Below are 57203 nucleotides of genomic sequence, written 5' to 3'. Positions count from 1 at the left end.
CAGCCAAGAGCCGCCGAGCTGATATCTGTACCGCCGGCCACGACGACCGTGCCTTTCTTTAAGCCCGTTTCGGCAGCCGCCTCATCATCCACCGTGCCGACCACCTCGTCGCAGTCATAGATCTTTGGATATTTATCAATGGGGACGCCGATTTTTTCTGCCAGCTCCGCGTTCCACTCGCCCTTCTGGTAATCGAAAGGATAGAATAAACCCGCGTCTCCCTTATTGATGGTAAATTCCTTACAAAGCCGGTAGGTACAGTAGCCCGCGGGTGATAAAAGCTTATAGGTCTTGTTGAAAAGCCCGGGCTCGTGCTTTTTCATCCATAATGCCTTTGGCTCAATAAACCAGCAGGCAATACGGTTGCCATTGTTGTAGTTGATAACCTCCTCGCCCACACATTCACGAATTTCATGACATTCCTGCTCGGACCGGGCATCCATCCAGATCATCCCCGGGCGTACCGGACGGCCGTCCTTGTCAATGGGCAGCATAACGCCCACCAGACCGGAGAAGGCAACACCCGCAATATTTTCCGCCTCAATACCGCAGTCCAGGCACTGCCGGATGGCCGATTTAACCGCCGACCAGTAGCTGTCCCCCTCCTGCTCGGCATAGCCCGGCTTTGAAAGCAGCAGTGGATGGGTTTGGAAGCCCTTTGCCACGATCTGGTTGGTCCGGGTATCCAGCACCCGTGCCTTTACACTTGATGTGCCGATATCGATTCCTAATGTTAAATATCCCTTCATTTTTAAATCCCCTTATGTTTTTTATTAATACATCTTCCTTGGTACGTTTTGGAACATTCTGATCAGTTCGTTCTTTCAGATGTGTTTCTAACATCTTATGAACACATTTTAGTTTATTCTGACATGTTTGTCAACAGATTTTTTCAAATAATTTCGTTTTTACGATATTATTTGAAATATACAAGTTTATTCTTGACGCGTTTTGACATATTGTATAAAAATAAAAACCGCCGCGGAGCTCTCTGCTCCGTCAGCGGTTCGTGATGACCTCAACCTGCATTTCATCAAACGCTTTTTGATATTCCTCCGGATAACCGGCCGTGGTAATTATATGCCCAACAGCGTCAAACTCGCAGATTTTTCTGAAAGCGCGCTTATCAAATTTAGTCTCATCAGCCAGCACATAGGTTTTATCCGAAACCTTTAAGAGCATGGTGTATATCTCAGCAAGATAGTTGTTGTTGATGGTATACCCAAAATCCTCCGCCACGCCATTGACTGTGATAAAGGATTTCTCAATATAAATGTTCTTAAGGGTTTCCTGGGCAAAGGAGCCCGAGGTAAAATATTTTCTGCTTTCGATTTCCACATCGCCGCCCAGAAAGATCAGGCGGATATTAGGCTTAGGCGCCAGTTCCATAACCACGTTAAAGCTGTGCGTGACCACGGTTATGTTCTCAGCGGTGATAAATTTGCTCATCTGCCAGCAGCTGTTCCCGGCGCCAATGAATATAATATCGCCAGACTGCACCAGTCCCGCTGCCGCGTAGCCCACCTCGGTTTTCAGCCCGATCAGGTCATCGGCATTTTCATAAAACACCTGGTTGATCTGGGTATCGCTGAGCACCATGCCGCCGCGCTTTTTCTCAAGAAAACCCTGCTCCGCCAGCTTGTCCACATCCCTCCGGACCGTTGAAAGGCTGGCCGGCACCGCCTCGCACAGAGTCCTGTAATCCGCGCTCCGGTGCTCCAGCAAATATTTTTTTATTTTGTCAATTCTCTGCTCTTCAAACATGGGTTACCACCTGTCCGTTATAGTAAATTCATTCTAGCATTTTTTTGAAGGTAAGACAAGGGGAGGAAACATTTTAATGGCTTGTCTGAAACCGCCGCATTGACACCCAACTAAAGAAAGGCTATAATCAACTTGATTACATTTGTAAGATCAGGAGGTTTAATCATGAAAGAAAAACTCCCTCAAATATCCGAAGCCGAATTCGAGGTAATGCAGGTTATCTGGGATAATGCTCCCATCAATACTAACGAAATCGTCAGCCTGCTCAAAGATACCAGCGGCTGGAGCCCCAAAACCATCCAGACCATGCTTATCCGGCTCGAGAAAAAGGGCGCCATTACCCACGAAAAGGACGGCCGGGTCTATGTCTATTCTCCGATCATTCCAAAGGAGGACTATATTTCCCACGAGAGCCGCGCCTTTCTGAACAAGTTTTTCAACGGCGCGCTGGACCAGATGGTTGTCAGCTACCTTTCCCAGAATGATTTGTCACCGGAGGATATCGCCAGTCTCCGATCCATTTTAGACCAAAAGGCAAAGGACTGAGGCCGCATTATGTTTTTCCTCCGTTTTTTAGCCGGCAATATCTTCTGCGGACTGCTGATCTGTATCATCTCCGGTATCAAAAAGCTTCTTGGCCACAGGCTGACCCCCAGGCACCACTACTACATCTGGTTCGTCCTGTTAATCTCCCTGTGCCTTGTGTTCGTGCCCGATTCCTTCTTTAAAGCCTTTGATTTCTCCGGCTTTCCACTGCCCGGTCATATCACCGTAACCACAGGCGCCGCAGACGGCCCTACCGCCACACTGTCTGGGGCGTCTGGATGGATGCAGGACTTTTCTCAGTCTGTCAGCCGCGCTGACTCCGGCCAGCTTTCTCTCTGGATCACAGCGCTCTGGCTCTGCGGCGCCGCGCTCTCCGCAATGGCCTATCTGGCCGGAGCCCTCCGCCTGCGCCGGCTGAAAAGGCAGCTTTCCCCACCAAAGTCAGCGATTTCTCTTGCCTTCAAGCAGTGCCAGTCTGTCATTCCCTGCTGCGGCAGAGTAAGGCTTTGCCAGTCCGGCGGGATAAAAGGCCCTCTGACCTTTGGTCTGTTCACCCATTATCTTCTCCTGCCTGAGAGCATCGCGCAGCAGCTGACCCTCCCGGAAATAAAAAATATTCTGCTCCACGAGCTGTGCCATATCAAAAACAGAGATATACTTTTAAACCATCTGATCTGCGCGCTGCAGGCCCTCTACTGGTTTAACCCACTTGTCTGGTATGCCTTTTCCCGGCTGCGCAGAGACCGGGAGCTTTTCTGCGACAATTCGGTCCTGGCAAAGCTTCCCAGCGAAAAAGAACGTCTGGATTACGGCTATACCCTTCTCAATTTCGCCGGCAGCTCCGCCAGTGCTTTCAGCACCGCAAGCAGCGCCGGAGGAACAAAAAAACAGCTGCTGGAACGCATAATGGCGATCTCCCGCTACGAAAAAAGCAACCGAAAGAAGCGGTGTCAGAGCATCCTGGTGTGTCTGCTCACAGTCCTCATTGCACTGACACAGGTACCGCTTATGTCTGTCTTTGCCTCCGGCGCCGACCACTACGTGCCTCCCAAAGACATCACCCTGTCCACTGAGCATTTAGACACCTATTTGGGCAGTACGTCAGGCTGCTTTGTCCTATATGACCAGAGCCATGACCGTTATCAGGCCTGGCACCCCGAGAAAATAACCGAGCGCTCCGCCCCTTTTTCCACCTATAAAATCTACAGCGCCCTCAACGCCTTGGAGCAGGGTATTATCACGCCAGACGCCAACACCCTGGCATGGGACCAGCAGCCCTATCCCTTTGAAGCGTGGAATCAGGATCAGGATTTAGAAACCGCCATGAGCCACTCCGTCAACTGGTATTTTAGGCGGCTGGATGCGCAGGCCGGCCTCAGGGAACTCCGGCAGTTTTACCACTTCATCGCTTATGGAAACGCAGAGGTCGGCCATTCCACAGACGATTACTGGAATGCGTCCACCCTCAAAATATCCCCCCTGGAGCAGGTAGAGCTGCTAAAAAAGCTCCGTGAAAATGCATGGGGCTTTTCAGCCCAAAATATTGAAGCTGTTAAAAACGCCCTGCTTCTCTCCGACAGCCCAGACTGCCGTCTGTACGGCAAAACAGGGTCTGGAAGGGTGAACGGCCAGAATGTCAGCGGCTGGTTTGTCGGCTATGTCGAAACCCCAGATAACACCTATTATTTTGCCACCAGCCTTCAGGACAGCGCCAACGCCACCGGCCCTGCAGCAGCCCAGCTGACTCTTTCAATCCTGCAGGATATGGGTATTCTCCAATAAAGAAGGAGCGGTCATTTAAAAATGGCCGCTTAAGCATATCAAAAAATCTGAGAGACGAAGCCTTTTACCTAAGGAAGAAAAAAGCGTCGTGCGGCACGACTCCTGGCCGTTATCTGCTGCGCTTGGACCTTTTTGCTTATCTGGATAAAAGGCGCAGTCTCGGGCCGCGCCTCTTTTTGGACAGCATGACTTGACTTTTAATCTTACATATGTAATAATTTTTCTGTAAAATTCTTACATATGTAAGATTAAGGAGGCACCTCTTTGAAAAAGCTAAAGATTCTTTCCATATCCCTCTGTCTTGTTCTCCTGCTATCCGGCTGCTCAGCGCAGAACCTTACGCCGCGGTACAATCCATCCGAAACACAATCAAGCCCGGATTTCAGGCTTCTGAGCGCAGAAAAGCTGGACGATGAAACCTCCGGAAAAATCGAAAGGCGGTGTCTGGAAATCGCAGACCTCTACCAAAGCCAGTATCACGCCGCAAAAAAGGAAAAGCCCGAGCTCAACGAGGAACAGTCAAGCGTAAGCCATACCGATCTGGAAAAGATCAAGTCCATACTTCTTGAAGAAGGGATCTCCCTCATTGACGCAAACGGCGATGAAACCTCCACCCTGGTGAACCCCGAACCCTTTTCAGATTTCTGGAATAACGTCTCCACCCAGCAGGACGCAGAGCTCGAAGCCATTGCCCTCTCAGAATACGGTGGCTTTTATTACTATCTGTTCGCATACCACGGCGGCCAGCGGTATTTCGCCTACGCCAATCTGGAGTGGGACAGTGCGGGCCGTCCAAAGGTAAAGGATTTTCAGAAAACAAGCATTGACAGCTGGCTGTATACCGAAAACGGCAATTTCATGTACACCCGCACCACCGGCTGCGCCACCCCACATGTCTTTGAGAAAATGGGCCGCTACCAGCTGCTGCGCATCAAGCCTGTCCCCGACGCGCTGCTTCAGTACAGCCTCGCCTATATCGCGCCTGTTGGCTATAAGGGCAATAACCTGTTGATCAGCGGTTGGCGTGAGCCGGATTTTGACAACCTCAATTTCAATGACCTGCTGGAATATCTGAAAAAGCTTGGCACCGGCAGCTATCTCAGCCCAAAGGATTACCCCTTTGACGAGCAGGATGGTAATTTCTATATCCCCAGCGATGAATTTGAAGCCGTTATTCTGCCCTTTTTCAACATAACGGCCCCACAACTGAAAAAAGCGGCCTCCTATGATGAAGACCGCAGCGCCTACCCCTGGCAGGAGTATAAAGGCACCAATACCTACCCCAATCCATCCCTGTATCCCAATGTCACAGCCAGCCAGGAAAACAGCGATGGCACCCTGACCCTGACCGTAGACGCCATCTGCCCGGAAAAAAGCACCGACGCGCTCTTTACCCATATGCTTACCATCCGTCCTCTGGAGAACGGCGGCTTTCAATATGTTTCCAATATGATTACCGCCGGAAATCAAGAGGATATACCTGTTTATTTTCCGCGGGTTCGGGAGCAGAGGGAGGAGGGATTTAGAGATTATTGGTAGGTGGTATGACACACATAAATCAAACACATTATTCCGAGGTTGTAAAAAAGGATTCTATTGTCTCATAAAGGCGGTCAATGTCAACGGGCTTTGCCAGGTGACCATTCATACCAACTTCTTCCGCTTTTATAACATCCTCACGGAAAGCGTCTGCTGTCATGGCGATAATCGGGATTGTTTTTGCCTTAGAATGACCAGACTGGCGAATGGCTTCTGTTGCTTCATAGCCACCCATAACAGGCATCTGTACATCCATCAAAATCAGGTCGTAGGCGTCGCCGTTGACCAGGAACTGTTCAAGAGCTTCCTGTCCGTTGCACGCACAGTCAACCTCCATATCCATCATTTTCAGCAGCTCTACGGCAATCTCCCTGTTAAGCTCATTGTCTTCTGCCAATAACACGCGGCGACCTGTCAGAACCTGGTTCGATTCTTTCTCCCCTTGTCCTTTTAAAGTCCGGTCAACACCGGTCACTGTAAGAAGCGCATTATAAAGCGAAGAAGCAAAGACAGGCTTAGAAAGAAAAGCATTGGCGCCTGCTTCCCGGGCGCTCTGTTCGATGGCTGTCCAGTCATAGGCTGTAATGATAATAATGGTTGTTTCTGGTCCTACAAACTCACGAACACGCCGGGTGACTTCAATTCCGTCCATATCAGGCATCCTCCAGTCAATAAGACACACATCATACTCTTCCCCGGTTTTATAGGCAGTCAAAACCTCTTCCACACACGCTGACCCTGTCAACACCCAATGGGACAGAATCCCCATATTTTCCAGCAGAAGCGTGGTATGAATACAACAGTCCTGGTCATCATCGGCCACCAGAGCCTTAAGCGACTTCAGACTGGGATGAGAAATTTCTCCTGTTGTGGCCTCTGATTCAAAGCCTAACTCTACCGTAAAGGTACTTCCAATTCCCAATTCACTCACTACTGAAATAGTACCACCCATTAACGTGACTAAGTTTTTGCAGATTGACATTCCCAGACCCGTGCCGCCAAATTTCTGACTTGTGGCAGCGCTCTCCTGTTCAAAGGGCGTAAATATCCGATTTAAAAATTCCTTATCCATACCAATGCCGGTATCACTAACGGTAAAGCGCAGCCGAACACGCTTGTTTTTCTTTTGAATCTGCCGGATTTCCAGCCGGATAGAACCGCCATTTGGTGTGAATTTAAACGCATTGGAGAGAAGATTAATCAATATTTGATTCAAGCGCAGGGCGTCTCCGATGAGTATCGTATCCGTAAGATCGATTAAAGGCATGGAAAAAGCAATATCCTTTTCCACAGCCTGAGGATAGAATATGGACGTAATGGATTCTGCCACACTTTCCAGGTTAAAGGCTTCCTGGGCAATGGACATCTTGCCTTCGTCTATTTTAGACATGTCAAGCACGTCATTAATGAGGGTCATCAGGTGTTTGGAGGAAAAGCCAATCTTCTCCAGGCAATCCTCAACCCGTTTGCGATCTTCTATGTAAGCTCCCGCAATAGTGGTCATCCCTATAATAGCATTCATGGGGGTTCGGATCTCATGACTCATGCGGGAGAGAAAATTCTGCTTAGCGGCATTCGCGTTCTGGGCATTGGATAAAGCATCCCTGAGCGCCTGCTCTTTCATAATTTCTTCCGTTTGGTCAAAGAGCGAAACAATATAACGTACGATCTTGCCGCCACGTATTTCTGGATAACTCCGAAGCTTGAACCATCGTTTTTCTCTAGATGCAAGACGCATCCGAACATCGCCGCTCTTGTTGGCCTTTTCGCCACTCTGTCTGGTGAATTCAGCAAAAACAGCCTGATCCTCCTCGACCACCTGGCGTGCCAGCAATTGCTTATCCTTCATCAGCTCATCCTTTGTTATTCCAAGAATGCGCTCACAGTTGGCACTGACATACTCCAAGACTTTTTTCTCCTGGTCATAAATTAGAAAAACCTCATCTACATTAGCGGAGAGAACGTCAAATAAACGCTCGCGGTATTGAATCTCCCGAATATTTTTTCGCTCGCGCCAAAATGTAAACAGAAAATAAGCAGGCAGAAAAATAGTGAGTATCACCGCTGAAGTGATGGCTTTGAACGCTGTCTCCTCCGCTTTCTTCTCTAACCCTTGAATTTTTCCGTCTGCAAAAGAAACAATGACCGTTAACGCATCATTCACCGCGTCGTATTTGGGGTATATGTACTCCTCCACATACCGGGCAGTTTCCTCCCGGTTCATGGGAAGGATAAGAGGAAGGGCGTCGTTCTGTGCTTTTTCCAGGTTTTGCATCGCCTCTAACAGCTTGTCCGTGTCCTCAGCAGGCCCCAGATATTGATTCGTAATAATTTCAATAGCATCATACTGCATCGCGTACCGTTCAGCCAATAATTGTTGTATTGATTCCAAATCCGTCGAGGGTTCGGCAATAAAATTCAACAAAAATCCTTTCATATCTAATAACCGGGAACGCATTGCCCGTGACTCATTAGAAACGGTGTAAGGATGCTCGTAAATAATCGACGCCGTCTGCCGCAACTGATAGGTGGAAAAAATACTAAATGCGGACAGGCCAATTGCCAACACGCAAATTAACGCAATTCCAAGCTCTTTCATATTACTTCTGTTTTTAGGTCCATCCATTTAAAACTGCTCCTTTCCTTAAAACCCTTTTACCTCTCAAACTAATTTTGTTTAAACCTATATTGATGTATTTATCCACTAACTATTCTACCATACTTTCTTCACCTTGAGAGAAATAAAATAATGACAAATTAAAACGTCCCAGTGAATTTTCCCATTCAACAGGACGTTTTTTATTTGTCATTTACAACTATTCTAAACTCAACAGACGAACATAGGTAGTATCAGCCCAATAGCAAGGGACAATAAGCGTGCGCTAAAAAGCCCTTATGCTGACAGATATTTTTCTTTTGCTTCTATTCCCACTCTAGCCCTTTATAGTGCGTACGCATTCAAACAGTGATGTTTTATGTATTTGTAATACATATTTAAGGCAAAATTCACCTCGTATTTATGGTTCGCAAAGTTTTTGTAGCCAAAATGTAGCCAGTAATTTAAAAATAATATTGCATATCTCACTCACCTGTAAGCCACCGGCAATTACTCAAAAGTTACAATTTTTCATAAAAAACACTTGTCGCAATAAGGCAAGTGTTTTTTATATTGTTAAATTTTATCTCTAATTCTTCTAATTTTAAGCATGTGTCGTTTAGTCGCTTGAGTAATTGGTTCTTTGGGCTTTTGAGGAACTTCGACCTTATTTTTGCCTACATATTCGGGGTTGAAGATTTCATCTGCTTTTTGTACATAAGAAAAGAAATTACCGCTTTTATATGGATTATTTGGATTTTTCTTGATTACCTTCTGTGGCAATTTGGATTTATCATATTCACCATTTCTGCCTTTTTGTGTGTAAGTACGATAAAGATTTTCATAGCTCACCTTATTCTTCTTCTTGGTTACACCGCCACATTTTACAATGTGATTTAACTTTTTATACATCCTATAATAATATTTAGATATGGTCTTGGGACGTAAAGTAATCTCTTTGCCATCAAAAACAAAACCTAAGTAATCAATATACGATACAGACGGAGCATTAGGATTTGTATTGTTGGTAATTTGATTATTTCTATAAGAATAAATCTGTGTTTTCTTTTTTTCTAATGTTAAATGTTCGGTTTCGTAAACAACACCATGCATATATGTTTTGAGTTCATCCCATGTGATACCAGCTGCACTTGGTAAAATTATAATAAAATCATCGCTATATCTTAAATAGAGTCCATCAAACTTATGAATAAAATTATATAACTTCTTATCAAAATCTATCATATATACATTTGATAAAACTGCACTTATAGCTGAACCTTGAGGAATCCCAAAATTTTCTTTATGAGGCTTTATATAATCTTTTTTATTTTGCTTGAATTGTTCTTTTGTTAATGCTAATTTTTCAAACCTCTTTTTAGGATCTTCAATATTGAATCCATTTAGCTCTTTGATTTTACCATCAAAATATGTAATTAGTTCTCTTGCTTTTCGTGTGTTTCCATTCAATGCTACTTCATGGGCTGCCTGCTTTTGTGCAATGTCTTCATCCGTTATTAGTCCGTTAATTTTTAAAATATCAACTAAATCCCACATGGAGTATTTAGTAATATTTTTAAATACCGCATACCAGTCAGGAGATAGCGTTGAAGTACCGAGTACAGTGCATAGGTTCTGTTTAAGGGTTTTATGATCTAAATTATCGAAAAAGCCTTTAAAATCTCCCACGATGATATTACATTCAGCTTGCTTTATAAAGTCAAACGCCCTTTTTGCAAAATGGATATTATTTTGATGTAAATTCGTTCTGTATGCAACTACAGATGATGAAAAGCCTTGCTCATCTACATATTGATTATAATGCTCATTTAATAAAAATCCGTAGTATTGGTAAATGCAACGGTCAATATGAGAAGAATAACAAATAGGTCTGATTTTATCTTTAATTTTTACTTCTCTTTGTTTTTTTGGAAGTCTAACAATTGAATTTGTTTCTTTGTCGACATATTCACCACTTGCTTTATATGCTTTGTAAAACACTTTATCATAGTGGATAAAAGGAAAAAAACTATGCTTTGCGACATTATCGGGGTTGGCAATGTAGTCCCATGCGGAGTTCAGCCCAAATTTTGTATCAAAGTGAGCATATCCAGCTGGACTACTATTTTCTTTTTTCCATTTTTCCAATCTCTCTTTGTTTATTTCCATGAAGAACCCCTTTATATATCGCAATACCCTCGCAGCTTACGGAGGACAGTGTTCCGAAAATTGCTGCAAGGGTATAAGATTAACTTAATATTCACTTTTACTCGAACGAGCTGTTATATGTGGCTATCAACTGTCCAAAATCTGCGTTAATCAATAATTATGTTATAATAAATATAACTACAACTATGGAGGTATTTAATATGATAATTCAACAATTCTGCTTCTTTCTTCCTTTATTGGTTGAAATAATACAGCTGAACAGCATTCTTACGAATGTATTCACTGGAGTTATCGCGTGCATTGCACAAGAAATGATTGCATTAGCAGTCGAAAATACAATAATGTATATTCGAAAGAATGCTGTTCAGCTCTTGACAATAATACCCTTCCCTTACACCGTATGTCGTATAAGGCTATTCTAAGTATATTCCCAATATCATAAATTGTCAAGATTTGAAGATATTTTTCACTCTCCACTCGATGCTCTCTTTAGAGGTGTGACATTTTTGTTTTATTGCCTGTATCACACATTCTTTTTCGGCTTTAAATAAATCATCATAGGTTATAGTATTATCTTTGTAAAAAAGAGAACGAGCCGCAGGCAGACACGCATTTACCGTTTCTATTACTAACTTTTTAGGCATAAGAAAAGCTGCTGCAAATACATTAGCTTCTGTTTCTTGTGGGTCTTTTTGTTCTGATTTTGTATGAACTTCTTCTGTGATAATATCGCTTTTAAGATTATGATGTAACGAAAAGTGTCCAAGCTCATGAGCCTTTGTGAATAGAATCCGTTCCGGGCTTAAATCTGCGTTATAAGCAATAAACTTTTCTTTACCATTATCCCCAAATCGTCCTAAAAAGTTTTTATCTGATAAATTATATAGCGGTATTATATCTATTTTACAACAATCAAAAATTACGTCAATACCGCTATAAGGTGCATCGTAACATTGATGCACCTTTAAATAATTTTCAGCAGTCATTTCAATTTGCCAAAATGGCTTAGTTTTTCTTGTCATAGTATGCCTGTACCTGTTCCAAAACCTTTTCCATTGTTTCGGGCTTTACACTATCGCTATCTCTTGCAGCCATTCCAAAAGAAGATACATCAACTCTATGTTTTGTTTCGTCAATCTCTACCGTTACAAATGGAATAACATTATCTTTATTTTCTGTTGTGGCGGTTACCTTTGGCAGTTTTTTGCCCTCTGCCAATACATTGACCAGCGCAAACAGTTTTTCAATACGCTCCACAATGCGTTGTTGTTCGGAGAGTGGTGGCAATGCAACAAATGCATACAATAATATGCTTTGATTTATTTTTTTCATAGTATCGGATGTTCCAGTAGCATTTTCACGAAAATATTGCCGTATAAAAGGGCTTGAAAGTAGGTAGTGCATATAATTAATATCTACTTTATCAATAAAACATAGTTTCATCATTAAATCAGGATAAATATAATTCTCTAAACTCTCGGGGCATATACAAGAAACGCCTACATAGTCAAGAGAATTACTCCTCTGTACTAATATATCACCTTTGTTCACTCTTAAATTGCTTTTAATTTCAGTGTCAGGCACAAAATATTTATATTTTGTCGAGTCAAACACTCCAGACGTAGTAGCCGATAAAGTCAAAACTCTATCGCTTGTTTCGTAATCCACACCTTGAGGTGAGTATCCATTGCTTGGTGCTTCTCTTAATAGTTGGTGAAGATATACCCATATCCAACTCTCCGGAATATCAAAAGGTTGCTCATAATCATTAACAACTGACAGAGGCTTATATTTTTTTATTTTCCCCGCTTTAGCTAAAAGTTCTTGTTCTGATTTTATTCTTTTAATCAACTCATTGGCTGACTCTTCTGTACTAATTTGTGGTACAAGTTTTCCTTGTATAGCATACTGTAAAATAGATTTTTTAAGTTTTACTGGAAATTCTATTTCTAATTTTTCTAGCTCAATTTCCTTTTTCTCGTATTCATCTACTATTGACATAAGTTCTTCTATTCGAGCAACTATTCGCAGTTGTTCATCAAGTGGTGGAAGTGCTAAATATAAGGTTTTAAGTGTATTTACACCAACACCACCTATCATTCCAGATTTGTTGTCCTTAAAGTTATCAGTAAATGTTGGAGTCCTTAAATAGTAAAATAAATAAAGATAACTAATTTGTATACTTTCAAAACAGCAAAGTTTATTTCCAAAGCAAACATTCTCTTTGAGCAAACCTATTTTCCTGCCAGCGCTGCCACCTTCAATACATAATAATATTGAGCCGATTTTTGCAATTCGAAAATTAGTGTCAAAAGGAATTTTAATTCCATTTTCATAATCAATAGTTGTATTAAATCCAATATCCTTTGTAGCTATATAATTATAACCTTCATTTAGATTTGTGTATTTCTTTTTCTTTTCTTGTGCATTAATGCTATTACCAGTATATAGTACAGCACAGTCTGAAAATCTTACCCACTCCCAACTCTCAGGAATATCAAAAGGCTTCTCCTCTTCTGTGATAGGTGGTAATGACTTTTCTTTTTTAATTTTACCTTGTTTGATGAGTTCTTGCTTTTCTGTTTTTATCTTTTTGAGCAGCTCGCTTGCAGGTTCTTCTGTATCAATTTGTGGTACAAGTTTGCCCTGTATTGCATACTGCAAAATCGATTTTCTTAATTGCTCGGCTTTCATCGTTTATTCCCCCAAAATGCTTTTTATTTTTGAAAGAATATCGTCAATTCCCTCGTTTAGACCCTGTCGTCTTTCCATATATTCATTGATTAAAACTTCCGGCTCTAAAATTTCTTCCACCTTATTTGGAAAACCACAAAGGTCAAAACTATAGTTTAAGTCTTCAAGTTCTTTTCTTGTATAAGCACGAGATTTAAAGTTTCCGTCCTCATCGCAAATTTCGGCACGATTATTCCACCAATCACGTACTACATCAAAATGCTTTGTACTTATTGGCTTTGTTTTGCTAAATGCCTTATAACCCTCGGGTAAGTCCATACGATAAAACCAAGTTTGTTCTGTTCCATTTCCATTTTTGGTAAAGAACAATACATTTGTTGTAATGGAAGTATACGGAGCAAAGACACTCTTTGGCAATCTAATAATGGTGTGCAGATTAAATTCATTCAAAAGCATTTTTTTGATAGCTGTTTTTGCTCCATCATCACCAAATAAAAAACCGTCAGGAAGAACAACGCCACATTTACCGTTTAATCTGAGCTTGTGCAAAATAAGCGACATAAATAAATCGGCTGTTTCACTGCTTCTGTGTTCCGCTGGAAAGTTAGTTTTCACAATATCATCTTCTGCACCGCCGTAAGGTGGATTCATTACTATGATATCGACTAAATCCCTATCTTCATATTCACGAACATTGGATTTTAAGGAGTTGTCATAGCTGATGTTAGGCTCGTCCACATCGTGCAAAATAAGGTTAGTCAACCCCAAAGAATATGGGAAAGACTTTTTCTCCACACCAATCAGACTGTTATTGATAATGTTCCTGTCTTCCGGATTTTCTCTGTGCGCATATTTGTTTTCTAAGTATTTAAGGCAAGATACAAGAAAGCCACCTGTACCACAAGCGAAATCTCCCACAGTTTGTCCAAGCTCAGGGTCAACCATTTCCACAATAAAATCTGTCAATGCTCGTGGGGTATAGAACTCACCACCATCACGCTTGCTGTCCTGCAAATCCTTTAGCATACCCTCATACATATCACCAAATTCGTGTGCATCTGTATAATCAGTAAAATCAATTTCATTGAAAGCATTTATCATTTGACGGAGTTTAACACCGTCTTTCATATAGTTGGCAGCATCTTCGAATATATATTTTACTATTTTGTGCTTTTTAGGCGTGTGTTCATCAATCTCAAGATTTTTAAGTGTTCTGAAAAGGTCATTATTTACAAATGAAATTAAATCATCGCCCGTTAAGGCTTTGCCATCGTTTTGGTCTTCAGCCCAGTTTCTCCATTTCAATGCATTGGGAATGATTGAAATATAATCGTCTGTTATTTCCCATTCTTCCTCTTTAGCATCATATATTTTAAGAAAAATCATCCATACAATTTGTCTTAAATACTGTACTTTTCCGGAGAGGTCATCTCCTCTCATAATATTTTCAAGCCTTTTAATCAGTGTTTCCATTGACATGGGATATCCTCCTATTTATAAAGCTCCTTTACAATCGCTTTCAGAACTTCATTATATTTTTCTTTTCCACCAAACAAGCGAACAGTTTTAACAATTCCACCAAATTGATTGAAATTTGAGAGCTTTAAAACATCGTTTCTCTCGATTGCAAAGACATCGTTTTTAATGTAGATACTAAGTAATTCTTCCATTATGGACTGTTTAACTTTATCCAAACTTTGAAAATAACTGCTATTTTTTACATTTTCAGCCCGTTCGCTTTTAAGTTTTGCATCTTTTCCATAAGCCACCATTAAAATAATATCGTACAGGTCAACGTCTTGTCCTACACTTTCATAGAACTTGGTAAAATCAATTCCTCGTTCTTCAAAATAGTTGTTAATTGCCAATTTATCTTCTTGTACCCACGCGTGGTGAAATTCACTTTCAGATGGATATTTGTCTAAAATAATTTTCTTAAATGCATCTTTATGATTTACAATCAACTTACCGTTTACACTATAAAGAAGTTCAACTTCACTGATGATTTTTGCAATTACATCATCTACACGATATTTCTTATGTGTTTCTTCCTCTTCAAAGTCATCATCATCTTCTTCGAGAATGTCTTGTTCCTTTGGCAAAGGTTTATCGTCTTCTACATCGTATACGGAAGATGCAGGTCCATCAAATTCAGGGTCTGAAAATTTCATTGTAGCTTTTCTAAAGTCCAAAATCGTGAAATATCGTTTATCTCTATCCCATACAAGCCTTGTCCCACGACCAATAATTTGTTTGAATTTGGTCATAGAGCCAATAACACTGTCCAATACAATAACCTTACACATTTTGCAGTCAACACCTGTAGACATAAGTTCCGCTGTTGTGACAATGGTAGGGTATTTTGAATTGTTATCTATAAAGTTTTCAAGCTGTTTTTTTCCAAGTTCATCGCTGCCTGTAATTCTCATTACATACCTATCATCAACAGCACAAAGGTCTGTGTTTTCATTTACTAAAGCTTGACGCATTCTTCCTGCGTGGTCTTCATCAACACAAAATACAATGGTTTTGTTATATCTATCTGTTTGCTTCAAATATTCGGTAATGCGTTTGGCAACAGCTTTGGTACGGTCATCAATGATAAGTTTTCTGTCAAAATCCTTGGAGGTATAAACACGATGTTCAATTTCTTGCCCGTAAATATCAGTCTTGCCATCTTCCGGTTCATATCCTTCTAAATCTTTATCAATACCAACTCTTAAAACACGATAAGGGGCTAAGAAGCCATCATCAATGCCCTCTTTAAGCGAGTAAGTATAGATGGCTTCTCCAAAATAGTTGCTATTGTGTACATCGCCTTCTTCTTTTGGAGTTGCTGTCATACCAATATGGATTGCTCCGCTAAAATAGTCTAATATTTTTCGCCATCTGCTGTTGTCCTTTGCGCTACCTCTATGGCACTCATCTATAATCACAAGGTCAAAGAAATCAGGTGAAAATTGCAAGTAAGCTTCTTCATCTTCATCGCCACTCAGCTGATGATACAAAGACATGAAAATGTCATAGGCACTATCTAAGGTCTTATTGGTTACTTTAGTAATAATGTTTTTATTGGCAAATGGTGCAAAGTCATTTAAAATGGTTTGGTCAATTAAAATATTTCTGTCAGCTAAGTATAAAACCTTTTTCACTTTTTTGGCTGTATATAGTCTATGTACAATTTGAAAAGCGGTAAAAGTCTTACCTGTTCCTGTTGCCATTACAAGCATAATTCGCTTTTGATTATTTGCAACTGTTTCGACAGTTCTATTAACAGCAATTCTTTGATAATAACGAGGAGACTTGCTATTATCAGCATAATAGTAAGGTTGCTTTATAATAGCTTGCACATCTTTATCGATAGATTTAAATGTTATATATCTATCCCAAAGTTCTTCTTGTGTGGGAAATTCATCTAATGGCAAAGTCATTTCTTCCCCTGTAAGCATATTATGCTCACAGAAACCCTCTCCATTTGTTGAATAAGCAAAGGGAATATCTAAAATCCTTGCATAATCAATGGCTTGCTGAATGCCATCTTCAATACTATGTTCGCCATCTTTTGCTTCTACTATAGCAATGGGGAAGTTATTATGATGGTATAAAAGATAATCCGCTTTTTTGCGAGTACCTCTTTTTGCCTTTTTACCTTTAATTATTACTTTTCCATCAGTGAAAAAGTATTCCATCCACATTTGTTTCTTTTCCCAACCGGATTGCTCAATAGAAGGTGTAATAAATCTATTCTTTATATCTTCTTCAGTTAATTTTGGCATGCCGCATCCTCCCTTCTATGAAATTTTCAAGATAAAAAATCAATTAGAGTTTTATCTACATCATTTTCTTTAGCTAAGCTAATAATCGTTATTGTAGCCAATCTATTTGGCACAGCTCTGCCATTTTCCCATCTATTGACCGTAGAAAAACTGACATGAAGTTTTTCGGCAAAAGCTACCTGTGATAAACCGAGAGCCGTTCTAATTTCCTTAATCACTTCGTTTATTTTCATATAGATACACCTCACTAATACACAGTATAGCACAAGCTATATAGCGTTGTCTATAAACGCTTTTCTACTTTAACAAAAATAAAAAATTCAAACACTAAATAAGCAAAGGTACTCCAGCAATAATAGGCTGGTTTATACATTAACTACACGAATTCTCACATCCTTGGCAAGCAATGCAGCGGTATATACCTTCTGCCATTTTGCTTGTTGGGATTTCTCCAAAACCCTAGTAAAATCACATCATAAATGATGTGGCAACGCTCCTGCCGGAGCTTATAAAAAACACAGGAAGTTACCTTGCTTCCTGTGTTTTTTCTTGTGCTCTTTTAGGTGGTTTAATGTTTAAAATCGACTCAACATTTGCCTTTATGGTTACGATTTCCTGCATATCTTTTTTGCTTTTTTATACATAGTATAAGCATGGCTTTTATCGATGAATAGCAGTTGTTCCTGTGTTTGAAGTGACTTGATTGACGGTAGCTTTTGCAGTTTCAATTTATCAAAATGTGCCTTTGCAGCTTTATGTAAAATCAGTTCACCCTCATATTTTGCATACACCTTTTTTGAATGACCGGACTGTTTATATTCAGCATAGGTATCTTTGGTTTTCATGTAGTTGATGATATTATTTTTCAGCTCTTTTATTTCACTAAGCTGCTTTTCCGTTGTCTTAATTTCTGCCGATACTATATCAAATTCACTTGTAATTTCATCAGCTTTGACAGACAGCTTTTCATAATCCAAAAGGTTATTTTCTTTTAAATAATTTATGCTTTGTGCCATCTGTTTTAGGTTGAAAACCTTAGCCCACTGATCATATCCTGCTCCCTTACCTTGTTGCAATTTTGCCTGAATATCCACAAACATATCGACTGCTTTTTCTTGCCTTTGTGGTTTTGATTTATGTGCTGATTTCACACTGATAACCGCTTTAATTTCATCTTCTGAATACCCATTACCAAGAAATTTTAAACGGATAAACTTCTTTTGCTCTTTACCTTTAAAAGCAAGATGTTTTCCTGTTTTAATCTCATAACCTGCACTTTGCATTTCAAAAAGAAAGCTATTAAAATCTATGGGCTTTTGTGACAACGCATCATCTATTACTTGACGCATTTTATCCGAATAGGTAAGGGGTTTCCTGTCGCCTAGCCAATCCCCATAATGCCCTTTAGACGACTTAGGATTTTCAATAATAGACAGTCCGTTTTCAAGACACAGCTTGTCGGATATTTTTCTTATTGCAAAGCTGCTACCCCAAAAGTTGCGAAACTTTTTGTTACAATCCAAGTCAGTGGAATTAAAGATAATATGCGAGTGAATATGTTGTTTATCAATATGGGTACAAACGATAAAAGCGTGCTTCCCTTTGGTTAATGACATGGCAAGGTCATAGCCGTTTTTATTTGCTGTCTGTGGGGCAATTTCATTTGGTTTAAAGCTTTGCCTTAGATGATAGGCAATTACGTCTTTATCGCCTTGTGTTCTGCCTGTAATGCTTGTATATTGGCTTTTACTCTTGCTCTGCAATAAGCGGATCGCAAGCGTAGGAAGATATAAGCTCGCCATCATCGGTCTTATTTGGATTTTCTACATAGTCGATACTTCTACCAAGTGCCGATACTATGGTTTTGCCCTTGCCTGTGTGCAGTGGCATTAATCTTGTAGTTGCCATATTTTTACCCACTAATCCCCGATAATTGCGTGAGTATTTCGCCAAATAGCACTCTGATTCCCTTTAAATTGCTATCTAACCCCTCAATATCCTGTACATAAACATTACCTGTGCTATTCGCCATCTTTGCAAGCTGATTAACATTGTTGGCAGTGATACCAAGTAGCCTTGATATTTCTTTTAGCTCTTTTATATCAAGCTGTATTACATAGCCGTCAATCGCCATTTTGCGAATAAATCCGCTGCGGTTTTTAATGTTGGCATTATTCATCTTTTGCTTTAATAGCTTTAGTTCATGCTGCGTAAATTTAATGTATATTCCCTTGTTTCGTTGTTCTGCCATATAGTCTCCTTTCTGTCGGCAAATAACAGGAGCGTTGCACGCCCTTGTCACTGCAATTAAGGAAAATCACCACCTAAAGCTTTCCCGATACCCCTTGCGGTCTAAATATTTCTGCCTTGCATTTTCTCGTTCTTCCTCGGTAGGGGCTGTTTTGTAATCTGTGTAGGTAATGCGGTTGATGATGTTTTCCATTTTTCGCTCTAAACCTGTTTTGATTTCTTCTTCCCATAAATCATCCTCGCAAAGATGATATTTTATGAGCTGAACAAAAAGTTCTTCCGGTATTTGTACGCTTTTCATATCTTATCCAATCCTATCTTTATCAAAATATAAGTGTTTTCAGTGAGGTGCGTGACAGCACAAATATTTTACCCTTATAGGAAACCGTTTTTGATTTAAGCAAAAGGTGTATGCACTAGGTACACTACCAAGGAAAATCTTTTGGAAGTAAATCTACATCTAAAACCTCATTTCCCCTTGTGCCATTGCGTTTGATGATGTAGCGTTTTCTAAGTTCGCCCACAAAGTTTTTGCTGTTTAAGGCATGATACCCATTTTCGGTAGACCATTCTCGGTATCGTTCATAGAGCTTACTTATTGCCAGTCGGTAGCCATCCGCTTGGCACAAATTTTCATTTAGAAATGTTCCAAAAATGTCGCTTTCCTCTCGATATTCGTTTACCACCTCTGTCATTTTCTGTGGTTGATTTAGCCCCTCAGCTTGTAATAGATAGTACCTTTCGATAATCCAGTTAAGTATTGCCGACATATTGTTTTCTTCACGAAATAGTTCCTTTAAGCCTGTTTCCTGTTCCTCTGGGTTGAAATGCCTCTCAAAGGGCAGCAGCTTTACCCTGTCACTAGAAAATACGGTATCATCGTTAATGCGTGGTCTGTGATTGGTGTTGATGATGATTTTAAACTCCGGTGTAAACTCAATAGGGTTTTCATGCAGAAAGCGTCCTGTGTACTTATCTCCGCCTGTAAGCTGTTTAATCAGCGACACATTGAGTTCTAATCCTCTTTCCGGTTCAGGCATTATAACGAGCCTTGCACCTTTAAGTCTCGCTATATCAGGGGTAGGAGACGAGCCTGTTTTGTTGTTTCGCCCGATGGTTTCTGGTTGCACATTGTTTGCGTAATCTCCAAAAATATGGGAAATGGTTTCACAGCAGGTGGATTTACCGTTTCTTGTGGTACTGCCGTAAAAGATAAAGAAGCATTCAAGGTTGGTGTTGCCTGTTAGGGCATATCCAAAAGCCTTTTGTAAAAACCGTATGCTTTCCGCATCGTCCTGCATAATCTCGCTTACAAACTCTAGCCATCTGCTACATTTTGCGTTTTCGTCATAAATGACATTAGATAGGTGGGTAATGAGATACTTTGAAGAATGAGGGGTAAACTTTTTCCTTTTTAAATCTAAAGTACCGTTTCGGCAGTTAAATAGCAGTTTTTCTGCATCAAACTCTGCAAGGCTTTTGGGGTTGATAGATGTGCAATGCTTGATGATATTTTCTCACCTTTTAATATTACAAAGAGAACCTGCAAGCTTGATAATCTTTTCATCCTGCAACCGGCTTCCATAATCGGCTAGAGCATAAGTGAAGATTTTACAACATTCCATGATTTTTAGTTATTGCACATCCTTTACCCACCGTTTGCTGTCAAAGATATACCAACACTTTGACTCTAAAACATAGCATATCAATCCTTGAAATATCTCATAAAATAGTTGTGAAATTCCCATATCGTGCAGCGGAAAGCTTTTGTTGCTTTCAATGTGTAACTGCTCGAAAATAGCAATTACATTTGCCTTATCCATTAGGCTCTCACCCTCTCGGGGTCAAAACCGTAATACTTTTTCTTGAAATACTCCAAAGGACATTTGCCTGCTATAGTAATATAGCCCATATCGGTAAGTTCGGTATTTAATTTACGCACAATGGCGTATGCTTTTGTTCTGCCTACTCCGAGGACTGTTTGTATTTGCTCTGCTGTTATGTACTGTGTGTTCATATCGTTTTCCTCCTTATCTTGTTGTGAATATAGCATTATGAGTATCTATAGTGCAGTAATTTGCGTATTTTTTAATTATTAAACTAAATATGTACTTTTAGTTTATATTTAGTTTATACATACTTGTAATTCGTTTATCAATAGTATTTTTATAAATTGTGCATTAACAGTACATATTGTGTTGTGCTATACTGTGAACGAGGTGAATGATATGCAAAATTATGATAAATCTATAGGAGCAAGGCTGAGAGCCTTGCGTAAAGAAAAGAACCTTAATCAGACAGAACTAGCCACTCTTCTGGGTAAGTCTTTGCGTACCGTACAAAAATACGAAAACGGTGACATCGAAATTTCACTTGCAAACATTAATGATATTGCAAAGAAGCTCGACACCACCGCAACCTATTTACTTGGATATCAACAAGACGACACCCCACTGACAGGCTATTTAAACGTTTTTGAAACCATGTTCAAGCTAGAGGAAATGGCTGATTTAGGCTTTAGAATTGAAGTAAAAAGACCGCCAAAGCACGACAAATGGGAATGTTCCATTGTGTTTGACGGTAAGGATAAGAATTTTGATCTAAATGCTGATATGTGTCTTTTCCTCGAAGATTGGAAAGAACGCAGAAAAGATGAAGATTTACAAAATCCATCACAGTCATATACACGTTGGAAAGACCAAACTTTAGCATACACCATTACAGCAGATACACTTGCAAAAGAGCAGGAAGAAAAATAAACTGTTAAAACTGTAAGTGTACCTATGGATTTTGATTATTCATCTGATGATGAATAGTAAATAGCACTATAAAGGGCATCGGTGGGGTACAGAAAGTGAGGATTTTATGTCTGTAACCAAAGATGCAAAAACAGGAAAATGGATGTCCCAAGTTCGTGTAGAGGACTGGCAAGGGAACGTCATCCACAAAAAGAAAAGAGGGTTCCAAACCAAAAAAGAAGGTTGGGAATGGGAAAATCAAATCAAGCTACAATATACTGCCGATGTGGGTATATTGTTTGGTGATTTCATTGCATTATATTTTTAGGATATTTTACACCGATTAAAGGAAACTACTTTGTCCGGTAAACAGTTTATGGTGGACACCAAGATTACCCCTGTGTTCTCAAAAATGCCGATGAGCCAAATCTCGCCCACGGATGTTCGCAAATGGCAAAATGGGCTTACCGCTTATCGTGATGAAAAAGGCAAGCCATATAGTCAAACCTATTTAAAGACCATTAACAACCAACTGACCGCTATTTTCAACTACGCTGTGAAGTTTTACTCGCTGAAAGAAAATCCCTGCCACAAGGCAGGTAGCATGGGTAAAAAGCACGCAGATGAAATGGAGTTTTGGACAAAAGCAGAGTTTGACACCTTTATTAAAACAAAGGAAGATAACTACCAAATCTATGCCGCTTTTATGACGCTGTACTATACGGGTATGCGTATCGGCGAACTGACAGCTCTTACAAAGGCTGATGTTGACTTTGAAAAGGCTACTATCACTATAAATAAGTCATTTCAAAGGCTGAACGGTAAGGATATTATATCCACACCAAAAACGCCTAAGAGCAACCGTGTGGTGACGATACCAAAACTTCTTGTAGAGTGTTTGGAAACTTACCTATCCATGATGTATGAGCTGAAAAAGAACGACAGGATATTTCCTGTTTCCAAAAGCTTTATGGCAAAGGAAATTACCAAAGGCTGTGCGGAGTGTGGAGTGAAACGCATAAGGGTGCACGATTGCCGACACAGCCACGCATCACTTCTGATTGAGTTAGGTTTTTCGCCTTTGCTAATCGCTGACAGGCTGGGGCATGAAAAGGTGGAAACCACACTGAATACATACAGGCATCTTTATCCTAGTAAGCAAGCGGAAGTAGCAGATAGGTTGGATAATTTATAAGACTGTATATTTTAGTATGTAGCCAAGATTTAGAATAAGCAAAAAATATAAATGTAGCTATTTTGTAGCCAGTAGGAAAAGAAAAACCTCACAAACCCTCTAATATCAAGGGTTTGTGAGGAATTAATAGTTATTCCCACTCCAGACAGACAGTAAAGCATATAAGCAAAAATCGTTGATTTTACGACATTTTCAGAAAGGAAAAGCAACTATAAAACCATATAAAAATGAAAAATAATGCAAAAAAAATGCAATGAAGTTCAATCAATTTTGTTTGACCCAACCTTAAAACTCAATATCATTTTCCAGATAGACGCTTACACATGAGCGTCTATTTTTTTACCCCCAAACCAGAAAGGAGCTGATAACGTGGCAGTATTCCGGGTGGAGAAAACCAAAGGCTACACGGTTATGTCAAACCACCACCTAAGAAACCCCAGCCTGACCTTAAAGGCAAAGGGGCTTCTTTCTCAAATGCTGTCCCTGCCGGAAGAATGGGACTACACCCTAAAGGGATTGTCCAGTATCAACCGGGAGGGCATAGACGCTATCCGGGAAGCTGTCCGGGAACTGGAACGGGCTGGCTATGTAACCCGTGCCAGAGCGAGAAATGAAAACGGACAGCTTGCAGGGACAGACTATGTGATACATGAACTGCCTATATTGGAAAATCCAACACAGGCAAAACCTACATTGGAAAATCCAACATTGGAAAACCCTACACAGGAAAATCCAACGCAATTAAATAAAGAACTATCAACTAAAGAATTATCAAATACCGATTTATTAAATACCGATTCCATTCCTATCCTTTCCACCCCTTTCCAGAGGGAAGCGGCTACACCGCCAGAACGGAAAGGAAACGGATATACCAGCATGGACGCTGTAAGGGCTTATGAAGAAGTCATAAAGGACAATATCGAGTATGACTATCTGGTACAGGATCAACGCTATGACAAAGGCAGGATTGACGAGATTGTGTCCCTCATGCTGGAAACCGTCTGCACCCGCAGAAAAGTGATACGCATAGCCGGGGACGATTACCCGGCGGAGCTGGTAAAGGGCAAGTTTATGAAGCTGAATAACAGCCATATCCAGTTTGTTCTTGACTGTATGCGCCAGAACACCACTAAGATACGCAACATTAAGAAATACCTGCTTGCGGTGCTGTTTAACGCACCCAATACCATAGACAGCTATTACACTTCCCTTGTGGCTCACGATATGGCAAGCGGGGCGTTTGCCCCTAAAAAGCCCCAATACGGCGACCCGGACTATTATTCCTGCAACGAGGGCGAAAGCCTGTAAACAAAAAAGGAGGACACACACCATGAAACAGGGAGCATTGATTTATGACCCGGAAACGGAACGCTATGACATACGCTTTGGACTGAACGATTTTTACGGTGGTCTGCACTGCGGGGAATGTTTTGACGTATTCGCAGGCGGCAAATGGAAGCCGACCCGCATTGAAATGAATTGTGAACAGGAATGGTATCTTGTCGGTATCAAAACGGATAAGCTGGACGGCTTACGGGTACGGCGGCATGACAGGTAACACAGGGGCAACCGGGAAAAGCGGCTGTCCCTTTTTTCATGCCCGCCCGCCGCCTGTCCTGCCCTATCCCATGAAAGGAGGAACAACGACACATGGAAGAACAGATAAACGAAAAAGTAGTTGCTTTTTCAATCCGTGGCGGGAAGCTGACGGCGGAGCTGTTGCAGAAGGCTCTTAGGAAATTCCTGTCAAACGCAAAAAAACAGTTGGGAACGCCCGTGGAATACAAGGGGAAACAGACCTTAAAACAGCTTATGAAGCAGAACACGGGTGTTTCCAGCATGGAGATTACAGACGCTAACATTAAAGCCTTTGAGCCTGTTGCCAAGAAATACGGGCTGGATTTCAGCCTGCAAAAAGTCAAGGGCGAGAACCCGCCCCGCTATCTGGTATTTTTCAAGGGGCGGGACGTGGACGTTATGACCGAAGCGTTCCGGGAATTTTCCGCCAAGCAGTTAAAGCAGGCAAAAAAGCCGTCAATCCGAAAGGCTCTTGCCGCCTTTAAGGACAAAGCGAAGCAGTTAAACGCCAGCCGGGAGAAAGTCAAGAATAAAGACAGGGGGCGGGAATTATGAAACCAAACATCAAAAAACAGCTTATCCTAAATGCCCCGTATCTACTCTTTGTGTGGCTTTTTATGAAAGCCGCCGAAGCGTTCCGGCTCTCCCCCGGCGTGGATTTCTCCGGGAAGCTCCTGCATATTACACAGGGCTTTTCCCTTGCTTTTGAAAGCCCCCTGCCGAGCCTTAACGGGCAGGATTTTCTTATCGGCGTTGCCGGGGCTGTCCTTATCCGGTTTGCCGTGTACTGCAAAGGCAAGAACGCCAAGAAGTACCGGAAAGGCATGGAATATGGCTCTGCCCGCTGGGGAAATGCAAAGGACATTGAACCATACATTGACCCGGATTTTTACAACAACGTCATTCTGACCCAGACGGAACGGCTTACCATGAACAGCCGCCCTAAAGCACCCAAGTACGCAAGGAATAAAAACGTGCTGGTAATCGGTGGTTCTGGAAGTGGAAAAACCCGCTTTTTCGTAAAGCCAAACTTAATGCAAATGCACAGCTCCTATGTAGTGACTGACCCGAAAGGCACAGTATTGATTGAGTGCGGAAAACTGCTGGCAAAGGGTGGCTACCGAATTAAGGTGCTGAACACAATCAATTTCAAGAAGTCCATGCACTACAATCCCTTTGCCTACCTGCGGAGCGAAAAGGACATTTTAAAGCTGGTACAGACAATCATAGCCAACACCAAAGGCGAGGGCGAAAAATCTTCCGAGGACTTCTGGGTAAAGGCGGAAAAACTCTATTACACCGCCCTTATCGGCTATATCTTCTACGAAGCCCCGGAAGAAGAAAAGAATTTTACCACCCTGCTTGACATGATTAACGCCAGCGAAGCCAGAGAAGATGACGAGGATTTTAAGAACCCGGTTGACCTTATGTTTGACCGTCTGGAAGAAAAAGACCCGGAACACTTTGCCCTAAAGCAGTATAAGAAATACAAGCTGGCGGCAGGAAAAACCGCAAAATCAATCCTTATTTCCTGCGGGGCGAGGTTAGCCCCCTTTGATATTCGGGAACTGCGGGAACTCATGGAAACGGACGATTTGGAGCTTGACACGCTGGGGGACAGAAAAACCGCCCTCTTTGTCATAATCTCCGACACGGACGATACCTTTAATTTTCTTGTTGCCATGATGTACACCCAGCTTTTCAATCTTTTATGTGACAAGGCAGATGATGTTTACGGCGGCAGGCTTCCCGTACACGTCCGCTGTCTTTTGGACGAGGTGGCAAATATCGGGCAGATACCGAAGCTGGAAAAGCTGATTGCCACTATTAGAAGCCGGGAAATCTCCGCCTGCCTTATCTTGCAGGCACAGAGCCAGCTAAAAGCCATTTATAAAGACAACGCCGACACCATTGTAGGCAACTGCGACACCACCCTGTTTCTGGGCGGAAAAGAGAAAACCACCTTAAAGGAAATGTCGGAGCTGTTAGGGAAAGAAACCATTGATTTATACAATACGTCCGAAACCAGAGGGCGGGAGCTTTCCCACGGCATGAACTACCAAAAGCTAGGAAAGGAGCTGATGAGCCAAGACGAAATAGCCGTCATGGACGGCGGGAAATGTATCTTGCAGGTGCGGGGCGTACGCCCGTTTTTCAGTGACAAGTTTGACATTACCAAGCACCCCAGATACAAGTACCTGTCGGACTATGACAGGAAGAACACGTTTGACGTGGAAAAATACTTGAAACGCCGTCCGGCGGCTGTCAAGCCGGACGAACCCTTTGACCTTTACGAAATCGAAGTCTGAACCCGTGACCGTGGTGGCTGTATCTGTCCCCACACGCATGAATGGCAGACCCCGCCGAAGTCACGCACCAGCCGCCCACACAGGCGGTTATTTTTATGCAACAAACCACCAAAAAACATTTTTTAAGCCGCAAAAAGCGGCAGAAAGCGAGGAAATCTTATGGCATTTTTTAATTCCGCAGTTGACATTTTACAGACCCTTGTAATCGCTCTGGGAGCTGGCTTAGGTATCTGGGGCGTTATCAATCTGTTAGAGGGCTACGGCAACGACAACCCCGGCGCAAAATCGCAGGGCATGAAACAGTTAATGGCGGGCGGCGGCGTTGCGCTCATTGGCACAACCTTAGTTCCCCTGCTTGCAGGACTGTTTTAATTGTCCGGGGATAAGAGCCTATGGAGAGCATATTTGAAGCCATAAACGAATGGCTAAAGGAGCTGTTGATCGGGGCGATTAACGGGAACTTATCAAATATGTTCGGGGACGTAAACGAAAAGGTAGGCACAATAGCGGCACAGGCGGGACAGACCCCGCAGGGGTGGAATGGCGGCGTGTTCAACATGATACAGAGCTTGTCACAATCCGTCATTCTCCCCATAGCGGGGCTTATCATTACCTATGTGCTTTGCTATGAGCTTATCAGCATGGTTACGGAGAAGAACAGCCTGCATGACATTGATACATGGCTGTTCTTCAAATACTTTTTCAAGGCGTGGGTGGCGGTCTATCTTGTTGCCCACGTCTTTGACATTACTATGGCGGTCTTTGACGTGGGACAGCATTTAGTCAATGCGGCGGCGGGCGTGATAAGCACCGACACGGCGATTGACATTGAAAGCACCCTAGAAAGCATGACTGCCAATCTGGAAACCTTAGAAGTCCCCGAACTTCTGTTACTGCTCATGGAAACCGCCCTTGTGAGTATGTGCATGAAAATCATGTCCGTGCTGATAACGGTTATCCTCTACGGCAGAATGATAGAAATATATCTGACCTGTTCCGTTGCCCCTGTCCCATTCGCCACCATGACAAACCGGGAATGGGGAAGCATTGGAAGCAACTACCTAAAAGGCTTGTTCGCTCTGGGAATACAGGGCTTTTTCATCATGGTATGTGTCGGCATTTACGCCGTGCTTGTGAATGAAATGGTTATCGCTGACAACCTGCACAGTGCTATTTTCAGCGTTGCCGCCTACACCGTGATACTCTGCTTTTCCCTGTTCAAGACCGGAAGCCTTGCAAAATCAATCCTGCACGCCCACTAAAGGGCAGGCATACACCGCCCAGACCGGGCAGAAAGGAGGTTCTCAATGGCATATGTGCCAGTACCCAAAGACCTTACACGGGTAAAAACCAAAGTCATGTTCAATCTGACGAAACGCCAGCTTGTGTGTTTCGGGGCGGCGGCTCTTGTGGGAGTGCCGCTTTTCTTTTTGCTTAAAGACAGCGTACCCCAGACCATAGCAACATTCCTCATGGTGCTTGCCATGCTCCCGTTTTTCTTATTTGCCATGTATGAGAAGCACGGACAGCCCCTAGAGGTAATCGCCGGGAACATGATACGCACCCTGTTCCTTTCCCCAAAGGAACGCCCTTACCGGACGGAAAACTATTACGCCGTTCTGGAAAAACAATACACACTCAAAAAGGAGGTAAACGCCATTGTCAAAAAAAGCTATCAAAGACAGACCGCCAAAGCAGGCGGTAAAGCTGTCACGGGCGGAAAAAAAGCAGATAGCCGCCCTCATACAAAAGGCTAAGGGGGACGGGAAAAAGCACTCCGCACAGCAGACCATTCCCTATGAAACCATGTACCCGGACGGTATCTGCCGGGTAAGGGATAAGCTCTATTCCAAAAGCCTTGAATTTTTTGACGTAAATTACCAGCTTGCACAGCCGGACGATAAGACCGCCACCTTTGAAGCCTTATGCGACTTCTACAACTCCCTTGACAGCTCCATAGGCTTACAGCTTACCTTTGTGAACCGTATCGCCGGAAAAGAGGATTTTTCAAAGAGTATCGCTATCCCACCGCAGGGGGACGGCTTTGACGATGTGCGGGCGGAATACGCCGCCATGTTACAGAACCAGCTTAGTAAGGGGAATAACGGGCTTATCAAGAAAAAGTACCTTACGTTCACGCTGGAAGCGGACAACATAAAAACGGCAAAGTCCCGCCTGTCCCGGCTGGAAACGGACATACTGAACCACTTGAAAATCTTAGGCTCACAGAGCCGCCCCTTAGACGGCAAAGACCGTTTAGAGGTGCTTCACGGGATTTTCCACCCGGAGGGGGACAGCCGCTTTTCATTCAACTGGAAATGGCTTGCGCCGTCCGGTTTATCCACAAAGGATTTTATCGCACCGCCCTCATTTGCTTTCAAGAACGGGCGGACATTTGGCATGGGGAAGCTGACCGGGGCGGTATCGTTCTTACAGATACTTGCGCCGGAAATCAATGACCGCTTGCTTGCCGACTTGCTCAACGTGGACGGACACCTGCTTGTCAATCTCCATATCCGCAGTATCGACCAGAGCGAAGCAATCAAGACTATCAAGCGGAAAATCACGGACTTAGACCGCATGAAGATTGAAGAACAGAAGAAAGCTGTCCGTTCCGGCTATGACATGGATATTATCCCCTCTGACCTTGCCACCTACGGCGGGGAAGCCAAAGACCTGTTGCGTGACTTGCAGAGCCGCAACGAGCGTATGTTCCTGCTCACGTTCCTTGTGGTAAACCTTGCGGACAATAAGCAGGCACTTGACAACCAGATATTCCAAGCCGCAAGCGTGGCGCAGAAAGCAAACTGCTCCCTTGTCCGTCTGGACTACCAGCAGGAAGCGGGGCTTATGTCCTCCCTGCCGCTGGGGCTGAATGAAATACCCATACAGCGGGGGCTTACCACCAGCAGTACGGCAATCTTTGTCCCCTTTACCACGCAGGAGCTTTTCCAGAGCGGGGAAGCCCTCTACTATGGCTTGAACGCCCTTAGTAACAACATGATTTTAGCTGACCGCAAAAAGTTAAAAAACCCCAACGGGCTGATTTTAGGAACGCCGGGAAGCGGCAAGAGCTTTTCCGCAAAGAGGGAAATCACAAACGTATTCCTTGTGGCGGATAAGAAAGACAGCATTTTGATATGCGACCCGGAAGCGGAGTACGCACCCCTTGTCAACCGTCTGGGCGGGCAGGTGGTAAAAATCTCCCCCACCAGCAAAGACTTTGTAAACCCTATGGATTTGAACCTCAATTACTCCGAGGACGAAAGCCCGCTGACGTTAAAGGCGGATTTTATCCTGTCCCTATGTGAGCTGATTGTGGGCGGAAAAAGCGGCTTAGAGCCTGTCGAAAAGACCGTCATTGACCGTGCCGTGCGGGAAGTCTACCGGGAATACCTTGCCGACCCTGTCCCGGCAAATATGCCGATACTGGAAGATTTACACAATGCCCTCAAAAGACAGCCGGAGACAGAAGCCGCAAGGGTAGCCGCCGCACTGGAACTGTATGTACACGGCAGTTTAAACGTGTTCAACCACCGTACCAACATAGACATTCATAACCGCCTTGTCTGCTTTGACATCAAGGAGCTGGGGAAACAGCTTAAAAAGCTGGGAATGTTAATCATTCAAGACCAAGTCTGGGGGCGTGTGACCGAGAACCGGGAGCTTCACGCTAACACATGGTTCTATTGCGATGAATTTCATTTACTACTGAAAGAGGAACAGACTGCCGCCTATTCCGTGGAAATCTGGAAGCGTTTTAGAAAATGGGGCGGAATCCCCACAGGCATAACCCAGAACGTAAAGGATCTCCTTGCCAGCCGGGAAATCGAAAATATCTTTGAAAACAGCGACTTTATCTATATGTTAAATCAAGCGGGCGGGGACAGACAGATACTTGCCAAGCAGTTAGGCATTTCCAACCAGCAGTTATCCTATGTGACCCATTCCGAAGCCGGACAGGGGCTTATTTTTTACGGGAACGTGATACTGCCCTTTGTAGACCGCTTCCCTGCTGACACAGAGCTTTACAGCATTATGACAACCCGCCCGGAGGAACTTGCCAATGAAGCATGAAAAGCCAGTCCTTATCGTGCGGGAGCTTTCCCCGGAGCAGGCAGTCCCCTTTATCCGGGCTTACCACTATTCGCAGGTGCTTCCCCGTCTGAACCGCCATTACTTAGGCTTTTACGAGGGCGGGAAGCTGTCCGGCGTGGTGGCGTTAAGCTGGGGGACACAGCCTTTGCAGACCATACGGAAGATATTCCCCAGACACAGACTTTTGACCTCTGATTATCTGGAAATCGGGAAAATGTGCTTCCTGCCGGAGCAGAACGGCAACGGGTATTTTGGCAGTCTTGCCCTGTCCGCCCTTATCGGGTGGCTTAGGGCAAATACAGACTGCCTTTTTCTTTATACCCTTGCGGACGGCATTATGGGGAAATGCGGCTATGTGTACCAAGCGGCAAATTTCCGTTATCTGGGGAGTTTTACCACAAGCGTTTACCTGGACAGCTCCACAGGGGAAAAGATACACCCCAGAAGTGCCGGGACGCTCCTTGCCGAGAACGCCGCCCTTGACGGCGTGAAAAAGCGGCACTGGCTGACCCATGAGTTTTGCGCCATGAAAGGCATTGAGAAAATCAACGGGCGAATGTTTCGGTATATCTACCCGCTGAACCGGAAAGCGCAGGCTGTTTTAAACTGCTACCCGGAATATGCCGCCATTCCCTACCCCAAAGATAAAGACTTATGCTTTGCCGTCCGCACCGGACACAGGCAGTACAAAGAAATCCCGCCGCCCCGTTTCAACCGGGACATATGCAACCATAACCCGCAGAAATACGGGTAACGAAAGGAGAATGACCCCATGAATGAAACCTTACAAGTCCCTATCGGGGAACAGCCCCATTTAAAAGAGTTTTTTAAGCTCTTAAATGAAAACGGGCAGAAGCAGGAAGCCGCCGACCTGTCCGCCCTGCTTTCCCAGCTTGCCACAATGGAAAAGCAGTATGAAAAAGTTCTGTCCGAGCTTACCGAAGTGCGGGGACAGCTTTCCAATCTCCATGACGGAGGTTATAAGACCGCCGCCATAAAAGACGTGGAAAATACCCAGTCCCATGTATCACAGGCAAAGGAAAAACTGGCTGGCTTAAAAGCCGATATTTCAAAGAATATCAAGAAAGCCCTGTCCGCCGTGAAACAGCAGGGCATTTCCGCCCTCAACAAAGCCGTGGATTTTCTGGGTATCAAAACCGTGCTGTCCGATATGAAAGCAGACTTGCAGGCTTCCATTTCCAGCACCCAGAAAAGCATTGACCGTATCAACGCCATAGGGAGCGAACTTCACGCATTGAATGAGCATACCAAGAACTTAGGACGTGCGCTGACCGGAAAAGGAACCAAAGAGCTGACAGAGCGCAACGAGGATAAGGGTGTCCTTGCGGCTGTTGCAAAGCCCCTAAAGAAACATAAAGCCACTTTGGAGGGAATGGAAAAATCCGTGTCAAAGGCTATCGCACGGGTGGAACGCTTAGAACGGGCGGCTGTACGGGGAAAAGAAAAGCCCTCTATCCGGGAGGAATTAAAAGCCGCCAAGAAGCCGGAAACTGCTAAGAAGCCGGAAGCCCCGAAAAAGTTACAGGAAGCCAGTCTATAAGGGGGTGCTTCCATGCAGGAATTTAAGGCAAAGGACAAAATCACGCAGAAAATGACCCGTGACGGCGTGGTGGAAACCAACCTTGCCACCGGGGAGCAGACCCGGAAAAGCCAGAGGGAAACGGACGATTTTTCCGGGGACGCCGCCGGGACACTGACCGGGAAAGCCCTTGACCGTGCCGCCCTTGAAGCGGGGCGGCATAAGGCAAAGAAACGCCGGAGGAAAGCAAAGAAAGCCGCAAAGCAGGCAGATAACACCATAAAGCGGGAAACCTCCCCGTTGCAGTTTTCCGAGGAAGAACAGGCAGACCCGGAGCTTTTAAGATATATCCGCAAGTCTGAAAAGGCGGCGGATAAGCTGGGAGCGGCACAATCCAAAATCCCCAAACAGAAACGCCTTAAAACCGCCCGGAAATTTGATGAAGCCACCGGGCGGGCAAAGGTACGGCTGTACTTTGAGGAAACCGACAAGCCCCCAAGCGGGAAGCTCCGGCACAATCCCGCTGACCGTCCTATCCGGGAGGTAACAGCCGCCGTACATGGGAAAATCCATGAGGTTGAAAAGGAAAACTCCGGCGTGGAGGGGACACACAAGGCGGAGAAGCTGGCAGAACAGGCGGGCGGCTATGCCAAGCGGAAACTGAAAGAGGGCTACCGGAGCCACAAGCTAAAGCCCTACCGGAACGCCGCAAAAGCCGAAGCCGCCGCACAGAAAGCCAATGCGACCTATCTCTACCGGAAAGCCTTGCAGGAACACCCGGAAATCGGGAGCAATCCCCTGTCCCGTTTCCACCAGAAGCAGAAAATCAAACGCCAGTATACAAAAGATTTACGCAGGCAGGCAAAGGCGGCAGGAAAAGCCGCTGATACCGCAAAATCCACCCGGAAAATGGCACAGCAGGCAGGGAACGCCACAAGGAAAACTACGGATTTTATTATCCGGCACTGGAAAGCCATTCTGACCGTGGGTGCGTTCCTGCTCCTGCTTGTGATGATCTTTACCGGGCTTTCTTCCTGCTCTGCTATGTTGCAGGGCGGCGTGTCCTCAATCTTAGGCACTTCCTATACTGCCGAGGACAGGGACATACAGGACGTGGAAAACGATTATAAGGCGAAAGAAACAGAACTGAAAAATAAGATTGACCGTATCGAGCGGGACTATCCCGGCTATGACGAGTACCGCTACCACCTTGACGAAATCGGGCATGACCCCTTTGCGTTAGCGTCCTATCTGACCGCCAAGCTCTATGATTACACCAGAGAGGAAGCACAGGCGGAAATGCAGGCACTTTTTGAATTGCAGTACACCCTTACCCTGCGGGAAGAAATCGAAATCCGATACCGGACGGAAACCAGCACGGACGCTGACGGGAACACCACAAGCGAAGAAGTCCCTTACGAGTATTACATTCTCCATGTGACCTTGACAAACAAGAACCTGACCGCCCTTGCCGGGGAGCTTCTTACCCCGGAGCAAAAGGAAATGTTTGACACCTACATGGAAACCAAAGGCAACAAGCCGGACGTATTCGGGGAAAACATCTACACCCCAAGCGGCAACGGGGAATACACGGACTATGAGATACCGCCGGAAGCCCTCTCTGATGAACACTTTGCCGCCATGATAGGCGAAGCCGAAAAATACTTAGGCTACCCTTACGTCTGGGGTGGAAGCTCTCCGTCCACGTCTTTTGACTGTTCCGGCTTTGTCTGCTGGGTAATCAACAAGTCCGGCGTGGGAAGTATCGGCAGGACAACCGCACAGGGGATTTTCAACTACACCACACCCATAGCCCCAAGCGAAGCCAAGCCGGGGGACATTATCTTTTTTACCGGGACATATGACAGCGGTTCGGCGGTAAGCCATGTAGGGATATACGCCGGAAACGGAATGATGATTCACTGCGGAAACCCCATTTCCTACGCTTCCGTCAATTCGTCCTACTGGCAACAGCATTTTTACGCCTACGGGCGTTTACCATGACACAGGAAAGGAGTTTTTACATGATGAAATTGGAACGCATTGAAGCGGAAATTGCCAAGACCAAAGAAGCCATTTCCAGACAGCAGGGCAGGCTTAGAGAGCTGGAAGCCCAGAAAACAGAGGTTGAAAACCTGCAAATCGTACAAATGGTGCGGGCGTTACGCATGACCCCGGCGGAGCTGTCCGCTTTCTTAGGAAAGCAGACGGCCACCGCCGAGCCAGCCGCAACAAACACTTATTTTTCCAGACAGGAGGACACCGAAAATGAAGAATAAAATCTTAAAAAGCCTTACCGCACTGACCGCCGCCCTTATGCTTTTGGGCGGCTTTTCCGTGACAGCCTATGCACAGAGCAGTGAACCCGCCGAAGAAACGCCTGCCATAGAAGAAGCACCCGAACCCAGCGCACCGCTGACCCCGGAGGGCAACGCCACCATTGTTGATGATATTTACGGGGAAAACAAACAGCTCATAACCGTAACCACCAAAGCCGGGAATTACTTTTATATCCTCATTGACCGTGCCGCCGAGGGGGAAAACACCGTGCATTTCCTCAACAAAGTGGACGAAACCGACCTTATGGCACTGATAGAGGACGGGAAAACAGCCGAACCGGAAACTACCGTTGTGACCTGCACCTGCACAGAAAAATGCGAAGCCGGGAACGTCAATGAAACCTGCCCGGTCTGCAAGAACAACCGGACAGCCTGCAACGGCAAAAAAGCAGAGCCGGAAGCAGAACCACAGCCGGAGCAGGAAAAGGACACGGGAAAAACCAAGAGTATGCTTCTTCTCTTTCTGATAACAGTCCTTGCAGGCGGCGGGGCGTTCTATTACTTCAAGTTTTTAAAACCCAAGAACACAAAGACAGCCGCCCCGGAATTTGCTGACTTTGACTTTGAGGACGAGGACGAAGAACCGGAAGCCGAGCCGGAGGAAGAACCGGACACCGAAGAAACTGACAGCATGGACGGGGACACTACCGAGCTTCCCGCTGATGATACGGAGGACGAAACGGGGGACACCCTATGACATGGTTTACAGACAGCCCCTTTGAAAAAATGATGACCCAAAGACCCCGGAACGGGCGGCATAAGGAGAAGCCGCCCGTTTCCCATTCCCCGGCTTGCGAAGCCTGCCCTTACAAGGGGATAGCCCCTTGTGTGGGGTACTGTATCAAGAAGATACAGAAGCAGGAAAACACCGAGCCGGAACGCTAGAAAAGGAGGAATTTTATGCAGTTAGTAATCGCAGAAAAGCCCAGCGTGGCTATGAGTATCGCCGCCGTTATCGGAGCTGATGAACGAAAGGACGGCTACATGGAGGGGAACGGCTACCTTGTGAGCTGGTGCGTGGGACACCTTGCAGGACTGGCGGACGCTTCCCATTATGGGGACTATAAAAAATGGCGGTATGAAGATTTACCTATCCTGCCGGAAACATGGGAAACCGTTATTGCCCCGGACAAGAAAGAACCCTTTGACACACTGAAAACCCTTATGCACCGAAAGGACGTGACAGAGCTTGTATGCGCCACGGACGCTGGGCGTGAGGGGGAACTCATTTTCCGCTTTGTCTATGAGAAAGCCGGGTGTGAAAAACCGTTCCGCCGCTTGTGGATCAGCAGTATGGAGGAAAGCGCAATCAGAAAAGGCTTTGCCGACTTAAAGGACGGACACAGCTATGACCCGCTGTACCAATCGGCTCTCTGCCGTGCAAAGGCGGACTGGCTTATCGGTATCAATGCGACCCGGCTTTTTTCCGTCCTCTACAACCACACCTTGAATGTGGGACGGGTACAGACCCCGACCCTTTCCCTTTTGGTGGAGCGTGACAACGCTATCCAGAACTTTGAAACGCACAAATATTATGTGGTGCATATCGAGGGCGGCGGTCTGGAAGCCGTAAGCCCGCCCTGCACAGAAAAAGAGGAAGCCGAAAAGCTCCGGGCAGATTGTGGCGGGGAAGCCGCTGTCCTCACTTCCATAGTCCGGGAAGAAAAGACCGAGAACCCGCCCCGGCTCTTTGACCTTACCACCCTGCAAAGGGAAGCCAACCGGCTCTACGGCTACACCGCCAAGCAGACCCTTGATTATACCCAATCACTCTATGAAAAGAAGCTCTGCACTTATCCCAGAACCGACAGCCAATACTTAACGGACGATATGCTCCCCACTGCGGAACATCTGGTATCGGGGCTTTTTGACAGACTGGACTTTGCAAAGGGCGTTGACCTTGCCCCGGACTATTCCCGTATCTTAGACAGCCGGAAAGTGTCCGACCACCACGCCATTATCCCCACCGCCGAAGCGGTAAAAACCGACCTCTCTACCCTGCCGGAAAGCGAAAGGAATATCCTGCTTCTGACAGCGGCAAAACTGCTTTCTGCCGTTGCCCCGCCTTACCGCTATGAAGCCGTGACTGCTTCCCTTACCTGCTGCGGCATGACGTTCACGGCAAAGGGAAAGACCGTCCGAACACAGGGCTTTAAGGAGCTGGAACGCCGCTTCCGTGCTTCCTTAAAGGAACAGCCGGAGGACAGAAAAGAACCGGAAAAATCCCTGCCGGAGCTTAACGAGGGGCAGACCTTTCCCGTCACTGCCAAGCTGACGGAGCATGACACGAAGCCCCCGAAAGCCTATACCGAAGATACCCTGCTTTCCGCTATGGAACGGGCAGGAAGCGGGGACATTACCGGGGACGCAGAACGCAAAGGTCTAGGCACGCCCGCTACCCGTGCGGCAGTGCTGGAAAAGCTGGTGCAGGCGGGCTTTGCGGAACGCCGGAAGAAACAGCTTATCCCTACCAAAGACGGCAGGAATCTTATTTCCATTCTGCCGGATATGCTGACTTCCCCGAAGCTCACGGCTGAATGGGAAAACGAGCTGACAAGGATTGCAAAGGGCGAAGCCGACCCGGAAGACTTCATGCAGGGCATTGAAGCTATGGCGGCGGAGCTGGTAAAGAGCCACGCCGCCGTATCTGACGAAAACAAAGCCCTGTTCGCCCCGGAACGGGCGGAAATCGGCAAATGCCCCCGTTGCGGCTCTCCGGTCTATGAGGGCAAGAAGAATTTCTATTGCAGTAACCGGGAGTGCCAGTTTGCCATGTGGAAGAATGACCGTTTCTTTGAAAGCCGGAAAACCACGCTGACGGCAAAGACAGCCGCCGCCCTGCTGTCTAAAGGGAGGGTAAGCATGAAAGGGCTTTATTCGGAAAAGACCGGAAAAACCTATGACGCTGACATTCTGTTAGCTGATACCGGGGAAAAATACGTCAATTACAAAATGGAGTTTCCAAAGAAACCAAAACCCAAGCCAAAGAAATAGACCAGAAGAATAGCAAGCATAGGGATTGAGTACCCAATCCCGTAAAAATCCCCATTCCCGCCCTGCGGAGATATGGGGATTTTTGCTTGTTGGGAAGTGTCCCAAACCCTCTTTCTCTTTAGAGGGTTTTACCCTCTTGAAACTTTATCAGACCATGAAAGGAGCGATACGTTATGAGTGAACATTTTTCCGCATGGATACAGAACCGGACGGAATTTGAAAAGGGAAATCCGGCGGGCGTATGGCTTGACCTGCCCGCCACCAAAGACCAGCTACACGAAGCCATGAAAACGCTGAACATTACCGCCGCCAACCCGCAGGACTTCCGCCTGCACGGGCATTTTGTAACAGACACAAAGAAAGTATCTATCCCCCTTGACCTCTTGAAAGAACCGGACTTTGACACCTTAAATTTCCTTGCGGCACAGCTTGACACCCTTGACCCGGTACAGCTTGAAAAGCTCAATGCCGTATGTGAAAGCGGCTTCTGCCCGCAGGACTTGAAACGGTTTTTAGACTATCCGGCGAATACGGACTGCTATGTTTTTATTCCCGGCATTTTGGACTACAAGGATTTAGGGGACTACTACTTGAATGACAGCGGCATGGTGCAAATGCCGGAGGAATGGAAAGGCGGGATTGACAAGGAAGCCTTTGGCAGAAACGCCGCCGCTTACGAACAGGGGCATTTCACAGAGCAGGGATATATCCTTGCCACCGGGGACGAATGGAAAAGCCGCTATGAACAGCAGAAAATACCGGGCAAATACCGGGTATTGAGCTTCCCAGAACCGGAGCATCCCGACCCGGAGAAAATCGAAAGGGAAGCCGCCCCTGCCTTTGTCCCAAAGCCCCAGACCGTTACGGCGGCAAACCCCAGCCGCCCCCTTGAATTAAAGGCAGATAAGCCTGCCGAGAAAATGAAAGAAATTACGGATAAGCTGGAACAGGGCATACAGGAATTGTTTGACAGTGACCGCTTTAAGGAATATCTGAATGTTATGTCAAAGTTCCATAATTACAGCGTGAACAATACACTGTTGATTGCCATGCAGAAGCCGGACGCTACCCTTGTAGCCGGATATAACTCATGGAAAAATATGTTTGGCAGACAGGTGGTAAAAGGGGCAAAGGGTATCAAAGTCATAGCCCCGTCCCCGTTCAAAGTGAAAAAAGAAATGGAGAAAATCGACCCCAAGACCCAGAAGCCCGTCAAAGACAGGAGCGGGAAAGCAATCACGGAGGAAGTGGAAATAACCGTCCCGGCGTTTAAGGTGGTATCAGTCTTTGATGTGTCCCAGACCGAGGGAAAAGAGCTTCCCACTATCGGCGTGAACGAGCTGACCGGGGACGTGGAGCAATACAAGGAATTTTTCAAGGCAGTGGAACAGGCTTCCCCTGTTCCGGTAGGCTTTGAAGCAATCGAGGGAAGCGCACACGGTTACTATCACTTAGCAGAAAAACGGATTGCCATTGACGAGGGCATGAGCGAATTGCAGAACCTTAAAACGCTGATACATGAAATCGCCCATGCAAAGTTACATGATGTAGATTTAAACGCCCCAAAGGAACAGCAGGCAGACCGCCCAGACAGCCGCACCCGTGAAGTGCAGGCGGAAAGTATCGCCTATGCCGTATGCCAGCATTACGGGCTTGATACATCTGATTATTCCTTTGGTTATGTTGCTTCATGGAGCAGTGGGCGGGAACTGTCCGAACTGAAAGCGTCCCTTGAAGTGATCCGCAGTACCGCTTCCGGGCTGATTAAAGACATAAACAAGAACTTTGCAGAACTGACAAAGGAACAGGAGCAGGTAAAAGAAGCTGTCCCTGCCAAAGAACCACAGCCGGGACAGCCCAAGAAAGCCAAAAGCACCCCAAAAAAACAGCCAGATTTTGATTTACAGAAAGCAACCGCCTACCTGCTGGATTTGGAGAAAAAAGTGTCTGCCGCTGACCCCAATAAAACAGCCGGAATTGCCACTTACAACACCACCTTGAAACGCCTGCAAAAGCTGTCTGGGGAAATACCAGAAAGCTATGCAGAGCTGAAATCCCTTGTTGATATAGCCGCTATCAGCTCGGATTTATCCAGTTTAAAAGAACGTATGACGGAACTTTGCCAGCTTAATCCTTTGGAAACCGCCGAGAAATCCACGGAGCAGAATTTAAACATGATAGACGGTGTGATGAACAACACTCCCACGGTTGACGAGCTGGAAGCAAAGGTAAAAGCCGGAGAAACTATTTCCCTTGTAGACCTTGCCGAAGCTGTCAAGAATGACAGAACCGCCGCCAAGACTGGGGGACAGAAAACGGAGCGCAAGCCCTCTATCCGCAAACAGCTTAAAGAGGATAAGGAAAAGGCAAAAGCCGCCCCAAAGAAACAGCCTGTCAGAGCAAAAAAGACGGACTTAGAAAGGAGCTGACCCCATGCAGAAATTTGAGAACGTGGACATTTTAAAATCCTTAAAAGCTATCATGCAGACCCATACGGAGCATTTTCAGTCCGATTTTGATATTGATGTGGAAACCCTCAAAGAAGCGGCAAAGAGCCAGAACCCGGAGGATAAAAAACACCTCTGGTTATGCCGCACTGCCGGGACATGGTGCTTACGGGAGCGTGACACCTTTATCCGGGACACACGGGAACATAATACCTTTTGTTTCTATGCCGAACAGACAAGGGACAAGATACTTGCCTATGCAGTGGAAGTAACAGGCATGGAACGGGGAAAAGTAACCGGAAACCTCTATGAGCTGGACTATCAGAAGCACTACCAGCACGTCAAGGACGTTTCCCTGCCCGCCGGAGATACCAAGCTGATATATGAACATGGGGAACGGACACAGGAAGCCGGACAGCGTATTTCCGGGAACGCTGACCCGGACTTAGGGAAATTCCTGCGCTTTGAAGCACAGCCCAAAGACCCCGCCGCCCTGCGTGGTGTTCTCTGGGACGAACAGTACCACAGAGATCACTTTGACAGCGGCAATATCAAGGAGCATATCGAAAAGCTGTCTGGCAGGAAGCATAAGCCCTCTCTGCGGAAACAGCTTGCAAAGGATAAAGAAGCCGTAAAAACCGCCCCGAAAAAGCAGGCGGTAAAGAGTAAAAACAAAGAATTGGAGGTATGACAAATGAATACATTCACTTTTGAGGAAATGAACCTTTTAAGCATTTACAACACCGGGAGCAGACAGGGGGCGATTGTCGGTATGAAGGCTGCGCTGCCCTTTATGGACGAAGAAATGAGGGAGCTTGCCGCCCGAACCATTGAAAAAGTGGAACACATGACGGCGGTTGAATATACAGGGCTTGCGATATGCGCTGCTGATGAAGCGTAATAATAATTTTTTTGTGCTGAAGATATGAATTAAATGAAACGCTGGGGAATGACAGTCTGCGGATTAGCATTCCCCGGCATTTTTTTACTTTATACGCTATCTATACCTATAAACTCTTTTATTAAATTCAATGCTAGTTGCATTTGTGGGCTTATCCATTTGTTTTTGTGATAGAGATAAATAGAATTATATATTTTTTCATCAAGTTCTGTTTTAATCGGCATTAAAGAACCGTTTTTCAATTCTTCTACAACAGAATAACTGGGAACAACCGCAATTCCTAAATTATTCATCACACATCTTTTGACCGCTTCAATACTTTGTACTTTCATGTACGGATTGAGAACAATATCTTTTTTCGCAAGGTATTTATTCATTTCCAACTGATAAAAGCCGTCCGGCTCATTACAGATCAGACTAAAGGGTTTGCGTTGGTGCGGTGTGATAAAATCAAGTAAACTGGTGTTCACAAAAGGAGAAGCGACAAGAAGTGCCCTATATGTACCAAGTTTTTTATGAATAATTGTGTCTGGATAACTGTCTTTTTCACAATTCACACCTATATCGGCTGTACCGTCCATGACAGCTTGATTGACTTCACTAGACTGCAAAGAATTGATAACAAGCTGAACACCCGGAGCTTCATGTAAAAATGATTGTATAAATGGCTGCATACTATATATCAAAATGGAATCTGGAACTGCAACCCTTAAAACACCAGTAATTTCAGCTAAACTTTTGCCATAATTATTGATTTGTTCCGTTATCTGTAAAATCGTCTCAATATGCGGAAGTATATCTTTTCCTGCTTGTGTTAGTTCCATTTTCCTGCCTATCTTTTCAAACAACTTTATAGACAATTCTTCTTCAAGCTGCTTCATTTGAAATGTTACTGTCGATTGCGTATAACTTAACTTATCTGCTGCTTTTTGAAAGCTGCCTGTTTCAAGAATTGTCTTAAAAGTTAAAAGGCTTTTTGTATTCATAATCAATGCCCCTTTCTAATACATTCAATTTGTCGAATTAAGAAAACGAAAACATTCAATTTTCTTATAGTATTTTCAGTGCTATTATAAAACAAAGATAGAAGAAAGGCAAGGTAGTTTATGGACAAGCAGGAATTAACATACGCGATAAAAATGAAAGGTTTGGAGTTAGGTTTTGCAAATCAAAAATAAAACATTTTGTTTTTATAAATAAATTATACGAGGAGGAATAACCATGAATTTTAAGTTTAGCGAGGAAGAGCAGAAAGTAATTGACCTTATTCACGAATTTGGAGTAAATGAAGCTGCACCGTTGGCGGCGGAAATTGATGAGCAGGAACGTTTCCCAGAAGAAAACAGAAAAAGATTAGCCGAATTAGGCATGATGGGAATTTGCTACCCGAAAGAGTACGGCGGTGCAGGACATTCTTATCTTGCTTATATTGCCGTAATTGAGGAATTGGCAAAACATTGTTCTACTACGTCCGTTATGTTATCTGACCACCACTCTTTAGGTTCTTTTCCAATTTCAGAGTTTGGCACAGAGGAACAAAAACAGAAATATCTTGTGCCGCTTTTAAAAGGAGAAAAATTAGGCGCATTTGCAGTAACAGAACCATCCGCAGGAAGCGACTTAGGAAACCAACAAACAACTGCTGTTGATATGGGCGATTATTGGCTGTTAAACGGTTCAAAAATCTTTATTACAAATGGTTTTTATGCAGATACTTACTTTGTTACGGCAATGACAGATAAAAGCCAACGAAGCAGGGGTATTTCCGGCTTTATCGTAGAAAAGGGTACTCCCGGCTTTACTTTTGGAACAAAAGAAAAGAAAATGGGTATTCGTGGTTCTGCCACATACGAATTAGTATTTACGGACTGTAAAATTCCCAAAGAGAATTTATTAGGGGAATTAGGAAAAGGATTCAAGATGGCTCTTATGACATTAGACGGCGGACGTATCGGTGTTGCTGCACAGGCATTAGGTATCGCACAGGGCGCAATAGACCATTGTAAAAAATATGTTACAGAACATATGCAGGGAGAACAAAGAATTTCACAATATCAGTTTACACAGTTTGAGCTTGCCGATATGCAGACAAGAGTTGACGCAGCCCGTTTACTGGTATATCGTGCGGCACAGGCAAAGCAGGATCACGAGCCTTTTTCACATCTTGCTGCTATGGGTAAATTATATGCAGCAGAAGCAGCTACAAATGTGACACGTCGTTGTTCGCAACTTGCAGGCTATGACGGATATTCAAGGGATTTTCCTTTTGAGCGTTTAATGCGTGACGCAAAAATTACTGAAATTTACGAGGGAACAAGTGAGGTTCAGAGAATGGTTATTTCCTCTTATATGGGAATTAAATAGACTACTAAAGCAGACCGTGCAGGAGGATAACAATATAGGAAAAATAGCAATCTTAACTTACGAGGACAGCGAGGAACAGGCAATCAACGCAATATTTTCCATTTTAGCAGAAAAAATAGAATTGAAAATAGTTCAGCCTGTTTCCTACCCCGTGTTATCCTATCCGGGACTGGAAATTAGGCTACATCAACGCCGGGTACTTCGGGACGGGGAGGATATAAACCTTACCCGTCTTGAATATGGAACGCTCTGCTATCTGGCTTCCAGTCCCGGTAGGGTATTCACACAGGAACAGATTTTTGAAGCCGTCTGGCACATAGACAGTGATACCTGCCATTCCAGCGTTGTGAATACTGTTTATAATCTGCGAAGAAAGATTGAGCCGGACAGTAAGAACCCTACCTACATAAAAACCGTGTTAGGCGTTGGCTACAAATTTGATATGGAGATTACCGGGAAATAATAATCTGCGGATTGTCATTTCCCGGTATCTTTTTTTGTGTCTGCGGACAGATAAAAGCCGCTTTTTAAGGGGGGTACTGGAAGTTCCCACCTGTCCCTCAAAGCACCCCGAAAATACCTTTAAAACAGGCTTATTCAGCACCTCTAATTGTCCGTTTTACCTTTCTGTTTCACGGTTCTTATTGGACTGTTTTTCCTGTTTCAGAATACCGTCCACATTCTGCTTAATCATGTCATATTGCTTCACTTTCTTTTTCAGTTTCCCATATTCCAGATACAGCTTATCTTTCTGATCGGCAAGCTCCTTGTACTCTGCCAGCAGTTTCTTGAAGTTCGGAAGCCTGCCCCCGTTCCTCGCCGCCTGCAACGTCTTAGCGGCGGCTTCATAGATAATCAGACTGCTTTCATGCTCTTGCCAGAATTTCTCTTTATTCTTTGCTTTCCGGTACTCCGCATAGACGGGCTTTGTCTTTTGGTAGGCAGATATATTTTTCATCAGCAGGGACATATCCGAAAGCCGCCTTTCCAGCTCCTTTAAGGTGGCGGCGGTCTGTTCGCTCTCCGCATGGACTTCTGAAAGAACCGCCTGCAACTGCCCGTACTCTGAAATGTTATGCTCCGTAAGGAAATTCATGGTCTTTGCCGCCTGCTTCAGATTGTGGATTTTCGCCCATTGTTCATATCCCCGGCTCTGCGCCGCCTTGATACTGTTCTCAATATCAATCAGCAGTGAAACACCGTCCTTTTCCTGCCGTAATGCTTTCGGCTTTGCCCTGTACGTTCCGGCAATCCGTTCTTTGAGGGCTTCCACGTCATAGGCTTCCCCCAGCGTCTTAGAGCGTGTGAACCGCTCCTGTCCGGCGGCACGGAATGAGATATATTTTCCCTGCTTTATCTCATAGCCCGCCGCTTCCATGAGCCGCAGGAAATCTTCAAAATCTTTTGCCTGCGGGATAGTGCTGTCAATGGCGGCTTTCAGCTTTGCTTTCCAGCTTGTGCCTTTCCGTTCAGCGTCCCACTCTGCATATTTCTTTCCTTTGTTTTCCCCCGGCGTGACAACCGATAAACCATGCTCCCGGCACAGACGGTCACTTTCATTCCGTATCTGGTAATAGCTCCGCTTATTAGAAATGTACTTGTGGTGTGTTACGAAATCCACGGCACAAAACATGATGTGATTATGGATATGTCCCTTGTCTATATGGGTGGTAAGCACATATTCATACTTGCCGCCCAGCACCTTATCCGCCAGCTCTTTCCCTATCCGGTGGGCTTCCTCATAACCCACCTCTCCGGGCGCAAAGGATTGTATCAAATGATGTGCCAGATTGTCCCCTTTCTCCCGTGCCTGCGAGAGTGTAAAACCGAACTCAATATCTGCCGTTTCATAGGAACAGCCAAAGGAGGAAATCAAAATCTTTTCGTCTGTTTTTTCGGGATTGCAGATATAGTCAACCGCTTTTTTCAGCGTAGTTTTGATAGGGTGTATCTTTGTAACTGCCATATCTTTTCTAATGCCCCCTTTATCTCTTTTAAGTCCTGTTCATATACGTTCCCGGTGGTATTGACCCGCTTTGCTATCTGGTTTACGTTTACGCCGATTTTCTGTATTTCTGCGGTCTGCTCCTTGATAGCAGAATAGTCCACTTGAATGATATAGCCGTCCACTGCCATTTTCCGAAGATACGCCCCCAGATTGTCCGTTGACAGCAGTTTCATTTTTTCCTCAATCAAAAGCCGTTCCTGCTCCGTCACATAAAATTTGACTTGAATATCCCTTTTTCTCTCTGCCATTTCTTCCATTCCTTTCGCATTTTCAAGGGGGTTTGGGACACTTCCCAACAAGCAAAATCCACGTTTCCCCACAGGGTAGGAAAAGGGGATTTTACGGGAATGGGTACTCATTCCCTATGCTTGCTATTCTTCCTCTTTCCTCCTTAACACGATTCAAAACCACAGACAGGCAAGTACAGCACCAAAATAAAAAAGATAAGAGGGAAGCCGATTATTCCACGGCTTCCCTCTTGATTACCCCATAAGCGGAAACAGACAGCAGGGGCAAGGGCGGGCGTTCTTTGCCCGTACAGTTTACCCTTGCGGCTGTTGTCTGCTTCTGCTATCTGGCGGCATGAAAAAACCGCTGTTACAGGCTGATTTCCCATAACAGCGGCTTACTCATTTTTCTTTGTTTCTTTTGCTTCCAATATCCCTTTCGCCGTGGCTTCCATAACGATAAGCTCCGTATCGTCCAATCCGTCAAGCAGACTGTCCACCCTGCGGCGGCGGCTGGTTTTCTCCGGCGTTTTCTCTGGAAAGAAAAACTGGTCTACGGATATATGGAAAAAGGACGCAAGCTCATAGAACACTTGAAAACTGGGGTGCTGTCCCTTGTTCTCTATGGACATGATATAACGGGGCGCAAGGTCAAACATTTCCCCCAGCTTTTCCCGTGTAATGCCCCGGCTTTCCCGTGCTTCTTTAATCGCTTTTCCTATTGCTCTGAAATCATACTTTTCTTCATTGTACATAGTCATATCTCCCAATGTCATTTTACAAGACACCACCCCTTTTCTAAACGATTACACATATCTTATTATGTACTTTTTCAAATCCTATTATGCGGAAGCTGTCGGATTTTAATGCAAAACATGATGAATACCAGATACAGACGTGAGAAAGAAAAGATTTTAGGACGGTAAGATTTTCCATTGAAAAAGGAACAGCCCTTTTTCTATTCCTGCCAACAGCGGCAGGGAGCAATAACGCCGCCGTATGACAGCGACAAAATTACTCCCACGGAATCTTTTTCCTTTCAGCACGGCGGTACACATGGAGGTATCAGCCGTGCTTTTTTTCTGCCCGGATATTCGTATCACAAAGTTTACCGTAAAAGAAGTATTTGCCCTGTCTGCGGCAGTTTCCGGCGGACAGGGCGAATACAGAAATCTTACAACTGGATATGCTATTTCACACACCCGACTATTGCCTTGCTTTAGTCGGGCTTTTTTATATTTTTTTCAAATTTCTTTCGGGGAATTTGCCTGCCACAGCTTTCCAATCGTGTTAGTGGCGGAAAGGGGAAAGACACCCGCCTTTTGCGGACAGCGAAAGGAGGTGAGAACGTGAAACCTAATTCGCAGGAAGAATACAACCAGCAGACCTTTGACAGCTTTTGCAAACGGTTATTGAAGAATGAATCCCGTGATTACTACAAGCATTTGCAGTACCGCAGGGAGCATGAAATTTCTCTTTCAGAGCTGTCCGAGGAAGCATTGGAACAGTTCGCCGTATGGGACAGATATTTTGAAGATACATACCTTTTTGAAGTCATGGGCTTTGAAGTAGCCATTACAAACGAGCTGTTAGCCGAAGCACTCAAAACCCTGCCGCAGGACAGACAGGAAATCATATTGCTGTCCTATTTTCTGGGAATGACAGACCCGGAGATTGCAGAGCAGTTGAACCTTGTGCGCCGGACGGTAGCCTACCGCCGGACAAGCTCTTTGCAGGCATTAAAAAAATTTATGGAGGAAAAAGCTGATGAATAAGACATTGACACAAAAGCCAGCCACACAGGGCAGTAAAGGCTTGCTTCCTTACCCTGTCATTGTGGCGGCAGTTTCCGGCAACGTGGACGCTATCAACACAGTGTTAAACCACTATGAGGGTTATATCGCCAAGTTGTCAACCCGCACCATGTATGACGAAGCAGGCAACCCGCATTTGTGCGTGGACGAGGAACTGCGGCGCAGGCTGGAAACCAAGCTGATTACAAAAATCCTTGCTTTTAAAGTAGCCTAAAGAACCGCCCGCAAAGGGGAATAGACTTTCCCCCTTTTCACTTCCCCGGCGTGGGCTTTTCTTTCGAGCATAAGGGCATACTGCCCGTTGCTTCTTGCCACCCCACAAAAGCATATCGACCCGGTATGTTTTTGCGGGCTGACAAGCCCCTGCACTTTGACAAAGAAAGCGGCTCTCCGCAGTATAGGGCAATCGGACACGTTCAATATACGGCGAGCCTGCGGGCTGATACGCCATGACCCCGAAAGGAGCGAGCGAGTTTATCAGTGAACCGCTGGCGGCAGGTGGAAACTGCCGCCGCCATGACCTGTATATTGGTATAATGATACACCCGTATGATACGGCTACCCATAGGAATGGGAGGGGTGCAAGTCCCGTGGAGCTTCCAAGCCGTCCGAAAGCCCATTAAAAAAATGCAGGAAACAATCATTTTTATAGAGCTTTTTTGCTGAAAATCTGTTATGATCGTAGACAAGATATTGAGATACCCTATCCTGTCTACGGAAAGGAGGATAATGGTTACTGTAACAAAGAGTGACTTAATCGCACTGGGATATGGGACTTCATTTGCGGCAGACATTATAAGAGAAACAAAAAAACTTATGATTTCCAGAGGACACACCTATTACCAGTCAAGGAAACTGGACAGAGTGCCAAAAGAAGCCGTAGAAGAATTGCTGGGAATCAAAATCCCGGATAGACAAGATTGATTGTACTTCTTGCATATCATGTAAGGAGTGAAATCATGGCAAAAGACCCTATTAAAAAAGCGGATAATGGAACCTATTACTTTAGGGCAAATCTGGGTTACAATCCGATTACTGGAAAACAAATACAAAAATATAAAAGCGGTTATAAGACCAAAAAAGAAGCACGGGAAGAATATTCCAAGCTGATTTTAACTTCCACGGCAGAGCTGACCGAGAAAAAGGAAACTATTTCTTTTCAGACATTTATTGAGGACACTTATCTCCCGTGGTACAAAACGCAGGTAAAGGAAAGCACTTATCTCAACCGCCGTTCCACCATACAAAAGCACTTTGCGTATTTTTACAAAATGGCAACGGACAAGATAGAGCCTATCCATGTTCAGAACTGGCAGTTAGAGCTTGCGAAAGAATTTAGCCCGAATTATATCCGTATTGTACAGGGTATGCTTTCAATCGCCTTTGACCGTGCTGTTGTTCTGGGACTTGCAAAGAAAAACCCGTCAAGAATGATAGGCAACATCAAAAGCAAAAAGACAAAGGTTGACTTCTGGACACTGGAAGAATTTCAGAAAGTGATTTCCCTGCTCTATAAGGGCGATTACTACGAACATTACCTTTTCATTTCCTTTTGGCTGTTATTTATGACAGGCATGAGGATTGGCGAAGCCGCCGCCCTGCAATGGGCTGACATTGATTTTGAAACAGGTCTTATCAGCATTACCAAAACCCTGTACTATAAATCAATGGACGATTACAAATTCGTTGAGCCAAAAACAAGGGCAAGTGTCCGCACCATTTACGTTGACACTGACACTCTGAATGAGTTAAAAGCATGGCAGGCGGTTCAGAAAAAGGTATTAAAGAATTGTGACCTTGTTCTAAGCTATAACAGTATTCCCACCAGCAAGCACACGCTCCCACGGGCATTAGAAAAACTTGCTGGACTTGCAGGCGTACACCGTATCAAAATTCATGCGTTGCGCCATTCCCACGCTTCCCTGCTTATCAGCATGGGAGAAAACCCGTTACTTATCAAGGAACGGCTGGGACATGAAAAGATACAGACCACACTGGGAACATACGGACATTTATATCCCAACACCAATCTTGAAGTTGCGAAAAAATTGACAGGTATTCTTACTTATACCCCTGCTTCACACAGCGTTGCAGATTACACAAGCAATCAGCACACAGCTATCTATCACAGAGAGGTTGAATAGAAAAATGCAATCATAATGCAATGGGAAAAGGGAAAAGCCGCAAGACCCTTGAAAAATAAGGCTCTGCGGCTCTGCTCCAACTATTCAAACTCAATCGTAGCACAAGGCTTAGGACTCAAATCATAGCACACGCGGTTAACGTTCTTCACCTCGTTCAAAATCCGGTGGGTGATTTTCTGGAGGATGGGCCAGTCAATTTCTTCGATGGTGGCGGTCATGGCGTCAACGGTGTTGATGGCACGGAGAATGACCGGATATTCGAAGCTTCTGGCGTTATCGCGGACACCGACGGATTTAAAGTCTGGGACAACGGTAAAATACTGCCATACTTTTTTATCCAGTCCGGCATTGGCAAATTCTTCTCTCAGGATGGCGTCGGATTCCCGGACGGCTTCGAGGCGGTCACGGGTGATGGCGCCTAAGCAGCGGACACCAAGTCCCGGACCTGGGAATGGCTGGCGGTATACCATATCGTCTGGCAGGCCGAGCTCAGTGCCGCAGGCACGCACTTCGTCCTTGAACAGCTGGCGGACGGGTTCGACCAGCTCAAACTGTAAATCCTCGGGCAGACCGCCGACATTGTGGTGGGATTTGACCATTTTGGCGGTTTTGGTGCCACTTTCCACGATATCCGGGTAGATGGTTCCCTGTCCCAGGAAGTCGATGCCTTCCAGCTTACGGGCTTCTTCCTCAAAGACGCGGATAAATTCTGCGCCGATGATTTTGCGTTTTTCTTCCGGGTCGGCCACATCGGCCAGCTTGGTTAAAAAGCGTTCGGCGGCATCCACATAGACGAGATTGGCGTCCAGCTGATTTCTAAAGACCTCGACCACGCTTTCGGATTCGCCTTTACGCATGAGGCCGTGATTGACATGGACACAGACTAGCTGTTTTCCGATGGCTTTGATGAGAAGCGCAGCGACAACGGAGCTGTCGACCCCGCCGGACAGGGCCAGCAGAACCTTACGGTCGCCCACCTGGCGTTTGATGAGCTCGACCTGGTCGGCGATAAAATTTTTCATGTTCCAGTTTTTTTCTGCTTTGCACTGCACCAGCGCAAATTCTTCCAGAATGCCCTTTAATTTGCCTTCATCTTCAGGCCATTTTTCCAGTGTATTGGCACCTTTGGCCGGAGCGTGGTCTACGGCCAGCACCGGGCAGTCTGCTTCGTAGACCCACGGGCCCACGTCTATTTTTTTGCCGTCAACCACGTTGTTGGGGCCGCCGTTTACGATAATCCCCTTGACATTGGGCAGGGCTTCCAGCTCTGCTTTTGTGATATCATGCGGATAAATTTCACTGTATACGCCCAGGCTGCGGATCGCTCTGGCCAGGGTGGTGTTTTCGGTATTTCCCAAGTCTAAAATAACAATCATGTCTTGTTTCATGTTTTACACTCCTCAATTTATTTCGTAAAAGATCATTCTCTTATTTTATCACAGGAGAATGGATGCCCGCAAGCACAACGGTCCTGTGCCGCCAGTCTATTTTTTCCGTCTTCTGAGATACAAAGCCGCGATCAGGACAGCGACCACCACCAGCACGCCCACAAGGATAAAGGTCGTGGTCCGGTGTGACCCTTCGATGCCCGTCTGCGTATTTTCAGCCGCTTCGGACGCTCCGGCCATATCTGCTCCTGATTCCTGAATATTCTGATCCGGTTCTTCCGTACCCTCATTGGGCTGCGGATCAACCTCCGGGGTTACGGGTTCGTCGGCTGAATCACTGGTAAAGGCCTTGATCATGACATTGCCGTAGTTTCGGGTGACAGCCTCATCATACAGATAAACCGTATCCTCCGGCAGGCTTGTGACATCCTGCCAGTCCTCGCCGGCTTTTCTGATAAAGCTCTGCCTCGCATCGGCCTTTGCAATGCAGTGAAAGGCACCGTCCATGCCGTAGAAATCATAATTATCCGTCCCGGCCTCAATGGGCCAGTAATACCCGTCGCTGCCTGCGATTTCCTGAATAACGGAAAAGGTCTCGCCCGGCTCCAGAGCCGCGGCCTGGGCCAGAGAGAGGGTATGGTAGCCGCCATATTTTACCGTGTCGGTCTGATCCACGGCCAGCGTACCGCTCGCCGGATCGTTTATATCCTTTAAATTTTTATACACGCGTGTATGAACCGTTGAGCCCGGGGTGATACTGACCGCGGAAACGGCTTTGAGGGTTTCCTTTCCAGCCGCTGTAAACACATTGGAGACCTCAGCGGCCTGCGCCTGAAGCCCCAGCGGGGCGTAGGATTTCACTCCCAGAAAATCATACTGATAGTTGTGGTCATAGGAAAACCGCCCGTCCTCCGTGGGGATATCCACCTGATAGGCGGTAAAGGACTGCACGCTCCGGTCATAGTAGGACAGATAGAAATACCCGTCATTTCCCCAGCCGCTGCCCCAGCTGTTCTTGACAATCCAGGCGCCATCGCCCTCTGGGATTTCTTCAAAGTTCCCGGCTGAATATCCATCATCCCAGCCCACAATGGACACGAGGTGGTTGGGCGCGGTGTAGACCGGGTTAAACTCCGCGTCGTCTTTCTTTTCAGCGTCCACTGCGCCCGCTGCCGCTGCTTCTGTCTCCTGAGGGGTGCTCTGGCCCGCGGCAAAGTACACCTGAACCTCGCCGTTTTTTATCAGACTTTCCTTGATGGCTTTCTCCGCATTTTCATCATAGGCGAAGTTTTGCTTTTCGGCATCGGTAAAGGTGGCGGTTCCGGGCAGGAAATCGGCGTCCTGGAGATGGACCGAGGCGTTGAAAAATTTATCGACCGGCACCTCCCAGTTCATGTCCTTTGGATTCTCAGTCGGATACCACTCATAGGGGGTGCCCTCATAGGGCACATCCGCTTCAGTGTCAACACCGCACCAGGTGCTCAGGGTTCCGGTCAGCAGCTCCCGGGTACCGCCCAGATCCATAAAATAGCGTCCGCTCGCCTGGGCCGTACCCTCCGCGCCATTATTCACCCCTTCAGCATCTGCCAGGCGGTAGGCAAAATAGGACAGGTGCCGCTCGGAATAGTCCGGCTCCGCGGCGGCCTGTACCCCTTCTTTTTTCTGCTGGGTGAGCACATTAGACTCAATGGCCGACAGACCGCTGAAAGCCCAGCAGGAGGACCAGGGATTTTGATTCTTTACGCCGGTGCTCCGTCCAAGGGACCGCAGATCATAAGCTGCGGGCAGGCTGTCCCCGGCGTTTTCTGAATACCTGAAATTGTAACAGGACTGGTCCAGTCCTGGCTGTGCATGCTCCTGCGTTTCGGCGTACACAGGGGATACCAGTCCAAAGCCCACCATAAGCACAGCCGCCGTAATGCCCACTGCCCGTTTAAACACATGCTGTTTTCTGTTTTTCACCATCTCATCCTCCGCTTATTTTTGATTTAATCATACTGTATTTTTTATTCATGGTCAAATGGATTTAAGGCTGCCTTTTATAGCATTTTTAATCAAAATACGTTACAATAATAATATACGCACGTATAACAACGCATTTTTGAAAGGAGAGTCTCATGCTGAACATTGAAAAAATTCAAAAAGAAGTCGCGCCGATTGCCCAAAAATACGGAATTCCCCGGGTATATCTTTTTGGCTCTTATGCACGGGGTGAAGAAAAAACAGACAGCGACGTTGATTTAAAGGTCGATATTCAAGGCACAAAAATTGGTCTTTTTGAACTCTCCGGTCTTCGCCTGGATTTAAAAAACCGGCTTGGGGTTTCCGTCGATGTCGTAACAGAGGGCGGACTGTATGAAAATGTAAAAAACGAAATTTTAAAAGACCAGGTGTTAATTTATGAGCACAAAAAATAGAAACATCGACATTATTGATCATATTTTAAAATACTGCTATCAGATTGACGAAACACTACAACGTTTTGGCAATAATTTTGACAGCTTTCAGGCCGATAAAATATACCAGAATGCCACTTGCATGTGTATTCTGCAAATCGGAGAGCTTAGTAAATATTTAACAGATGATTTTAAAAACCTATATTCAGACATCCCCTGGAAACAGATCCGGGGGATCCGTAACATCTTTGCTCATGACTACGGAAACATTGACGTCCTTACTATTTGGAATACAATAAATTACAATATACCAGAACTGAAAGACTTTTGTGAAAGCATTCTGGCCCAAAATAAAGCTTTAAATCAGGAAGCCTTGCATGACCAGGATCTCTCCGAAGATAATGCATAAGCTAAAAAGCCCCAAAGCATTAACGCCTTGGGGCTTTATCTAATTCCAGATCTCCACATGGTCAAAGGCCTGTCCCGGGTACTCGATCACGCCGAGGCCCAGGGTTCGGGCCACACGGGCGACCTCGGTATAGGGCACGCCGGGGCAGTACAGGTCGGCGGCATGGCCGGAGCAGTGCCAGGAATTGGGGATACCGCCCACTTCGGCGTTGCGCGCCTCACACCGCACGCCGGAGGTGATGATCACCGGGCGGTCAAGGGCACAGCGCAGGGCCTCTACCCGCTCCAGAAGCTCCAGAGCCATGTCGGCTGGCCAGCCGTCGCAGTAGCCGTCACAGTCGCAGGCATATTCCGCCATCAAAAAGTGGGCGGTGGCCCAGGGCCCGTCGGTGATGATGGGATCAGGCGGCAGGGGATGCTCAATGACAAGTCTCTCCTCCTGCGCCGGTTCTGCAGGCTGCGGGTTCTCCGGCTCCGGAGACAACGTGGGCGCGGGCTCTGTTATTTCCGGTGCCGCCGTTCCCTCCAGCCCGGCCGGTTCTTTGCCGGGCGGGTTTATCCCCGCCGCAAAGACCAGCCCTGTAACCGACCAGGTGGCGACCAGCCAAAAGGCCAGGGGCTTTTTAAAGCACCCCGGCCAGCCGCGCTTCGGCAGTTTTATAATTCCACCTTACGCACGGTTTTATCCACAAACTGGTATCCTGCCAGCTTCTCCAGTCCTACGCCCGATGGCTGGAAAATATTCTGGTCAATGATGGTCTGGGCCGAAGCCTCAATCTGCTCCTGGGTCAGATCGTCCAGATAATCCGGAAGGCTCAGGGTCATGCTGTCGCCGTTTTTCATCAGAAAATCCAGTTCCAGCGCTTTGGTACTTGTTGTTTCCATTTACATTTCCTCCTTTATGCTGTTTCAATGTTCTGGTAAGTCATAACGTTGTTGCTGTCTGTTACAATGGGTGTTATCAGCTTGCCGATGGCCTTGCCGGTAAGCACCACTGCCTCTGGGGTGACGATGGCCTCATCAAGGCCGAGGTCGGGATAGCTCTTTGTTTTCTTCTTAATTTTTCCCTCAAACTCCCCGTAATTCAGGATAAGCTGCAATTGGTTTTTCTGCTTTACACGCTCATATGCCATTTTTCAACCTCCAATTTATTTTTTAAGGCTTTCGCGGCAGCGCTGCCTTGATAAAACGGTGGTCTTTTCATGCTTCTTTTTTTAAACTTCGCTAGTGGCCGGTCATCGCGCACCTCCTCTTGTTCTCTGGCTGGGCTGCCGCTGTTTTTGCCTTATACCTGTAAGTTGTCTCTGGGTACCCTTTTGACCAAAGCCTTTTATATTTTTTACAGCTGACGCTTCAGCTTTTTAAGGATCCGGCTGTGGCGGTACTGAAGGGTGCTATAGCCCACCCCCATGTGCTGGGAGACCCTCCGGATGGACTGGTTCTGCCCGTAGACTGCCTTTAACAGCGCCCGCTCCTCCGGGGTCAGCTCCTCGAGGGCCTTTGCCAGACGCGCGTGCTCCTCCCTGCGCACATAACCGGCCTCAATCTCGGCGGCAGGATCTGCCAGCCGATCGATCAGCGTCTCGCCGTCCTCGTCTCCCACCCGGGTTTCTGCCGGCACGTCGCGCACCAGGCGGCGCAGGCATTTACGCCGCCGGTTCTGCCCCTTCTGGTACACATAGGGCTTGATAAAGGCCGCGAAGCCAGCACCGGCGGCCTGGTCATAGGCCTGAATTCCCTCCAGAAAGGCCAGGCGGGCGTCCTGCAGGCTGTCCTCAAAGCTGTAATTTTCTGTTTTTCCATAGCTGGCCGCGGACAGCATCAGCGGCCGGAAGCAGCGCTCCAGAAGCGCCGCCGCGCACGAATCCCCCTGCTGCGCCTTTATGGCCAGTGTGTCGATCTCATTATATTCCATTTCCTGCCTCCTCAGTTATCCTCATAAACCGCTGTAACCTCAAGAACCATTTCCGGAAACCGGTCCTCCACAGCCCCGCTGTACGCGTAAAACAAATCCTCAGCCTCCTCCGGGCTCCGGGCATAAAAGCCCACCTGCACCCGGCACTCGGCCTCCACCCTGTATTCCCTGGGCCTCAGCCGCAGCGCCGGCCCGATACCATAACGTCTCATCACAATCCTGCCTTTCTCTCCCGCGCTGCCCACATGGCGTTAAAGCACGCCACCTCATCCTCCGGATACAGTGCCGCGATGGCGGCCTTCTCGGACTCGGTGAGCGGGGGCAGCAGATTAAAGCCGTGGGAGACCGGCTGCGCCTCAGGAATAGAACCATATAGCTCACACTGTTTAGGATTTACATTATTTATGAACGGTGCGGCCGGGCGTGCCGCCCGGGTGACGCCCTGCGTCCACACCAGCCGTTTCTGCCCGGTGTCCATCACGCGGATCTCCACCTCGCAGAGCCCGGTATCAAAGGGCTTTAGCCGGTAATCTCCAGCGTGCTGGCCCACGTGCGGTGTATAGTCAATGCGGTCGTGACGGATCAGGTGCTTGCGCTGGGCGTTGACCTGAAAGCGGCTGTTCAGCCCCAGAAAGCGGCAGATTTCGCTGTTGGGCGCCTTGAAAGCAGCCGGCCAGTACCACTGTCCGTCCTCGCTCCGGACAGCGGCCTTGTTGTTAAAAAACATAAGCAGATGCCAGAAGGACTGGAGCAGCGGATTCAGGCCGCTGGTCTCCAGCCACCGGTAAAACGCCAGCAGCTCAGTCAGGTAGTTCACCGCACACCGCCGTTTCTGCCGTTCAGCCACAGCTTGATATCCCCCTGGCGGATGGCGTCGCCCAGCGCATCGGACAAGCCGATCAGGTTCATGCCCTCCCGCACCCGCTCGCCGTAAATGCACAGCGATTTCTCGTACTGCTTCAGCAGGCCGTCGATGCGCTTTTTCAGGCTTTCCAGATTTTGCTCCTGTTCGCAGAGGTCCATTGCCTGAAAGGCCCTCAGCCCGTCATTCATTTCCATCGGACGCTGATTTTTGCAGCAGTCCTCGCAAAAGGCACGGTAAAAGGTCAGCGGAACCTCCTGCCCCATTTCCAGGGCGCATTTAATACACCCCAGCGGATTTCCGGCTGCCAGCCGATCCGTCCAGTCTCTTTTGGTTTCATTCATCTTGTAAACCTCCTGTAAAATAAAATGATTTTATTTCAGCGGCGTTTTGTTGTTCTCACGTCTGCTGATGGTTCTATC

59 protein-coding genes and 2 pseudogenes (1 of these 61 running past the window's edge) are annotated in these 57203 nt (G+C 45.7%); 34 read left to right on the top strand and 27 right to left on the bottom strand.

The genetic code is table 11. From position 1 onward, the window contains the following. Nucleotides 1-749: the 5' end (the start) of an FGGY family carbohydrate kinase gene (locus I2B62_RS18750; protein ID WP_195270556.1), read on the bottom strand. The gene continues 808 nt to the left of window position 1, outside the view; only the first 749 of its 1557 coding nucleotides appear in the window; the start codon lies at nucleotides 747-749; its stop codon lies beyond the left edge, outside the window. A 250-nt stretch (nucleotides 750-999) separates the two neighbouring features. Beyond that, the gene (locus I2B62_RS18745) at nucleotides 1000-1764 is read right to left on the bottom strand and encodes a DeoR/GlpR family DNA-binding transcription regulator (protein ID WP_195270555.1); all 765 of its coding nucleotides are present in this window, start codon (nucleotides 1762-1764) and stop codon (nucleotides 1000-1002) included. A gap of 165 nt (nucleotides 1765-1929) precedes the next feature. Here I2B62_RS18745 and I2B62_RS18740 point away from each other — a divergent pair, with 165 nt between their 5' ends. The 3 genes from I2B62_RS18740 to I2B62_RS18730 all read left to right on the top strand — a co-directional run bounded on the left by I2B62_RS18740 (nucleotide 1930) and on the right by I2B62_RS18730 (nucleotide 5631). Further along, nucleotides 1930-2310, top strand: a complete 381-nt coding sequence (locus tag I2B62_RS18740) for a BlaI/MecI/CopY family transcriptional regulator (RefSeq protein ID WP_195270554.1) — start codon at nucleotides 1930-1932, stop codon at nucleotides 2308-2310. Between the two features lie 9 nt (nucleotides 2311-2319). Further along, nucleotides 2320-4092 (top strand): BlaR1 family beta-lactam sensor/signal transducer, encoded by a 1773-nt coding sequence (locus I2B62_RS18735; RefSeq protein ID WP_195270553.1) that lies wholly within the window; start codon nucleotides 2320-2322, stop codon nucleotides 4090-4092. Nucleotides 4093-4356: 264 nt separating this feature from the next. Then, nucleotides 4357-5631: a DUF6070 family protein gene (locus I2B62_RS18730; protein ID WP_195270552.1), complete on the top strand. Its 1275-nt coding sequence runs from the start codon at nucleotides 4357-4359 to the stop codon at nucleotides 5629-5631. 28 nt (nucleotides 5632-5659) lie between these two features. Here I2B62_RS18730 and I2B62_RS18725 read toward each other — a convergent pair whose 3' ends face one another. The 12 genes from I2B62_RS18725 to I2B62_RS18670 form a co-directional block, all read right to left on the bottom strand. Then, entirely contained in the window at nucleotides 5660-8257 is a 2598-nt protein-coding gene (locus I2B62_RS18725) for a response regulator (RefSeq protein WP_243259614.1), read from the bottom strand. A 546-nt stretch (nucleotides 8258-8803) separates the two neighbouring features. Continuing rightward, nucleotides 8804-10396 (bottom strand): reverse transcriptase/maturase family protein, encoded by a 1593-nt coding sequence (locus tag I2B62_RS18720; protein ID WP_195270551.1) that lies wholly within the window; start codon nucleotides 10394-10396, stop codon nucleotides 8804-8806. Nucleotides 10397-10842: 446 nt separating this feature from the next. Further along, nucleotides 10843-11418, bottom strand: a complete 576-nt coding sequence (locus I2B62_RS18715; protein WP_195270550.1) for an ImmA/IrrE family metallo-endopeptidase — start codon at nucleotides 11416-11418, stop codon at nucleotides 10843-10845. After that, entirely contained in the window at nucleotides 11402-13090 is a 1689-nt protein-coding gene (locus I2B62_RS18710; RefSeq protein ID WP_195270549.1) for a restriction endonuclease subunit S, read from the bottom strand. The genes I2B62_RS18715 and I2B62_RS18710 overlap by 17 nt, the downstream gene beginning before the upstream one ends. A gap of 3 nt (nucleotides 13091-13093) precedes the next feature. After that, nucleotides 13094-14569 (bottom strand): class I SAM-dependent DNA methyltransferase, encoded by a 1476-nt coding sequence (locus I2B62_RS18705; protein ID WP_195270548.1) that lies wholly within the window; start codon nucleotides 14567-14569, stop codon nucleotides 13094-13096. A gap of 11 nt (nucleotides 14570-14580) precedes the next feature. Continuing rightward, nucleotides 14581-16866: a type I restriction endonuclease subunit R gene (locus I2B62_RS18700; RefSeq protein WP_195270547.1), complete on the bottom strand. Its 2286-nt coding sequence runs from the start codon at nucleotides 16864-16866 to the stop codon at nucleotides 14581-14583. Between the two features lie 26 nt (nucleotides 16867-16892). Continuing rightward, nucleotides 16893-17099: a helix-turn-helix domain-containing protein gene (locus I2B62_RS18695; RefSeq protein ID WP_195270546.1), complete on the bottom strand. Its 207-nt coding sequence runs from the start codon at nucleotides 17097-17099 to the stop codon at nucleotides 16893-16895. A gap of 372 nt (nucleotides 17100-17471) precedes the next feature. Further along, nucleotides 17472-18671 (bottom strand): relaxase/mobilization nuclease domain-containing protein, encoded by a 1200-nt coding sequence (locus I2B62_RS18690; protein ID WP_347707842.1) that lies wholly within the window; start codon nucleotides 18669-18671, stop codon nucleotides 17472-17474. Nucleotides 18672-18778: 107 nt separating this feature from the next. Further along, on the bottom strand, nucleotides 18779-19117 hold the full coding sequence (locus I2B62_RS18685) for a plasmid mobilization relaxosome protein MobC (RefSeq protein ID WP_195270545.1): 339 nt from the start codon (nucleotides 19115-19117) through the stop codon (nucleotides 18779-18781). A 66-nt stretch (nucleotides 19118-19183) separates the two neighbouring features. Next, complete coding sequence (locus I2B62_RS18680) at nucleotides 19184-19417, bottom strand: complexin-2 (protein ID WP_195270544.1); 234 nt, start codon at nucleotides 19415-19417, stop codon at nucleotides 19184-19186. A 124-nt stretch (nucleotides 19418-19541) separates the two neighbouring features. After that, the gene (locus I2B62_RS18675) at nucleotides 19542-20624 is read right to left on the bottom strand and encodes a phage/plasmid primase, P4 family (protein WP_347707844.1); all 1083 of its coding nucleotides are present in this window, start codon (nucleotides 20622-20624) and stop codon (nucleotides 19542-19544) included. 314 nt (nucleotides 20625-20938) lie between these two features. Beyond that, complete coding sequence (locus I2B62_RS18670) at nucleotides 20939-21133, bottom strand: ICEBs1 excisionase (RefSeq protein ID WP_195270543.1); 195 nt, start codon at nucleotides 21131-21133, stop codon at nucleotides 20939-20941. 211 nt (nucleotides 21134-21344) lie between these two features. Between I2B62_RS18670 and I2B62_RS18665 the strand changes: the two genes are divergently transcribed. The 22 genes and pseudogenes from I2B62_RS18665 to I2B62_RS18565 all read left to right on the top strand — a co-directional run bounded on the left by I2B62_RS18665 (nucleotide 21345) and on the right by I2B62_RS18565 (nucleotide 41255). Continuing rightward, entirely contained in the window at nucleotides 21345-21875 is a 531-nt protein-coding gene (locus tag I2B62_RS18665; protein ID WP_195270542.1) for a helix-turn-helix transcriptional regulator, read from the top strand. Nucleotides 21876-21981: 106 nt separating this feature from the next. Next, nucleotides 21982-22182 (top strand): Arm DNA-binding domain-containing protein, encoded by a 201-nt coding sequence (locus tag I2B62_RS20830; RefSeq protein ID WP_347707841.1) that lies wholly within the window; start codon nucleotides 21982-21984, stop codon nucleotides 22180-22182. A gap of 3 nt (nucleotides 22183-22185) precedes the next feature. Beyond that, nucleotides 22186-23049 carry a site-specific integrase gene (locus I2B62_RS18660; protein WP_347707843.1) on the top strand — a complete coding sequence of 288 codons (864 nt, stop codon included), beginning with the start codon at nucleotides 22186-22188 and terminating at the stop codon, nucleotides 23047-23049. A gap of 369 nt (nucleotides 23050-23418) precedes the next feature. Further along, nucleotides 23419-24357 carry a DUF6017 domain-containing protein gene (locus I2B62_RS18655; RefSeq protein ID WP_195270541.1) on the top strand — a complete coding sequence of 313 codons (939 nt, stop codon included), beginning with the start codon at nucleotides 23419-23421 and terminating at the stop codon, nucleotides 24355-24357. A 22-nt stretch (nucleotides 24358-24379) separates the two neighbouring features. Further along, complete coding sequence (locus I2B62_RS18650; RefSeq protein ID WP_195270540.1) at nucleotides 24380-24607, top strand: DUF5348 domain-containing protein; 228 nt, start codon at nucleotides 24380-24382, stop codon at nucleotides 24605-24607. Nucleotides 24608-24699: 92 nt separating this feature from the next. Then, the gene (locus I2B62_RS18645; protein WP_195270539.1) at nucleotides 24700-25182 is read left to right on the top strand and encodes a PcfB family protein; all 483 of its coding nucleotides are present in this window, start codon (nucleotides 24700-24702) and stop codon (nucleotides 25180-25182) included. Further along, complete coding sequence (locus tag I2B62_RS18640) at nucleotides 25179-26936, top strand: VirD4-like conjugal transfer protein, CD1115 family (RefSeq protein WP_195270538.1); 1758 nt, start codon at nucleotides 25179-25181, stop codon at nucleotides 26934-26936. The genes I2B62_RS18645 and I2B62_RS18640 overlap by 4 nt, the downstream gene beginning before the upstream one ends. A 159-nt stretch (nucleotides 26937-27095) precedes the next feature. Further along, nucleotides 27096-27308, top strand: a complete 213-nt coding sequence (locus I2B62_RS18635; protein ID WP_195270537.1) for a Maff2 family mobile element protein — start codon at nucleotides 27096-27098, stop codon at nucleotides 27306-27308. A 20-nt stretch (nucleotides 27309-27328) separates the two neighbouring features. Further along, nucleotides 27329-28198 (top strand): VirB6/TrbL-like conjugal transfer protein, CD1112 family, encoded by an 870-nt coding sequence (locus I2B62_RS18630; protein ID WP_195270536.1) that lies wholly within the window; start codon nucleotides 27329-27331, stop codon nucleotides 28196-28198. Between the two features lie 45 nt (nucleotides 28199-28243). After that, a complete protein-coding gene (locus I2B62_RS18625) occupies nucleotides 28244-28693 on the top strand; it encodes a PrgI family protein (protein WP_195270535.1) in 450 nt (149 codons plus the stop codon). Next, on the top strand, nucleotides 28596-31013 hold the full coding sequence (locus I2B62_RS18620; protein ID WP_195270534.1) for a VirB4-like conjugal transfer ATPase, CD1110 family: 2418 nt from the start codon (nucleotides 28596-28598) through the stop codon (nucleotides 31011-31013). Before I2B62_RS18625 ends, I2B62_RS18620 begins: the two co-directional genes overlap by 98 nt. Next, on the top strand, nucleotides 31003-31788 hold the full coding sequence (locus tag I2B62_RS18615) for a hypothetical protein (RefSeq protein ID WP_195270533.1): 786 nt from the start codon (nucleotides 31003-31005) through the stop codon (nucleotides 31786-31788). The genes I2B62_RS18620 and I2B62_RS18615 overlap by 11 nt, the downstream gene beginning before the upstream one ends. 18 nt (nucleotides 31789-31806) lie before the next feature. Then, nucleotides 31807-32595, top strand: a complete 789-nt coding sequence (locus tag I2B62_RS18610; protein ID WP_195270532.1) for a DUF6674 family protein — start codon at nucleotides 31807-31809, stop codon at nucleotides 32593-32595. Nucleotides 32596-32607: 12 nt separating this feature from the next. Next, on the top strand, nucleotides 32608-34578 hold the full coding sequence (locus tag I2B62_RS18605; protein WP_195270531.1) for a C40 family peptidase: 1971 nt from the start codon (nucleotides 32608-32610) through the stop codon (nucleotides 34576-34578). A 20-nt stretch (nucleotides 34579-34598) separates the two neighbouring features. Beyond that, nucleotides 34599-34853, top strand: a complete 255-nt coding sequence (locus I2B62_RS18600; RefSeq protein ID WP_195270530.1) for a DUF4315 family protein — start codon at nucleotides 34599-34601, stop codon at nucleotides 34851-34853. Next, nucleotides 34843-35610 carry a DUF4366 domain-containing protein gene (locus I2B62_RS18595; protein ID WP_195270529.1) on the top strand — a complete coding sequence of 256 codons (768 nt, stop codon included), beginning with the start codon at nucleotides 34843-34845 and terminating at the stop codon, nucleotides 35608-35610. Before I2B62_RS18600 ends, I2B62_RS18595 begins: the two co-directional genes overlap by 11 nt. After that, nucleotides 35607-35798 carry a hypothetical protein gene (locus tag I2B62_RS18590; protein ID WP_195270528.1) on the top strand — a complete coding sequence of 64 codons (192 nt, stop codon included), beginning with the start codon at nucleotides 35607-35609 and terminating at the stop codon, nucleotides 35796-35798. Before I2B62_RS18595 ends, I2B62_RS18590 begins: the two co-directional genes overlap by 4 nt. Nucleotides 35799-35813: 15 nt before the next feature. Beyond that, nucleotides 35814-37907, top strand: coding sequence for a DNA topoisomerase 3 (locus I2B62_RS18585; RefSeq protein WP_195270527.1), 2094 nt, complete (start codon nucleotides 35814-35816; stop codon nucleotides 37905-37907). A 173-nt stretch (nucleotides 37908-38080) separates the two neighbouring features. Further along, a pseudogene (locus tag I2B62_RS20825) lies at nucleotides 38081-39535 on the top strand (antirestriction protein ArdA); the annotation flags it as partial. Between the two features lie 501 nt (nucleotides 39536-40036). Continuing rightward, nucleotides 40037-40336, top strand: a pseudogene (locus tag I2B62_RS20820) (DUF4316 domain-containing protein); the annotation flags it as partial. A gap of 4 nt (nucleotides 40337-40340) precedes the next feature. Beyond that, nucleotides 40341-41045, top strand: a complete 705-nt coding sequence (locus I2B62_RS18570) for a hypothetical protein (RefSeq protein ID WP_195270526.1) — start codon at nucleotides 40341-40343, stop codon at nucleotides 41043-41045. 3 nt (nucleotides 41046-41048) lie between these two features. Next, nucleotides 41049-41255 (top strand): transposon-transfer assisting family protein, encoded by a 207-nt coding sequence (locus I2B62_RS18565; protein ID WP_195270525.1) that lies wholly within the window; start codon nucleotides 41049-41051, stop codon nucleotides 41253-41255. An 89-nt stretch (nucleotides 41256-41344) separates the two neighbouring features. On the opposite strand, the gene I2B62_RS18560 is transcribed toward I2B62_RS18565, so the two are convergent. Next, nucleotides 41345-42241 carry a LysR family transcriptional regulator gene (locus I2B62_RS18560; RefSeq protein WP_195270524.1) on the bottom strand — a complete coding sequence of 299 codons (897 nt, stop codon included), beginning with the start codon at nucleotides 42239-42241 and terminating at the stop codon, nucleotides 41345-41347. A 235-nt stretch (nucleotides 42242-42476) separates the two neighbouring features. Between I2B62_RS18560 and I2B62_RS18555 the strand changes: the two genes are divergently transcribed. Both I2B62_RS18555 and I2B62_RS20580 read left to right on the top strand, forming a co-directional pair. Continuing rightward, nucleotides 42477-43619: an acyl-CoA dehydrogenase family protein gene (locus I2B62_RS18555; RefSeq protein ID WP_195270523.1), complete on the top strand. Its 1143-nt coding sequence runs from the start codon at nucleotides 42477-42479 to the stop codon at nucleotides 43617-43619. After that, entirely contained in the window at nucleotides 43573-44082 is a 510-nt protein-coding gene (locus tag I2B62_RS20580; protein ID WP_347707840.1) for a winged helix-turn-helix domain-containing protein, read from the top strand. Before I2B62_RS18555 ends, I2B62_RS20580 begins: the two co-directional genes overlap by 47 nt. Nucleotides 44083-44238: 156 nt before the next feature. On the opposite strand, the gene I2B62_RS18545 is transcribed toward I2B62_RS20580, so the two are convergent. From I2B62_RS18545 to I2B62_RS18535, 3 genes are all read right to left on the bottom strand, one after another. Continuing rightward, on the bottom strand, nucleotides 44239-45585 hold the full coding sequence (locus tag I2B62_RS18545; protein WP_195270522.1) for a relaxase/mobilization nuclease domain-containing protein: 1347 nt from the start codon (nucleotides 45583-45585) through the stop codon (nucleotides 44239-44241). Beyond that, nucleotides 45546-45875 (bottom strand): plasmid mobilization relaxosome protein MobC, encoded by a 330-nt coding sequence (gene mobC, locus I2B62_RS18540; protein ID WP_195270521.1) that lies wholly within the window; start codon nucleotides 45873-45875, stop codon nucleotides 45546-45548. Before mobC ends, I2B62_RS18545 begins: the two co-directional genes overlap by 40 nt. A gap of 377 nt (nucleotides 45876-46252) precedes the next feature. Next, nucleotides 46253-46609, bottom strand: a complete 357-nt coding sequence (locus I2B62_RS18535) for a helix-turn-helix transcriptional regulator (protein WP_347707839.1) — start codon at nucleotides 46607-46609, stop codon at nucleotides 46253-46255. Nucleotides 46610-46853: 244 nt separating this feature from the next. Here I2B62_RS18535 and I2B62_RS18530 point away from each other — a divergent pair, with 244 nt between their 5' ends. The 5 genes from I2B62_RS18530 (at nucleotide 46854) to I2B62_RS18510 (ending at nucleotide 49812) form a co-directional block, all read left to right on the top strand. Then, on the top strand, nucleotides 46854-47207 hold the full coding sequence (locus I2B62_RS18530) for a hypothetical protein (protein WP_195270520.1): 354 nt from the start codon (nucleotides 46854-46856) through the stop codon (nucleotides 47205-47207). Continuing rightward, nucleotides 47204-47629 (top strand): sigma-70 family RNA polymerase sigma factor, encoded by a 426-nt coding sequence (locus I2B62_RS18525; protein ID WP_195270519.1) that lies wholly within the window; start codon nucleotides 47204-47206, stop codon nucleotides 47627-47629. The genes I2B62_RS18530 and I2B62_RS18525 overlap by 4 nt, the downstream gene beginning before the upstream one ends. After that, nucleotides 47622-47882: a helix-turn-helix domain-containing protein gene (locus tag I2B62_RS18520; protein ID WP_195270518.1), complete on the top strand. Its 261-nt coding sequence runs from the start codon at nucleotides 47622-47624 to the stop codon at nucleotides 47880-47882. Before I2B62_RS18525 ends, I2B62_RS18520 begins: the two co-directional genes overlap by 8 nt. Nucleotides 47883-48397: 515 nt before the next feature. Beyond that, entirely contained in the window at nucleotides 48398-48592 is a 195-nt protein-coding gene (locus I2B62_RS18515) for a DUF3173 domain-containing protein (RefSeq protein ID WP_195270517.1), read from the top strand. A gap of 35 nt (nucleotides 48593-48627) precedes the next feature. Next, nucleotides 48628-49812, top strand: coding sequence for a site-specific integrase (locus I2B62_RS18510; RefSeq protein WP_195270516.1), 1185 nt, complete (start codon nucleotides 48628-48630; stop codon nucleotides 49810-49812). An 80-nt stretch (nucleotides 49813-49892) separates the two neighbouring features. On the opposite strand, the gene guaA is transcribed toward I2B62_RS18510, so the two are convergent. Further along, on the bottom strand, nucleotides 49893-51200 hold the full coding sequence (gene guaA, locus I2B62_RS18505) for a glutamine-hydrolyzing GMP synthase (protein WP_195270515.1): 1308 nt from the start codon (nucleotides 51198-51200) through the stop codon (nucleotides 49893-49895). A 96-nt stretch (nucleotides 51201-51296) separates the two neighbouring features. Next, on the bottom strand, nucleotides 51297-53165 hold the full coding sequence (locus tag I2B62_RS18500; protein ID WP_195270514.1) for a lectin like domain-containing protein: 1869 nt from the start codon (nucleotides 53163-53165) through the stop codon (nucleotides 51297-51299). 152 nt (nucleotides 53166-53317) lie between these two features. On the opposite strand from I2B62_RS18500, the gene I2B62_RS18495 reads away from it, so the two are divergent. Beyond that, the gene (locus I2B62_RS18495) at nucleotides 53318-53617 is read left to right on the top strand and encodes a nucleotidyltransferase family protein (RefSeq protein WP_195270513.1); all 300 of its coding nucleotides are present in this window, start codon (nucleotides 53318-53320) and stop codon (nucleotides 53615-53617) included. After that, nucleotides 53601-54005, top strand: a complete 405-nt coding sequence (locus tag I2B62_RS18490) for a HepT-like ribonuclease domain-containing protein (RefSeq protein WP_195270512.1) — start codon at nucleotides 53601-53603, stop codon at nucleotides 54003-54005. Before I2B62_RS18495 ends, I2B62_RS18490 begins: the two co-directional genes overlap by 17 nt. Before the next feature lie 39 nt (nucleotides 54006-54044). Here I2B62_RS18490 and I2B62_RS18485 read toward each other — a convergent pair whose 3' ends face one another. The 7 genes from I2B62_RS18485 to I2B62_RS18455 all read right to left on the bottom strand — a co-directional run bounded on the left by I2B62_RS18485 (nucleotide 54045) and on the right by I2B62_RS18455 (nucleotide 57125). Continuing rightward, entirely contained in the window at nucleotides 54045-54488 is a 444-nt protein-coding gene (locus tag I2B62_RS18485; protein WP_243259612.1) for a D-Ala-D-Ala carboxypeptidase family metallohydrolase, read from the bottom strand. A gap of 173 nt (nucleotides 54489-54661) precedes the next feature. After that, a complete protein-coding gene (locus I2B62_RS18480) occupies nucleotides 54662-54889 on the bottom strand; it encodes a DUF2922 domain-containing protein (RefSeq protein ID WP_195270511.1) in 228 nt (75 codons plus the stop codon). 14 nt (nucleotides 54890-54903) lie between these two features. Beyond that, nucleotides 54904-55137 carry a hypothetical protein gene (locus tag I2B62_RS18475; protein WP_195270510.1) on the bottom strand — a complete coding sequence of 78 codons (234 nt, stop codon included), beginning with the start codon at nucleotides 55135-55137 and terminating at the stop codon, nucleotides 54904-54906. 206 nt (nucleotides 55138-55343) lie between these two features. Beyond that, a complete protein-coding gene (locus tag I2B62_RS18470) occupies nucleotides 55344-55919 on the bottom strand; it encodes a sigma-70 family RNA polymerase sigma factor (RefSeq protein ID WP_195270509.1) in 576 nt (191 codons plus the stop codon). Between the two features lie 11 nt (nucleotides 55920-55930). Continuing rightward, complete coding sequence (locus I2B62_RS18465; protein ID WP_195270508.1) at nucleotides 55931-56131, bottom strand: hypothetical protein; 201 nt, start codon at nucleotides 56129-56131, stop codon at nucleotides 55931-55933. Further along, a complete protein-coding gene (locus I2B62_RS18460) occupies nucleotides 56131-56766 on the bottom strand; it encodes a restriction endonuclease subunit S (RefSeq protein WP_347707838.1) in 636 nt (211 codons plus the stop codon). The genes I2B62_RS18465 and I2B62_RS18460 overlap by 1 nt, the downstream gene beginning before the upstream one ends. After that, nucleotides 56733-57125, bottom strand: coding sequence for a hypothetical protein (locus I2B62_RS18455; protein WP_195270507.1), 393 nt, complete (start codon nucleotides 57123-57125; stop codon nucleotides 56733-56735). Before I2B62_RS18455 ends, I2B62_RS18460 begins: the two co-directional genes overlap by 34 nt. Nucleotides 57126-57203: the final 78 nt, after the last annotated feature.

The sequence above is a fragment of the Eubacterium sp. 1001713B170207_170306_E7 genome (genome assembly GCF_015547515.1).
Lineage (GTDB): Bacteria > Bacillota > Clostridia > Eubacteriales > Eubacteriaceae > Eubacterium.
The sequence above is the reverse complement of the archived record's forward strand: the minus strand, read 5'-3'. Positions and strand labels throughout refer to the sequence as shown.

What these genes read in the sequence shown, in the direction of transcription:
- I2B62_RS18745 (WP_195270555.1), bottom strand. Translation starts at nt 1,764, where the DNA reads ATGTTTGAAGAGCAGAGAATTGACAAAATAAAAAAATATTTGCTGGAG.
- I2B62_RS18740 (WP_195270554.1), top strand. Translation starts at nt 1,930, where the DNA reads ATGAAAGAAAAACTCCCTCAAATATCCGAAGCCGAATTCGAGGTAATG.
- I2B62_RS18735 (WP_195270553.1), top strand. Translation starts at nt 2,320, where the DNA reads ATGTTTTTCCTCCGTTTTTTAGCCGGCAATATCTTCTGCGGACTGCTG.
- I2B62_RS18725 (WP_243259614.1), bottom strand. Translation starts at nt 8,257, where the DNA reads ATGGATGGACCTAAAAACAGAAGTAATATGAAAGAGCTTGGAATTGCG.
- I2B62_RS18720 (WP_195270551.1), bottom strand. Translation starts at nt 10,396, where the DNA reads ATGGAAATAAACAAAGAGAGATTGGAAAAATGGAAAAAAGAAAATAGT.
- I2B62_RS18715 (WP_195270550.1), bottom strand. Translation starts at nt 11,418, where the DNA reads ATGACAAGAAAAACTAAGCCATTTTGGCAAATTGAAATGACTGCTGAA.
- I2B62_RS18710 (WP_195270549.1), bottom strand. Translation starts at nt 13,090, where the DNA reads ATGAAAGCCGAGCAATTAAGAAAATCGATTTTGCAGTATGCAATACAG.
- I2B62_RS18705 (WP_195270548.1), bottom strand. Translation starts at nt 14,569, where the DNA reads ATGTCAATGGAAACACTGATTAAAAGGCTTGAAAATATTATGAGAGGA.
- I2B62_RS18700 (WP_195270547.1), bottom strand. Translation starts at nt 16,866, where the DNA reads ATGCCAAAATTAACTGAAGAAGATATAAAGAATAGATTTATTACACCT.
- I2B62_RS18695 (WP_195270546.1), bottom strand. Translation starts at nt 17,099, where the DNA reads ATGAAAATAAACGAAGTGATTAAGGAAATTAGAACGGCTCTCGGTTTA.
- I2B62_RS18690 (WP_347707842.1), bottom strand. Translation starts at nt 18,671, where the DNA reads ATGATGGCGAGCTTATATCTTCCTACGCTTGCGATCCGCTTATTGCAG.
- I2B62_RS18685 (WP_195270545.1), bottom strand. Translation starts at nt 19,117, where the DNA reads ATGGCAGAACAACGAAACAAGGGAATATACATTAAATTTACGCAGCAT.
- I2B62_RS18680 (WP_195270544.1), bottom strand. Translation starts at nt 19,417, where the DNA reads ATGAAAAGCGTACAAATACCGGAAGAACTTTTTGTTCAGCTCATAAAA.
- I2B62_RS18670 (WP_195270543.1), bottom strand. Translation starts at nt 21,133, where the DNA reads ATGAACACACAGTACATAACAGCAGAGCAAATACAAACAGTCCTCGGA.
- I2B62_RS18665 (WP_195270542.1), top strand. Translation starts at nt 21,345, where the DNA reads ATGCAAAATTATGATAAATCTATAGGAGCAAGGCTGAGAGCCTTGCGT.
- I2B62_RS20830 (WP_347707841.1), top strand. Translation starts at nt 21,982, where the DNA reads ATGTCTGTAACCAAAGATGCAAAAACAGGAAAATGGATGTCCCAAGTT.
- I2B62_RS18650 (WP_195270540.1), top strand. Translation starts at nt 24,380, where the DNA reads ATGAAACAGGGAGCATTGATTTATGACCCGGAAACGGAACGCTATGAC.
- I2B62_RS18645 (WP_195270539.1), top strand. Translation starts at nt 24,700, where the DNA reads ATGGAAGAACAGATAAACGAAAAAGTAGTTGCTTTTTCAATCCGTGGC.
- I2B62_RS18640 (WP_195270538.1), top strand. Translation starts at nt 25,179, where the DNA reads ATGAAACCAAACATCAAAAAACAGCTTATCCTAAATGCCCCGTATCTA.
- I2B62_RS18635 (WP_195270537.1), top strand. Translation starts at nt 27,096, where the DNA reads ATGGCATTTTTTAATTCCGCAGTTGACATTTTACAGACCCTTGTAATC.
- I2B62_RS18630 (WP_195270536.1), top strand. Translation starts at nt 27,329, where the DNA reads ATGGAGAGCATATTTGAAGCCATAAACGAATGGCTAAAGGAGCTGTTG.
- I2B62_RS18625 (WP_195270535.1), top strand. Translation starts at nt 28,244, where the DNA reads ATGGCATATGTGCCAGTACCCAAAGACCTTACACGGGTAAAAACCAAA.
- I2B62_RS18615 (WP_195270533.1), top strand. Translation starts at nt 31,003, where the DNA reads ATGAAGCATGAAAAGCCAGTCCTTATCGTGCGGGAGCTTTCCCCGGAG.
- I2B62_RS18610 (WP_195270532.1), top strand. Translation starts at nt 31,807, where the DNA reads ATGAATGAAACCTTACAAGTCCCTATCGGGGAACAGCCCCATTTAAAA.
- I2B62_RS18605 (WP_195270531.1), top strand. Translation starts at nt 32,608, where the DNA reads ATGCAGGAATTTAAGGCAAAGGACAAAATCACGCAGAAAATGACCCGT.
- I2B62_RS18600 (WP_195270530.1), top strand. Translation starts at nt 34,599, where the DNA reads ATGATGAAATTGGAACGCATTGAAGCGGAAATTGCCAAGACCAAAGAA.
- I2B62_RS18595 (WP_195270529.1), top strand. Translation starts at nt 34,843, where the DNA reads ATGAAGAATAAAATCTTAAAAAGCCTTACCGCACTGACCGCCGCCCTT.
- I2B62_RS18590 (WP_195270528.1), top strand. Translation starts at nt 35,607, where the DNA reads ATGACATGGTTTACAGACAGCCCCTTTGAAAAAATGATGACCCAAAGA.
- I2B62_RS18585 (WP_195270527.1), top strand. Translation starts at nt 35,814, where the DNA reads ATGCAGTTAGTAATCGCAGAAAAGCCCAGCGTGGCTATGAGTATCGCC.
- I2B62_RS18570 (WP_195270526.1), top strand. Translation starts at nt 40,341, where the DNA reads ATGCAGAAATTTGAGAACGTGGACATTTTAAAATCCTTAAAAGCTATC.
- I2B62_RS18565 (WP_195270525.1), top strand. Translation starts at nt 41,049, where the DNA reads ATGAATACATTCACTTTTGAGGAAATGAACCTTTTAAGCATTTACAAC.
- I2B62_RS18560 (WP_195270524.1), bottom strand. Translation starts at nt 42,241, where the DNA reads ATGAATACAAAAAGCCTTTTAACTTTTAAGACAATTCTTGAAACAGGC.
- I2B62_RS18555 (WP_195270523.1), top strand. Translation starts at nt 42,477, where the DNA reads ATGAATTTTAAGTTTAGCGAGGAAGAGCAGAAAGTAATTGACCTTATT.
- I2B62_RS18545 (WP_195270522.1), bottom strand. Translation starts at nt 45,585, where the DNA reads ATGGCAGTTACAAAGATACACCCTATCAAAACTACGCTGAAAAAAGCG.
- mobC (WP_195270521.1), bottom strand. Translation starts at nt 45,875, where the DNA reads ATGGCAGAGAGAAAAAGGGATATTCAAGTCAAATTTTATGTGACGGAG.
- I2B62_RS18535 (WP_347707839.1), bottom strand. Translation starts at nt 46,609, where the DNA reads ATGTACAATGAAGAAAAGTATGATTTCAGAGCAATAGGAAAAGCGATT.
- I2B62_RS18530 (WP_195270520.1), top strand. Translation starts at nt 46,854, where the DNA reads ATGACAGCGACAAAATTACTCCCACGGAATCTTTTTCCTTTCAGCACG.
- I2B62_RS18520 (WP_195270518.1), top strand. Translation starts at nt 47,622, where the DNA reads ATGAATAAGACATTGACACAAAAGCCAGCCACACAGGGCAGTAAAGGC.
- I2B62_RS18515 (WP_195270517.1), top strand. Translation starts at nt 48,398, where the DNA reads ATGGTTACTGTAACAAAGAGTGACTTAATCGCACTGGGATATGGGACT.
- I2B62_RS18510 (WP_195270516.1), top strand. Translation starts at nt 48,628, where the DNA reads ATGGCAAAAGACCCTATTAAAAAAGCGGATAATGGAACCTATTACTTT.
- guaA (WP_195270515.1), bottom strand. Translation starts at nt 51,200, where the DNA reads ATGAAACAAGACATGATTGTTATTTTAGACTTGGGAAATACCGAAAAC.
- I2B62_RS18500 (WP_195270514.1), bottom strand. Translation starts at nt 53,165, where the DNA reads ATGGTGAAAAACAGAAAACAGCATGTGTTTAAACGGGCAGTGGGCATT.
- I2B62_RS18495 (WP_195270513.1), top strand. Translation starts at nt 53,318, where the DNA reads ATGCTGAACATTGAAAAAATTCAAAAAGAAGTCGCGCCGATTGCCCAA.
- I2B62_RS18490 (WP_195270512.1), top strand. Translation starts at nt 53,601, where the DNA reads ATGAGCACAAAAAATAGAAACATCGACATTATTGATCATATTTTAAAA.
- I2B62_RS18480 (WP_195270511.1), bottom strand. Translation starts at nt 54,889, where the DNA reads ATGGAAACAACAAGTACCAAAGCGCTGGAACTGGATTTTCTGATGAAA.
- I2B62_RS18475 (WP_195270510.1), bottom strand. Translation starts at nt 55,137, where the DNA reads ATGGCATATGAGCGTGTAAAGCAGAAAAACCAATTGCAGCTTATCCTG.
- I2B62_RS18470 (WP_195270509.1), bottom strand. Translation starts at nt 55,919, where the DNA reads ATGGAATATAATGAGATCGACACACTGGCCATAAAGGCGCAGCAGGGG.
- I2B62_RS18465 (WP_195270508.1), bottom strand. Translation starts at nt 56,131, where the DNA reads ATGAGACGTTATGGTATCGGGCCGGCGCTGCGGCTGAGGCCCAGGGAA.
- I2B62_RS18455 (WP_195270507.1), bottom strand. Translation starts at nt 57,125, where the DNA reads ATGAATGAAACCAAAAGAGACTGGACGGATCGGCTGGCAGCCGGAAAT.